General features: G+C 63.1%; 36 protein-coding genes, 1 pseudogene and 1 riboswitch. Of the genes and pseudogenes, 22 read left to right on the forward strand and 15 right to left on the reverse strand.

Annotated features, from left to right (window positions below; translation table 11 throughout):
* The first annotated feature begins 221 nt into the window (after window positions 1–221).
* The 5 genes from ACTNBK_RS09615 (at window position 222) to ACTNBK_RS09635 (ending at window position 7,184) form a co-directional block, all read left to right on the forward strand.
* Window positions 222–572 (forward strand): hypothetical protein, encoded by a 351-nt coding sequence (locus ACTNBK_RS09615; RefSeq protein WP_441145603.1) that lies wholly within the window; start codon window positions 222–224, stop codon window positions 570–572.
* A gap of 138 nt (window positions 573–710) precedes the next feature.
* A complete protein-coding gene (locus tag ACTNBK_RS09620; protein ID WP_441145605.1) occupies window positions 711–1,976 on the forward strand; it encodes a leucine-rich repeat protein in 1,266 nt (421 codons plus the stop codon).
* Window positions 1,977–2,032: 56 nt separating this feature from the next.
* Window positions 2,033–5,743 carry an RCC1 domain-containing protein gene (locus ACTNBK_RS09625; RefSeq protein WP_441145607.1) on the forward strand — a complete coding sequence of 1,237 codons (3,711 nt, stop codon included), beginning with the start codon at window positions 2,033–2,035 and terminating at the stop codon, window positions 5,741–5,743.
* A 407-nt stretch (window positions 5,744–6,150) separates the two neighbouring features.
* Window positions 6,151–6,600 carry an NAD(P)-dependent oxidoreductase gene (locus tag ACTNBK_RS09630; RefSeq protein WP_441145667.1) on the forward strand — a complete coding sequence of 150 codons (450 nt, stop codon included), beginning with the start codon at window positions 6,151–6,153 and terminating at the stop codon, window positions 6,598–6,600.
* 2 nt (window positions 6,601–6,602) lie between these two features.
* Window positions 6,603–7,184, forward strand: a complete 582-nt coding sequence (locus ACTNBK_RS09635; protein ID WP_441145608.1) for a dipicolinate synthase subunit B — start codon at window positions 6,603–6,605, stop codon at window positions 7,182–7,184.
* Window positions 7,185–7,260: 76 nt separating this feature from the next.
* On the opposite strand, the gene ACTNBK_RS09640 is transcribed toward ACTNBK_RS09635, so the two are convergent.
* From ACTNBK_RS09640 to ACTNBK_RS09660, 5 genes are read right to left on the reverse strand one after another with little or no spacing between them, the layout of a single operon-like run.
* Complete coding sequence (locus ACTNBK_RS09640; protein ID WP_441145610.1) at window positions 7,261–8,028, reverse strand: IclR family transcriptional regulator; 768 nt, start codon at window positions 8,026–8,028, stop codon at window positions 7,261–7,263.
* A 9-nt stretch (window positions 8,029–8,037) separates the two neighbouring features.
* A complete protein-coding gene (gene xdhC / locus ACTNBK_RS09645; protein WP_441145612.1) occupies window positions 8,038–9,051 on the reverse strand; it encodes a xanthine dehydrogenase accessory protein XdhC in 1,014 nt (337 codons plus the stop codon).
* A 10-nt stretch (window positions 9,052–9,061) separates the two neighbouring features.
* Window positions 9,062–10,180 (reverse strand): ABC transporter substrate-binding protein, encoded by a 1,119-nt coding sequence (locus tag ACTNBK_RS09650; protein ID WP_441145614.1) that lies wholly within the window; start codon window positions 10,178–10,180, stop codon window positions 9,062–9,064.
* The gene (locus ACTNBK_RS09655; protein ID WP_441145616.1) at window positions 10,177–11,676 is read right to left on the reverse strand and encodes an ATP-binding cassette domain-containing protein; all 1,500 of its coding nucleotides are present in this window, start codon (window positions 11,674–11,676) and stop codon (window positions 10,177–10,179) included. The genes ACTNBK_RS09650 and ACTNBK_RS09655 overlap by 4 nt, the downstream gene beginning before the upstream one ends.
* On the reverse strand, window positions 11,676–12,770 hold the full coding sequence (locus tag ACTNBK_RS09660) for a FecCD family ABC transporter permease (RefSeq protein WP_441145618.1): 1,095 nt from the start codon (window positions 12,768–12,770) through the stop codon (window positions 11,676–11,678). The genes ACTNBK_RS09655 and ACTNBK_RS09660 overlap by 1 nt, the downstream gene beginning before the upstream one ends.
* 224 nt (window positions 12,771–12,994) lie before the next feature.
* Here ACTNBK_RS09660 and ACTNBK_RS09665 point away from each other — a divergent pair, with 224 nt between their 5' ends.
* Both ACTNBK_RS09665 and ACTNBK_RS09670 read left to right on the forward strand, forming a co-directional pair.
* Window positions 12,995–13,126 (forward strand): hypothetical protein, encoded by a 132-nt coding sequence (locus ACTNBK_RS09665; RefSeq protein ID WP_441145620.1) that lies wholly within the window; start codon window positions 12,995–12,997, stop codon window positions 13,124–13,126.
* 58 nt (window positions 13,127–13,184) lie between these two features.
* Window positions 13,185–14,513, forward strand: a pseudogene (locus ACTNBK_RS09670) (uracil-xanthine permease family protein).
* Between the two features lie 48 nt (window positions 14,514–14,561).
* On the opposite strand, the gene ACTNBK_RS09675 reads toward ACTNBK_RS09670, so the two are convergent.
* Window positions 14,562–15,209, reverse strand: coding sequence for a helix-turn-helix transcriptional regulator (locus ACTNBK_RS09675; RefSeq protein ID WP_441145622.1), 648 nt, complete (start codon window positions 15,207–15,209; stop codon window positions 14,562–14,564).
* A gap of 300 nt (window positions 15,210–15,509) precedes the next feature.
* On the opposite strand from ACTNBK_RS09675, the gene ssnA reads away from it, so the two are divergent.
* The 9 genes from ssnA to ACTNBK_RS09720 all read left to right on the forward strand — a co-directional run bounded on the left by ssnA (window position 15,510) and on the right by ACTNBK_RS09720 (window position 29,373).
* Window positions 15,510–16,850, forward strand: coding sequence for a putative aminohydrolase SsnA (gene ssnA, locus ACTNBK_RS09680; RefSeq protein ID WP_441145624.1), 1,341 nt, complete (start codon window positions 15,510–15,512; stop codon window positions 16,848–16,850).
* A 34-nt stretch (window positions 16,851–16,884) separates the two neighbouring features.
* Window positions 16,885–19,878 (forward strand): putative selenate reductase subunit YgfK, encoded by a 2,994-nt coding sequence (gene ygfK, locus ACTNBK_RS09685; protein WP_441145626.1) that lies wholly within the window; start codon window positions 16,885–16,887, stop codon window positions 19,876–19,878.
* A 19-nt stretch (window positions 19,879–19,897) separates the two neighbouring features.
* A complete protein-coding gene (locus tag ACTNBK_RS09690) occupies window positions 19,898–20,554 on the forward strand; it encodes a YczE/YyaS/YitT family protein (RefSeq protein ID WP_441145627.1) in 657 nt (218 codons plus the stop codon).
* Window positions 20,555–20,582: 28 nt separating this feature from the next.
* Window positions 20,583–23,168 (forward strand): selenium-dependent xanthine dehydrogenase, encoded by a 2,586-nt coding sequence (gene xdh / locus ACTNBK_RS09695; RefSeq protein ID WP_441145629.1) that lies wholly within the window; start codon window positions 20,583–20,585, stop codon window positions 23,166–23,168.
* Between the two features lie 227 nt (window positions 23,169–23,395).
* Window positions 23,396–24,631: a diaminopropionate ammonia-lyase gene (dpaL, locus tag ACTNBK_RS09700; RefSeq protein ID WP_441145631.1), complete on the forward strand. Its 1,236-nt coding sequence runs from the start codon at window positions 23,396–23,398 to the stop codon at window positions 24,629–24,631.
* Window positions 24,632–24,686: 55 nt separating this feature from the next.
* Window positions 24,687–26,099, forward strand: a complete 1,413-nt coding sequence (locus ACTNBK_RS09705; protein WP_441145633.1) for a YgeY family selenium metabolism-linked hydrolase — start codon at window positions 24,687–24,689, stop codon at window positions 26,097–26,099.
* Window positions 26,100–26,160: 61 nt separating this feature from the next.
* Window positions 26,161–27,360 carry a knotted carbamoyltransferase YgeW gene (gene ygeW / locus ACTNBK_RS09710; protein WP_441145635.1) on the forward strand — a complete coding sequence of 400 codons (1,200 nt, stop codon included), beginning with the start codon at window positions 26,161–26,163 and terminating at the stop codon, window positions 27,358–27,360.
* Between the two features lie 185 nt (window positions 27,361–27,545).
* Complete coding sequence (gene arcC, locus ACTNBK_RS09715) at window positions 27,546–28,487, forward strand: carbamate kinase (protein ID WP_441145637.1); 942 nt, start codon at window positions 27,546–27,548, stop codon at window positions 28,485–28,487.
* 139 nt (window positions 28,488–28,626) lie between these two features.
* Entirely contained in the window at window positions 28,627–29,373 is a 747-nt protein-coding gene (locus ACTNBK_RS09720; protein WP_441145639.1) for a hypothetical protein, read from the forward strand.
* 65 nt (window positions 29,374–29,438) lie between these two features.
* On the opposite strand, the gene ACTNBK_RS09725 is transcribed toward ACTNBK_RS09720, so the two are convergent.
* The 7 genes from ACTNBK_RS09725 to hemW form a co-directional block, all read right to left on the reverse strand.
* Complete coding sequence (locus ACTNBK_RS09725) at window positions 29,439–29,912, reverse strand: DUF2798 domain-containing protein (protein ID WP_441145641.1); 474 nt, start codon at window positions 29,910–29,912, stop codon at window positions 29,439–29,441.
* Between the two features lie 230 nt (window positions 29,913–30,142).
* Window positions 30,143–31,534, reverse strand: coding sequence for an NADPH-dependent glutamate synthase (gene gltA / locus ACTNBK_RS09730; RefSeq protein WP_441145643.1), 1,392 nt, complete (start codon window positions 31,532–31,534; stop codon window positions 30,143–30,145).
* Window positions 31,535–31,536: 2 nt separating this feature from the next.
* Complete coding sequence (locus ACTNBK_RS09735; RefSeq protein ID WP_441145645.1) at window positions 31,537–32,379, reverse strand: sulfide/dihydroorotate dehydrogenase-like FAD/NAD-binding protein; 843 nt, start codon at window positions 32,377–32,379, stop codon at window positions 31,537–31,539.
* Window positions 32,380–32,673: 294 nt separating this feature from the next.
* Entirely contained in the window at window positions 32,674–33,963 is a 1,290-nt protein-coding gene (lysA, locus tag ACTNBK_RS09740) for a diaminopimelate decarboxylase (protein WP_441145647.1), read from the reverse strand.
* Between the two features lie 248 nt (window positions 33,964–34,211).
* Window positions 34,212–34,523, reverse strand: coding sequence for a cysteine-rich small domain-containing protein (locus tag ACTNBK_RS09745; RefSeq protein ID WP_441145649.1), 312 nt, complete (start codon window positions 34,521–34,523; stop codon window positions 34,212–34,214).
* A gap of 128 nt (window positions 34,524–34,651) precedes the next feature.
* A riboswitch (cobalamin riboswitch) is annotated at window positions 34,652–34,835 on the reverse strand.
* A 148-nt stretch (window positions 34,836–34,983) separates the two neighbouring features.
* Window positions 34,984–38,220 (reverse strand): phosphodiester glycosidase family protein, encoded by a 3,237-nt coding sequence (locus tag ACTNBK_RS09750; protein WP_441145651.1) that lies wholly within the window; start codon window positions 38,218–38,220, stop codon window positions 34,984–34,986.
* Between the two features lie 246 nt (window positions 38,221–38,466).
* Window positions 38,467–39,687, reverse strand: coding sequence for a radical SAM family heme chaperone HemW (gene hemW, locus ACTNBK_RS09755; protein ID WP_441145653.1), 1,221 nt, complete (start codon window positions 39,685–39,687; stop codon window positions 38,467–38,469).
* 189 nt (window positions 39,688–39,876) lie between these two features.
* On the opposite strand from hemW, the gene ACTNBK_RS09760 reads away from it, so the two are divergent.
* Complete coding sequence (locus tag ACTNBK_RS09760) at window positions 39,877–40,794, forward strand: RluA family pseudouridine synthase (protein WP_441145669.1); 918 nt, start codon at window positions 39,877–39,879, stop codon at window positions 40,792–40,794.
* A 2-nt stretch (window positions 40,795–40,796) separates the two neighbouring features.
* Here the strand turns inward: ACTNBK_RS09760 and ACTNBK_RS09765 are convergent, their stop codons facing one another.
* Both ACTNBK_RS09765 and ACTNBK_RS09770 read right to left on the reverse strand, forming a co-directional pair.
* Window positions 40,797–41,045: a hypothetical protein gene (locus tag ACTNBK_RS09765; protein WP_441145655.1), complete on the reverse strand. Its 249-nt coding sequence runs from the start codon at window positions 41,043–41,045 to the stop codon at window positions 40,797–40,799.
* Window positions 41,046–41,407: 362 nt separating this feature from the next.
* Window positions 41,408–42,676: a diaminopimelate decarboxylase gene (locus ACTNBK_RS09770; protein ID WP_441145657.1), complete on the reverse strand. Its 1,269-nt coding sequence runs from the start codon at window positions 42,674–42,676 to the stop codon at window positions 41,408–41,410.
* 209 nt (window positions 42,677–42,885) lie between these two features.
* On the opposite strand from ACTNBK_RS09770, the gene uraA reads away from it, so the two are divergent.
* From uraA to ACTNBK_RS09795, 5 genes are all read left to right on the forward strand, one after another.
* Window positions 42,886–44,136, forward strand: coding sequence for a uracil permease (gene uraA / locus ACTNBK_RS09775; protein WP_294515621.1), 1,251 nt, complete (start codon window positions 42,886–42,888; stop codon window positions 44,134–44,136).
* Between the two features lie 157 nt (window positions 44,137–44,293).
* Window positions 44,294–45,217: an AAA family ATPase gene (locus ACTNBK_RS09780; protein ID WP_441145659.1), complete on the forward strand. Its 924-nt coding sequence runs from the start codon at window positions 44,294–44,296 to the stop codon at window positions 45,215–45,217.
* A gap of 5 nt (window positions 45,218–45,222) precedes the next feature.
* The gene (locus tag ACTNBK_RS09785) at window positions 45,223–46,221 is read left to right on the forward strand and encodes a DUF58 domain-containing protein (RefSeq protein ID WP_441145661.1); all 999 of its coding nucleotides are present in this window, start codon (window positions 45,223–45,225) and stop codon (window positions 46,219–46,221) included.
* Entirely contained in the window at window positions 46,218–48,443 is a 2,226-nt protein-coding gene (locus tag ACTNBK_RS09790; protein WP_441145663.1) for a transglutaminase-like domain-containing protein, read from the forward strand. The genes ACTNBK_RS09785 and ACTNBK_RS09790 overlap by 4 nt, the downstream gene beginning before the upstream one ends.
* 99 nt (window positions 48,444–48,542) lie before the next feature.
* A complete protein-coding gene (locus ACTNBK_RS09795) occupies window positions 48,543–49,124 on the forward strand; it encodes an ECF transporter S component (protein WP_441145665.1) in 582 nt (193 codons plus the stop codon).
* Window positions 49,125–49,576 lie beyond the last annotated feature (452 nt).

Raw genomic sequence — 49,576 nt, forward strand, 5'->3', positions numbered from 1 at the left:
CCGGCTGCGGCAGCATCGCCCAGGATGGAAGCCAGCGGCTTCCATCCTGACCGACGCTCTGATTAACTAAGTTCTACCGTGCAGGTGTCCAGCTTGCACTTGCAATTTGCGAAAAATTTTTAAAATTATAAAACCGGAAAAGACTGGGCCGGCACTATATCACAGAGCAAAGCCCCAGGGACGCGAAAAAGAGAGCCAGAGAGGAGGAGGCCCGCGGACACTTGGAACGGCGGAAAGCCCGCCGCGGGCGAAGCCGTGTGACCAGAGAGGAATTTTGGGAGGAGCAGAAGCGGGACATGGATCCCGCATATGGAGAGACAAAACGGGAAGCATGGCGGAAAAAGGAGCGGGATAAGCCCTTCCGGGACCTGGGCACCACCGCTGCTCTGTTCTCCGCCCTGGCCGCCATGCGCCCTGGCCGCTCCTCTGTCGGCTGTCCCGGTGGTTATCCTGGCGCTTGTCCGAAACGGGAAGGGGGCACGGTCCACGGCCAAGCGTTGTATCCCGCCGATCGCCCGGCCGGGGACGCATGGTACCTCCCGGGGTGTGGTCCTGGCCCCCCCTGGGGGTGAGCCTGCGCCGACCGTACCTCTCCGGGATGGCCGGCCGCGTCCTGATTCCGACATTTCCATCCACAGATAGATCCCGGCTGTTCGATTCCAGCCCCTCCGGACGGGAACCGGAAAAATGAACGAAAAGGAGTGCCAATGATGAAACAGAAATTTTTCTCCCGTGTGTCCGCCCTGGCGGCCTGCCTGTCCCTGGTCCTGGCCGTCCCCGCGATGGCATATACGGAGTACTATGAATTTCCCGGTGTGGGTTATTATTTTGATCCCGGGACCGGGATTATGGATTTTGCAGAGGTTACTTCCAGCGAACCCCATGCGCTTACGATCCCCGCCACGATCGACGGTGCGCCGGTCCGGCATATTGAAGTAATCATCGGAGCACCCACACTAACCAGCATCACCATTCCGGAGGGGGTCGTCTCCCTTGGAGGGTCGGCCTTTGCTTTGATGGGTGAAGGAGAGACCCTGACGGAGGTGATTCTCCCCAACAGCCTCACGGAACTGGGCGATGGGGCCTTTTATAATTGCGATAATCTGGTGCGGGTCACCCTGAGCAACAACCTCACCACCCTGGGGTATCAGACCTTTTTCGACTGTGATGCGCTGCCTACCGTCACCCTTCCGACCAGCCTCATCACCATTGAAAAAAGGGCGTTTGAAGACTGTAACGCTCTGACCACCATCTCCTTGCCGGCGAACCTCACCACCATTCAGGACAGGGCATTCAAAAATTGCGAGGCGCTGACCAGTGTAACCATTCCGGGCAGTCTCACCACCATCGGGAAGGAGGCCTTTGTGGGCTGTGGCAATCTGGCCGATGTGTACTACTACGGTACCCCGGAGCAGTGGGCCCAGATCGAGATCGGAGCGGGCAACACCAACCTGAAGAACGCCGCCATCCACTACGTGGTGCCCGTGGCCGGCTTCACCGACGTGAGCTCCGGTGACTACTACGCCCAGGCGGTGCAGTGGGCGGTGGACCGGGGTGTCACCAGTGGCACCGGCGCTTCCACCTTCTCCCCCGCCAACACTGTCACCCGTGCGGAGGCCGTGACCTTCCTGTGGCGGGCCGCCGGCTCCCCGGAGCCCACCTCCACGGTGTCTTCCTTCACCGACGTGACCGACTCCGGCGCCTATTACTACAAAGCCGTCCTGTGGGCCACGGAGCAGGGGATCACCGGCGGCGTGGGCAACAACATGTTCGGGTTGAGCAATCCTCTGACCTATGACCAGATCTTCACCTTCCTCAGCCGGGCCGCCGGAGAGAGCCTGAGCGGGAGCGACTGGTCGGCCGCCGCGGTGAGCTGGGCCCAGAGCAGCGGCCTGACCGAGGGCCTGAGCTTTACCGCCACCGCCAGCTGCCCCCGGTCCGATGTGGTCTATTGCCTGTGGAAGCAGCTGGCCTAACGTTCCACAGATAGAAGAAGCGGCAGATGACCTGCCGATCAGAACGGGGGTTTACCATGAAAAAACGGACAAAAAGACTTCTCCCCCTCCTGCTGGCTGTGGTTTTGCTGGCAGGAACCCTGCCCGCCAGGGCAGCGGGCGCTGCCGGGAAGGCCTCCCTGGCCGCCGGCAGTTACCTGAGCGCCTATATCAACGACGCCGGCGAGCTGTATACCTGCGGCCTGAACAGCTCCTATCAGCTGGGCTACGAGCAGACCAACACCGACACCACCCTCTCCGGCATCGGCACCTCTGACAAAGATGCCGGGGTGCAGAACGAATTCGCCAAGGTGATGGACGATGTGGCGGCGGTGGACTTCGGCTGGAACCAGGTCGCCGCCATCAAGACCGACGGCTCCCTGTGGATGTGGGGCAGCAAATTCGCAAGCCAGCTGGGCAGCGCGGGGGACGGCTACCAGACCACCCCCAAAAAGGTCATGGACGATGTGGCCCAGGTGAGCTGCGGCGGCAACTTCACCGCTGTGGTCAAGACCGACGGCTCCCTGTGGACCTGGGGCTACGGCTATAACGGCACTCTGGGCAACGGCACTGAGACCGACAGCGCCGGTCCCCAAAAGATCATGGACGACGTGGCTATGGTGAGCTGCGGGGCCGACTTTGCCGCCGCCGTCAAGACTGACGGTTCTCTGTGGACCTGGGGCTCCAACCGGGCAGGCCAACTGGGCTTTGAGCCGGTAAAGACCGGCTCCGGCGCCTTTGCCAGCACCAAGCCTCAGCTCACCCCCAAGAAGGTCCTGGACAGCGGCGTGGCCTATGTGGAGTGCGGCAACTCCTGCCTGGCCGTCATCAAGACCGACGGCTCCCTGTGGACCTGTGGAGGGAACAGTGAGGGCACCCTGGGCAACGGTACCAAAGAGGCCACCTATGTGCTGAACAAGATCCTGGACGACGTGGCCCAGGTGTCCATCTCTCTGAATAGTACCCCCACCGCCTATGCCGTCAAGACCGACGGCACGCTCTGGGCCTGGGGCTCCAACAACTCCGACTATCTGGGCTTTGACGGCGGCAACGATACCAACGGCGGCTGGCCCATCCAGACCGTCCCCGTCAAGCTGTTGGACGGCGTGGCCGCCGTCAGCACCGGCGGCATCCACACCATCGCCCTCAAAACCGACGGTTCCCTGTGGGCCTGGGGCTATGACAATTACGGCGCCCAGGGCCGGGGCACCAACATCAGCACCTGCTATGCCCCCAGCAAGGTACTGGACGGTCTGACGGCCTCCACCGCGGAGGAGACCACCTCCACCGACCAGCCCTCCATCGACCCGGAGACCGGCTTCACCGACGTGAGCAGCACCGACTACTATGCTGAAGCGGTAGCCTGGGCGGTAGAGAAAGGGGTTACCCAGGGCACCGGCAACGGCGCCTTCTCCCCCAAATCTACCGTTACCCGAGCTGAGACAGTCACTTTCCTGTGGCGGGCCGCCGGGTCCCCGGCACCTAAGACTTCTGCCTCCTCCTTCTCCGACGTCACCGACCAAAACGCCTACTACTACAAGGCCGTGCTCTGGGCGGTGGAGCAGGGGATCACCAACGGCGCTGGGGGCGGTCGGTTCGACCTGAACGGCACCCTGGCCTACGACCAGATCTTCACCTTCCTGTGCCGCTTTGCCGGGGAAGAGGCCTCTGGCAGCGACTGGTCGACCGCCGCCGTGGCCTGGGCCAGGGAGAGCGGCCTCACTGACGGCCTGAGCTTCACCGCCAAGGCCGCCTGTCCCCGGTCCGACGTGGTCTACTGCCTATATAAGCAGCTAGGGGACGGGGAGAACGTCACAGAACAGCAGAAACCCACCGACCTGGAGCAGCCGGCCCTGAGCAATGAGGTGGGGGCCACCCTGGCCATCACCACCGGCTTCTTGGATCGGAAGTCCGCCATCGACATCAGCGAGTTCGGGATGGAGGCCTCCCAGGCGGAGCAGCTGGCCCTGAAGATCGCCGACCTGGACGGGGCCAACCCCTACGGGGTCACCCATCTCAACGCCTACGAGCAGGACGGGCAGATCGCCAAGACCCTGGCGGTGTACTACACCGACAGTGCCATCTCCGTCACCACAGTGGCGGACAGCGACTGGCGCTACATCTCCGACGCCGCCCTTGCGGAGGCCGACCGGGTGGTGGACACCCTGATCACCGCTGGTATGAGCGACTACGACGTGGTGAAGACCCTCCACGACTACCTGGTCACCCACTGTGACTATGACTACCGGGTGGATATTGGAAACATGCCCTTCATCTCCCACCAGGCCGAGGGGGCCTTGCTGAACGGGACCGCCGTCTGCTCCGGCTACGCCATGGCCTACGAGGCCCTGCTGGATGCCGCCGGCATCCCCTGTGAGACCATCACCGGCTACGCCGGCGGCTACCACGCCTGGAACCTGGTGCAGGTGGACGGCGAGTGGTACCATGTGGACGCCACCTGGGACGACCCCACCAACCAGGGCGGTGGCTATATCCGCTACACCTATTTCCTGAAGAGCGACAAGGTGATGGTCAGCCGGAGCCACCGGGACTGGGAGGCCGTCTACGCTTGCACCAGCACCAAGTACGATGAGGACCTGCTGGACTCGACAGACCAGGAGATGGCCGACAACCGGCAGGAGCAGGTAGACGCCATCCTGGCCGTCTGCGCCCCCGCCCTGGCGAACGTCCCCACCTGGACCCAGGCCGAGCTCCAGGCCCTCTCCGACCAGCAGCTGGGCGACGCGCTCTACTTCACCATCGACATGTCCGACTCCGGCTTTGACTCCAACACTCTGTCCAAATACAGCCGCGAGGTGACGGATGCCGTTATCACCCAGCACCCGGAATTCGCCTACGGCTCCTTCAATTCCCGGAAGATGCGCTTTGAGTTCCGCCGGGCCGATGTGGCGGCGGAGCAGGCGCGCCGGCAGGCCGTCAAGGAGGAAGAAAAGGAGCAGCAGCAGAACCAGGACGAGACCGCCGCCGGGGAGCTCGTGCCCATTCTGGAGCAGGCCATCGCCGGGATGGACTGCCGGACCATCACGCTGACCCTCACCGACTACACCGAGGGGGCCATCCAGGACGCCTGCAAGATCATGAAGACCACCGGGTACAGCTTTGACGGCTACACCTACGGGAGCGACTACAACATCAGCGCCAAGGACCAGACGGTGACCCTCACCAACTACAAGTGGGCCGAGGCGGAGGAGCAGCGGTATCTGGACCAGATCAATGCGGCCATCGACGCTGGGGAGGTGGAGGTGGTGCTCCAGCCCACAGACTACGCAGACATGCCGGATAAACCCTGGTACTATGCCTCCCAGGCTGCCATAACGGCAAAAGTGGAGGGCCACGCCACCCCCGGCGGCCTTGTGGCCGGGACGGATTACATCATCAGCGACACGGGGATTCAGCCCACCAATGCATTTCGGGTTGAGATTCAATATCCGCTCCGGGAAGCGGCAGAGCGGGAGGAGCAGCAGGCGCAGTTCGATGCGGCGGTCCAGCGCTATATGGAGCAGATCGAAGAAGCTGTCCGAAATCGGGAGACACGGGTGGAGTTCTACGACGCGCCCACCGATGCAAACTCCAAAAGCAGTGCGGTAGAGGCTTATCAGCGGATCAACCAGCGGGGCGAGACCGTTGGCGGCCTGGTCTGCGGAGAGGATTTTATGTTTGTAAGACCCGGCGCGAACGGGGAGTGCTTTTATATCAATATCCAATATCGGCCTCAGCCGGTGGAGTAGCCGGAAGAGGCTCAGAGCTGAGCCTCCGGTGCGATAGCCGGGAGCAGCAGTCCTGTCTCCTGGAGGCCATAGAGACGGTGAGCCGGAGTATCTGCCGTCTATCCCGCGCAGGAGTGAGGGTCTGAGAGCGGCGGGACATACTGTCCCGCCGCTCTGACTGTCAAAAGGACCCCAGCAGCTTTTTTGACTGCCTGTATTCCTTTGCATTTCCACATCGGTTGGGGCAGAAATGTCCTTGCTTCGCTTACCACCGCTCTTTGGGGCGCAACCAGAGTCTATACCGAGGAAGGCTTCCCTATGTTTGGCGTCCACTGCATCGCCATCAACGACAGAGAAGATCCAACAGGTGAAGACGGTGTCCCATTACCAACGCTGTCCCCACCGCCGAGGGGGCGGTACAGTTGGCCATGGAGGAGCTGCCCATCACCCTCCACGGTGCCCGGGTGCTGGTGGTGGGCTTCGGCCGGGTGGGGAAGCTCACCGCCCACCGGTTCCGGGCCCTGGGGGCACGGGTCAGCGTGGCCGCCCGGAAGTGGGCCGACCTGGCCTGGGCGGAGGCCTACGGCTATGTCCCGGAGCACCTGGAGGGCCTGGACGAGTGCCTGTGTGCCTACGACCTGGTGGTGAACACCGCCCCCGCCCGGGTGCTGGACGCCCAGCGCCTGGCCCAGTTGGAGCCCGACTGCCTGGTCATCGACCTGGCCTCCCGCCCCGGCGGGGTGGACATGGAGGCGGCAGCGGAGCTGGGAGTGCGGGTGATCTGGGCCCTCTCCCTGCCCGGCAAGGTAGCCCCTGTCACAGCGGGAAAAATCTTGCGGGACACCATCTGTCATATTCTCTGTGAGTTAGGAGTCTGAGCATGGAACAAGTTCGGGTGGGATTCGCCTTCTGCGGGTCCTTTTGTACATACGACCAGGTGATGCCGGCCCTGGAGCGGGCCAAAGCGAAATATGGGGACGTGACCCCCATTATCTCGGAGAAAAGCGCCGAGACCGACAGCCGCTTTGGTCCGGCCCACGAGTTTATCCGGGAGATGGAGCGCATCTGCGATAAGCGGGTCATCGACACCATCCCCAAGGCCGAGCCCATCGGCCCCAAGAAGCTCCTCGATGTGCTGGTCATCGCCCCCTGCACCGGGAGCACTCTGTCCCGGCTGGCCAACGGCATGAGCGACACGTCGGTGACCATGGCGGCCAAGGCCATGTGGCGCAACGGCCGGCCGGTGGTAGTAGCCGTCTCCACCAACGACGGCCTGGCCGGCTCGGCCAAAAACATCGCGACGCTGCTGGACAAAAAGCACGTCTTTTTCGTCCCCTACCGGCAGGACAATCCGGTGGGGAAGCCCACCTCCCTGGTGGCCGACTTTACAAAGATCAACGACACGGTGGACGCCGCCCTGGAAGGGCGGCAGCTCCAGCCGCTGCTGCTGGGTCCGGTGTGAGCTGGGAGCGTTGAACGTAAGATCCCCCCTTGGAACGCCTAAAGCCAGGCGTCCCAAGGGGGGATTTTTTCGTACGCTATGGGCGCCGGCTCAGTTCCTCAGAGATCTGGGCGGCGTATTCGGTGGCCAGGCGGATGGCCAGAGTGAACTCCGGAGCGGTGGTGCGCCGGAAGAGTCCCACCACCCCCAGGGCGTACCGAAGGGTGCCGCCCAGGCCGAAGATGGGAGCGGACACCGATCGGAGACCGATGCGGAACTCTCCGTCCTCCACGGCATAGCCCTGGGCACGGATCCTGCGGAGCTCCTCGGTCAGCTGGTCCGGATCGGTGATGGTGTGTGGGGTATGGGGGACCGGCGGATAGGACCGGATGAGCCGGGCCTGCTCGGCTTCGGAGGAGCAATAGGCCAAAAAGAGCTTTCCCTGTGAGGTGCAGCAGAGGGGGAGCCGGCCGCCTACCTCCGAGACGATGCGCAGGCCGCTGCCCTCGCTGGACTGGTCTAGGGTCACCGCCTCGCCGCCGCTGCGGACGGCCAGAAAGGCGGTGGCGCCGGTGACCGCCGACAGTTTGGCCAGATAGGGGGCCGCCACGCCGGTGATATCCCAGGAGGCGCTGACGGCGCAGCCCAGCTCAAAGAGCCGCAGTCCCAGACAGTAGCGGCCGTCGGCCTGCTGGGAGACCATGTGGTGCTCCCGCATGGTGGAGAGAAGGCCGTGGATGGTGCTCTTGGGCAATCCGGAACGCTGCTCCAGCTCGGAGAGGGTCAGCGGCGATCTGCCCGCCCCCAGCAGCTCCAGCAGCACCATGGCCTTGTCCACCGAGCGGATTTTTCTACCCGTCTCCATGCCGTCACCTCACAGTCGGCCCGAGCGGTGGGCGATCATCTCGGCGGCGATGGAGATGGCGATCTCCTCGGGAGTTTCCCCGCCGATGGGCAGGCCGATGGGGGAGTGGACCCGGTCCATATCCGCCTCGGAAAAGCCCAGTCCGGCCAGCTTCTCCCGGGTGGCGGCCACCTTGTGCTTGCTGCCGATGCAGCCCACATAGGTGGCGGGGGTAGTGAGGACCTGGGCCAGAAGTTCGAAGTCGCTCTGGTGGCCGGGGGTCATGATGACCACGTAGTCCCGGTCGGTGATGGTGATGTGGTCGAAAATATGCCGGTAGTCCCCCAGCACGATGCGGACGGCCTGGGGGAACTGCTCCGGTACGGCGGCCTGGGGGCGGTCGTCGTAGAGGACCACCCGGAACCCAACCTGGGAGAGGACGGGACAGAGCGCCTTCCCCACGTGGCCGCCGCCGAAGAGGTAGACCACACCGGCCTGCACCAGCGGCTCCACGTAGAAGGAGGGGGCCTCCTTACGGAGAACGCCGCGGCTCAGGAGCATGGGGCGCAGGTTCTCCATGCTGAGGGCGTCGGCGAAGCGGAGCCCGTGGGAGGCGTCGTAGAGGCCCAGGGACCAGGATAAGCCCTCCTGGACGGGGGTGATGAGCCACACGTCCTTGTCACAGCGGGTCAGGGCCTCCACAATGGCGTCCAGCACGGGGAGAGCGGCGGCGTCCAGGACCTGGAAGGCCACTGTTACATTACCCCCGCAGATCATGCCGATGTCCTGGACCTCGTTGGGGGAAAGACGGAAGGCGTGGACCAAGGAGGAGCTGCCGGAGCGGAGAAGCTCCTGGGCGTACTCCTGGCTCTTGCGCTCCACCGCGCCGCCGCCGATGGTGCCGGTGGCGGTGCCGTCGGCAAAGACCGCCATCTTGGCGCCCTCTCCCCTGGGGGAGGAGCCAGAGCTGGCCACGATGGTGCAGAGGACGGCCTTTTCACCGTTGAGAAGGGCAGCGCGCAGGGCTTCAAAGAGTGTTTTCATACCGTTCACCTCACTGAGCCTGCTTGCCGATGGAGTTGGCTACCAGGGCGTCGTACTGCTCCTGGGTCAGCTCACAGTGGTAGAAGAGGTCATAGTACCGGGCCACCTCCTCGTAGAGGTTATAATCGGCGGTGTCGGGGTAGAGGAGCTTGGCCATCCACATCATGCCCAGGTAGCGCTGGACGGAGGGGGGAAAGCCCATCCAGTTGTAGGGGCCCATGGGGGTCTCATAGTAGTTTCCGCTGGAGATGGCGGTGAGCTGCTGCCAGGCGGGGTCACCGGCCACGGCGTCATAGGCGCTGTCGGGGGCAAAGATGATGTAGTCGGGGTCCCACAGCAGGATCTGCTCCAGGCCCACCTCATTGCCGGTGCCCTTGGAGGAGGGGGACTCCACCACGGCCATGTTGTTGGACAAAAGGTCGATGATCTCGGAGTGGTAGGAGTTCTGGGCGATGACGTTCTGGCCGTCGGGTCCGGTGATGTAGAGAAGGTCCACCTTCTCCACGCTGTTGGCGATGTCCACGGTGCGGGCATAGATCTCCTCGCAGTAGGAGGCCAGGGTCTCGGCCTCCTCCTCCATGCCCACCAGCTCGCCCAGCAGGCGGTAGGCGTCGCCAGTGGTCTGGGTGGTGGCGGTGATGTGGACGAAGGGTACGCCGGTTTGCTCCTGAAGGGCATCCAGGTCCTCCACGATGGTGTCCTTGGGCTCGCCCACGTCGATGACCACCTGAGCGCCGGAGGCCAGGAGGGTCTCCAGGTTCAGCTCGCCCTTGCCGCCGTAGAGCTGGCCCAGCAGGGGGAGGTTGTAGTACTCGGTGTCCAGATAGGCCTCGGCGCTGGCATCCCACTCGTTGGCGATTCCCACCAGCTTGTCGGGGCACAGGGCGAAGAGGACAATCTGGGCCAGAGGGCCGGAGACGGCCACCTTGTCGATCTTGGCGGGGAGCTCCACCTCGCGGCCCACAGAGTCGGTGAAAATTCGGGTCTCGGCGGTGGCGTCAGCCCCGGCACTCTGCGTCTCCACCGGGGCGGAACCGGTGGGGGACGGGGTGGTGGCGGGGCCCCCGCCGCAGGCGCACAGGGAGAGAGTCAGGGAGAGGGCGAGGAGCAGAGAGAGCGGCTTTTTCATGGTTCCAAACTCCTTTCAGTTTCCGGGGGAATATCCTTGGCGTCAAAGATCAGGACCGATACCGTCCGGTCCACCGGCAGGCGGTAGGGGTACTGTGGGTCGTCCTGGGGCTCCAGCCGGGCGCGGACAAAGTCCTCGGTGATGTCGGCGGGGTCGGTGTCCTTGCTGTAAAGCCGGAAGAACCGCAGACCGTCCTCCACGCTCTTCAGCGGCTGGTCCAGGCGCAGGGCCAGCTCCCGGCGGATGAAGGGGATGCCAAGCTCGGTGAGGCGGCGCTCCAGCTCGGCGCCGCCGTGGCGGCGGTCGGGGATCTTTTCCCGGGAGAAGCGGTGGTGGGTCCACACCGGCTTCACCACCACTACCTTGCCCCGGCACTGCTGACGGGTGCAGCGGAGGATCTCCTCAGGGGAGCCGAAGAAGCAGAAGAGCATGGCGTCGTAGGGCTCCGCCGGGAGCTGGGTGAAGAGGTCTCCCTCCCGGATCTCCAGGTTAGAAAAGGTATTTTTTCGCCGGAGCACGGCCAGTGCCTCGGCGGAGCGGTCGGCAGCCACTACCTTTCGGAAGCGGGGAGCCAGGGCCAGACTGGCAAAGCCCAGGCCGCAGCCGGCGTCACAGATGACGGCATTGGCTGGGACAGCTTCAGCCGTTGTCTGGGCGATCTGTTCGTAGAAGTCGGAGTGCTCCGCCGCTGCCTCCATATAGGCCACCATCTCCTCCGTCCAGTGGTACATGTGCCGGCGGACGGGGGAGAGAAGGGTGCCGTGCTCCGTGCGGGTAAAGCGGACGGGGACCTGATAGAGGGTGTGGAGGAGGGATTCGTTCAGCACCTCCTCCGGCGCTCCGTCAGCCAGGATGCGGCCCTGGTGGAGGGCCACCACCCGGTCGGCGTAGAGAAGGGCCAGCTGGGGGTCGTGGCAGGAGAGGAGGATGGTGTAGCCCCGCCGGGCTAGCTCCGCCGTCTTGTCCAGCACTCGGACCCGGTTGCCGAAATCCAGGCTGGAGGTGGGCTCGTCCATAAAGAGAATTTTGGCCTGCTGGGCCAGGGCCCGGGCGATGAGGACCAGCTGCTGCTCGCCGCCGGAGAGGTGTTGGAAATCCCGGTCGGCCAGATCACGGATGCCCACCTGCTCCAGGGCCTCCAGGGCGATGGCCTCTTCCTTGGGGCCGGGGTTTGCGAAGGGGGAGAGTTGATGATGGGTGCCCATGAGCACCATGTCCAGCACCGGATAGGAGAAGGTGGGGTGGTGGTTTTGGGGGATGTAGGCGATCTCCCGGGCCAGGGCCCGGGCGGAGAGGTGCCGGGTGTCCCCGCTCTTGAGGGAGATCACCCCCTCATAGCCGGGCAGCAGACCCAGCACGCACCGGAACAGGGTGGACTTGCCAGCCCCATTGGCCCCCAGGAGAAAGACCAGCTCCCCTACCCCCAGATGAAGGGACAGGCCCTGGAGGACGGGGCGGTCGCCGTAGGAAAAGCGCAGATCCCGGATGTCCAGCATCAGCGGAACCCTCCCTTCCGCATCATGAGATAGAGGAAGAAGGGGGCGCCGATGAAGGCGGTGAGGATGCCGATGGGGATCTCGGTGGCCAGGAGGTTCCGGGACACGTTGTCCACCGCCAGGAGAAAGACGGCGCCGAAGAGCATGGAGGCGGGCATGAGGGCGCGGTAGTCGTTGCCCACCAGCCGGCGGCCCAGGTGGGGGACCACCAGCCCCACCCAGCCGATCATGCCGGAGACCGAGATGGAGGCGGCGGTGACCAGGGTGGCACACAGGGCTAGAATGAGGCGCAGCCGGTTGGTGTGGATGCCCATGGTCTTGGCTTCTTCGTCCCCCAGGGTGAGCAGGTTGATCCGCCAGCGCAGGAGGAAGAGGGGGACAAGCCCCAGAGCCATGGGGAAGAGAACGTAGGCCACGTCGGCGGTCTTGGTGGCAGAGAGGGAGCCCATGAGCCAGTAGGTGATCTCGGGCAGCTGGTTAGTGGGGTCGGCCACCAATTTAATGTAAGAGGTGGCGGAGGTGAAGAGAGAGCTCACCATGATGCCGGCCAGGACCAGATTGAGTACCCGCTTGCCGGGGGCACGGGCGGCCAGCAGATAGACCAGGGCCACGGTGAGGATGGAGAAGAAGAAGGCGGAGCCGGTGACAGCCTGGCTGTGTCCACCCAGGAGAATGGCCAGAGCGGCACCGAAGGCGGCGCCGGAGGAGGCGCCCAAGATGTCGGGGGAGGCCATGGGGTTCTGAAAAATGCCCTGGTAGGTGCTCCCCGCCGCCGCCAGGCAGCAGCCTACCAGGCAGGCCATGATGATTCGGGGCAGCCGGATCTGCATAACCACCGTCTCCATCTGTCCTGTCCAGGTCACCTCAAGGGGAAAGAGGGGGCCAACGTCCACGCCGGGGAGCCGGTCCAGCAGACCGCCCAGGGCGGCACCCAGGCGGTAGAGGAGGACCCGCACCACCTGATCCAGGGGGACGCCGTACCGGCCGACGCAGAAGGAGAGGAGAAAGACCGCCAGGAGCAGAGCGCCCAGGACAGCTAATTTCCCGGCGGCGTTCTGCCGGGAGGGGCTGAGGGTTTTGCTGTGTTGTTCCATTGGCAGGCACCACGCAAACAAAAATTTGGGTTTGAAATGAGTGTAACAAATTTGCGGAAGGCTGACAAGTACGCTGTTCGATGATAAAAAATAATTGTTCGACATTATCGAATTTATGATACTTGAAAAAGATAAATATGTTTTAAGCAAAAATGGAGGAGAGAAATGGGAAATAACCAATATTAAAACACATTTTATTGGGAAATGAGAATGATGAGGAGACAATGGAAAAAGGAAAGCAGCAGAATGTGGAAAATAAAAGCATGCAGCATAGTAATTATACACAAAAAACAGCCCTTAAAATTGGAGGCCACATGGGAAAAACGGCTTGCATTTTAGGGGGACGGGTAGTATGATGTGTTTGCAATAAATAAAATTAAGCAATAAAAACTTTTTGTGAGGTGGAGAACCATGATGAAGCAACAGACAGGGAACGGCAGTGTATTCAGCTTTGAAGGTGTCCCTTCCGCTGGTCAGATGATTCCCCTTGGGTTCCAGCACGTGGTGGCCGCTGTAGTCGGTATCATTACGCCGGCCATCCTGATCTCAGATACCTGTGGACTTTCCGCAGCCGAACGGACGCTGATGATCCAGGTGTCGCTGATTCTGACGGCGGTGGCGACGCTCCTCCAGCTTTTCCCCATCTTTGGACGCATCGGCTCCCGGCTGCCGGTGATCATGGGCATCAGCTTCGCCCACATCCCCACCCTCCAGGCCATCGGCGGACAGTTCGATTTGGCCACCATTTTGGGCGCTGAGATCGTGGGCGGCTGTGTAGCCATTCTCTTCGGCGTCTTTGTCAAATAGATCCGTCCTCTCTTCCCGCCCCTGGTCACCGGTACGGTGATCTTCACCATCGGCCTTTCCCTCTATCCCACCGCCGTGCGGTATATGGCCGGCGGCAACGCCACCAGCGAGTGGTTCGGCAACCCCCGGAGCTGGGCGGTGGCCCTCATCACCCTGGCGGTGGTGGTATTCCTCAACAACTTTACCAAGGGCATTCTGAAGCTGGCCTCCATCCTCATCGGCATGATCGTGGGCTATATCATTGCCTACTTCCTGGGGATCGTCGACCTCTCGGGAGTGAGCGGCGCGGCCTGGTTCGCTCTGCCCCAGTTCATGCCCTTTGAGATCAAGTTTGTCCCCTCCGCCTGCGTCTCTCTGGCCATTGTGTACGTGGTCAACGCGGTGCAGACCATCGGAGACCTGAGCTCCACCACCATGGGCGGCATGGACCGTCTGCCCACCGACAAGGAGCTCTCCGGCGGCATCATCGGCCAGGGCGTCATGAGCATCGTGGGCGCCTTCTTCGGCGGCCTGCCCACCGCCTCTTACAGCCAGAACGTGGGCATCGTCACCGTCAACCGGGTCATCAACCGGGCCGTCTTTGCGCTGGCTGCCGGTATCCTTCTGGTGGCCGGTCTGGTGCCCAAGTTTGCCTCCATCCTCACCACCATTCCCCAGTGTGTCATCGGCGGCGCCACCATCTCGGTCTTTGCCACCATTACCATGACCGGCATCCGCATGATTACCGAGGGTGGCTTCACCACCCGAAAGAGCTCCGTGGTAGGCCTCTCCGTGGCCCTGGGCGTGGGTATCACCCAGGTACCCGGCTGCCTGGCCGGCAGTCACTTCCCCGGCTGGGTGTCCACCGTGTTTGGCTCCTCTTCTGTGGTGGTGGCCACCATTATGGCCATCCTCCTCAATCTGATCCTGCCCAAGGAACCCGAAAACAGCAAGTAAACGACAAAGGAACCCGGCGGCCGCTGCCGCCGGGTTCCTTCTGAGCCTTTACTTTTCCGAGGCCGACTTAGCCTCGTCGATGTAGCTATATAAGGTGTACTTGGAGATGCCGAAGTACTTGCATACCTTGTAGCCTGACTTGGTGATGAGGAAGGCGCCGGTGTCGTTGAGGAACTGGATGGCCTTCACCTTGTCCTCCTTGTTCATGAGGGCCACCGGCTTGCCCACTAGTTTGGCGCTCTGCTCGATGAGCTCGTCCAGAAGGTCGGCCACGTTCCGGGAGATGTGCTCTGGCTCTTCCTGGGGGAGATCGGTGGCGGTAAAGCTCTTCAGCACATCCTCCATAGCCAGCATGAGGGTGATGTCGTAGTTGATGGCAAAGATGCCGATGGCCTTGCCGTCGTCGTCCCGGAGGTAGATGGTGCTGGATTTGAGGATCTTGCCGTCCTCCGACTTGGTGAGGTAGCTCAGCCGGTCCTCCGGTACCGCGCCCCCGTCCCGCAGGGCCTCCAGCACCACATGGGAGGGGCCGTCCCCCACCCTCCGGCCGGAGACATGGCCGTTTTCGATGGCCACGATGGAGGTCTCCGGGTCGTTGGAGGCCAGGTCGTGGACCACTACCTCACAGTTGGGGCCGAACTGTCGGGCGATGCCCTTGGCCAGCTGGAGGCAGAATTCCAGATTGGACGCTTGCATAGCGAACCACCTTTCCCTCAAAAATCAGTTCTATCCTTATTATATCCGTTTGACAGAAGGATTTCAACAAAAAGTCAGGCGGCCAAAATATTTTTGATTTATCTCTTGCGTTGCAGGTCAAAATATGATAAAGTGAATACGGCAGAAGGGCAAGCCTTGTGCACAACTGACAATTTAAGCTGTAACGAAGTGCTGCGCGCACGGGCTGGTGTTCATTCTGAGAAGAATGGGCACCTTTTGTTTTAAATGGAAAATGTTGACCGGGGCAAACACCCGGAAATCGGATAGGAGGAGAGGCACATGCTTCTGATCGGAAACGGAAGGCTCATCACCAGAGATCCCGCCCTGCCCTACCTGGCGGACGGCGCCGTGGCGGTGGAGGGAGAGATCGTCAAGGAAGTGGGGACCCTGGCCGACCTGAAGGCCAAGTACCCCGACGCCCAGTTTGTGGACGCCAAGGGCGGCGTCATCATGCCCGGCCTCATCAACGCCCACACCCACATCTACTCCGGCCTGGCCCGTGGCCTGGCCATCGAGGGCAACAACCCCACCAACTTCCTGGAGGTGCTGGAGGGGACCTGGTGGAACATCGACCGCCACCTGACCCTGGACGGCACCCGTGCCAGCGCCTACGCCACCGTGCTGGATTGCATCCGGGACGGCGTCACCACCATCTTCGACCACCACGCCTCCTTCTGTGAGATCCCCGGCTCCCTTTTCGCCATCAAGGACGTGTGCCAGGAGCTGGGCATGCGCGCCTGCCTGTGCTATGAGGTGAGCGAGCGGGACGGGGAGGAAAAGACCCTCCAGTCCATTCAGGAGAACGCCGACTTTGCCAAGTGGGCCAAGGACGCCAACGACGACATGATCAAGGCCATGTTCGGCGGCCATGCCCTCTTCACCATCTCCGACAAGACCTTTGAGAAGATGGTGGAGGCCAACAACGGCATGACCGGCTTCCACATCCACGTAGCCGAGGGCATGAACGACGTCTACGACTCCCTGCGCAACTACGGCTGTCGTCCGGTGAACCGCCTCCTTTACAACGGCATCCTGGGGGACAAGACCCTGCTGGGCCACTGCATCCACATCTCTCCCGCCGAGATGGATATGATTAAAGAGACGGGCACCATGGTGGTCAACAACCCCGAGTCCAACATGGGCAACGCCGTGGGCTGTTCCCCCGTGCTCCAGATGTTCCAGAAGGGCATCACCGTGGGCATGGGTACCGACGCCTACACCCACGACATGCTGGAGAGCCTGAAGGTATTCCTCATCATCCAGCGCCACAACGCCTGCCTGCCCAATGTGGGCTGGTGCGAGGCCATGGATATGCTCTTCAAGAACAACGCCGCCATCGCCGCCAAGTACTTTGAAAAGCCCCTGGGTGTCCTGAAGCCCGGCGCCGCCGCCGACGTCATCGTCATGGACTACAAGCCCTTCACCCCCTTCTCGGAGGAGAACATCGACGGCCACATGCTCTTCGGAATGATGGGCAAGAACTGCCGCACCACCATCATCAACGGCAAGGTCCTCTACCAGGACCGTGAGTTCGTGGGGATCGATGAGGACAAGATTAATGCCTGGACCATGGAGCAGAGCAAGAAGCTGTGGGGCGAGCTGAACCATCGGACCTACTGAAAAGCCCCGAAATAATTGTTGGAGGTCATTCCTTATGAGTGATATCATGCGCCCCATCCCCTTTGCCCAGCTGATGGACTGGGTCCTCACCGAGTACCAGGAGCGCGGCAGCATCTTTGGTGTGAGCAAGCTGGTCCGCCACGAGAACGGCCAGGCCCTACCCATCTTCGCCGAGAAGATCGAGTCCCCCTACGGACCCGCCGCCGGTCCCAACACCCAGCTGGCCCAGAACATCATCGCCTCCTACGCCGCCGGCGCCCGGTTCTTCGAGCTCAAGACGGTGCAGATCATGGACGGCGAGGAGCTCTCCAAGTGCGTGGCCAAGCCCTGTATCACCGCCGGTGACGAGTGCTACAACTGCGAGTGGTCCACCGAGCTCACCGTGCCCCAGGCCTATGATGAGTATGTGAAGGCCTGGTTCGCCTGCAAGCTCCTCTCCAAGGAGCTGGGCCTGGGCGATCCCGACGGCTTCGTGTTCAACATGTCGGTGGGTTACGACCTGGCCGGCATCAAGAGCGAGAAGATCGACAAATATATCGAGGGCATGAAGGACGCCTCCGGCTCTCCCGTGTGGAGCGAGTGTATGGACTGGGCCCTGGCCAACCTGGATAAGTTCCGGAAGGTGGACGAGGCCTATGTGAAGGCCGTCAGCCCCAAGGTCTCCGCTTCCATCACCGAGTCCACCCTCCACGGCTGTCCCCCCGACGAGATCGAGCGCATCGCCACCTACCTCATCACCGAGAAGGGCCTCAACACCTACGTCAAGTGCAACCCCACCCTCTTGGGCTACGAGTTCGCCCGGCAGCGGCTGGACTCCCTGGGCTTTGACTACATCGTCTTTGACGACCACCACTTCCTGGAGGACCTCCAGTGGGCCGACGCCGTGCCCATGTTCCGCCGCCTGATGGCCCTGTGCGCCCAGCGGGGTCTGGAGTTCGGTGTGAAGCTCACCAACACCTTCCCCGTGGACGTGGCCGCCGGGGAGTTGCCCAGCCAGGAGATGTATATGTCCGGCCGGTCCCTCTTCCCCCTGACCATCTCCCTGGCCCGGAAGGTGGCCGAGGAGTTTGACGGCAAGCTGCGCATCTCCTATTCCGGCGGCGCCGACCTCCACAACATCAAGGACCTCTTCCACGCCGGCATCTGGCCCATCACCATGGCCACCACCATCCTCAAGCCCGGCGGCTACCAGCGCATGAGCCAGATGGGCGAGCTTCTCATGGACTGCGGCAGCGCCCCCTTCGCCGGGGTGGATGTCTCCGCCGTGGCCTCCCTGGCCGACGGTGTGGAGAAGACCGAGCTCTACCACAAGCCCATCAAGCCCCTGCCCCAGCGGAAGGTGAACAAAAAGGTCCCCCTCATCGACTGCTTCACCGCCCCCTGCCGCAACGGCTGTCCCATCGAACAGGACATCCCCGCCTATCTGATGGCCACCAACCAGGGCAAGTACCAGGAGGCCCTGGAGATCATCACCCGCCGCAACGCCCTGCCCTTCATCACCGGCACCATCTGCCCCCACCACTGCGCCGATAAGTGCATGCGCAACTACTATGAGGAGTCCGTCCGCATCCGGAATGTGAAGCTCAAGGCCGCCCAGGGGGGCTACGACGCCCTGCTGCCCACCCTGAAGGCTGAGGCCCCTGTCCCCGGGAAGAAGGTAGCCGTGGTGGGAGGTGGCCCCGCCGGCCTCTCCGCCGCCTTCTTCCTCTCCCGTGCCGGGGTGGACGTCACCGTCTTTGAGCGCAAGGACGACCTGGGCGGCATCGTCCGCCACGTCATCCCCGAGTTCCGCATCGGCAAGGAGGCCATCGACAAGGACGTGGCCCTCTGCAAAGCCTACGGCGCCAAGTTCGAGCTGGGGGTGGACGTGAAGTCCGCCGGGGAGGTCAAGGCCAAGGGATTCACCCATGTCATCTTCGCCACCGGCGCCTGGAAGCCCGGCGCTGCCGGTCTGGACTACGGCGAGGAGCTCAACGTCATCTCCTTCCTGGAGCAGGCCAAGAAGCGTCCCGAAAGCCTGAAGCTGGGCACCGACGTGGTGGTCATCGGCGGCGGCAACACCGCCATGGACGCCGCCCGGGCCGCCAAGCGCATCCCCGGCGTGGAGCACGTCCGGCTGGTCTACCGCCGCACCAAGCGGTACATGCCCGCCGACGAGGAGGAGCTGGCCCTGGCCCTGGCCGACGGTGTGGAGTTCATGGAGCTGCTGGCCCCCGTGGGCGTGAAGGACGGCGTCCTCACCTGCTCCGTCATGGAGCTGGGCGCCCCCGATGCCTCTGGCCGCCGCTCTCCTGTGGACACCGGCAAGACCACTCAGATCCCCGCCACCGCCGTCATCACCGCCGTAGGCGAGCACGTGGAGGAGGCTCCCTTCGTCCAGAGCGGCGTGGCCCTGGACAAGAAGGGCCGCCCCGTGGTGGACGAGGCCATGGCCACCGGTGTGGAGGGTGTCTACGCCGTGGGCGACGCCCGGAGAGGCCCTGCCACCGTGGTGGAGGCCATCGCCGACGCCGCCAAGGCCGCCCAGGCCATTGTGGAATTGGAACTTGATAAGTATACCCAGCGGAATATCAATGCAGACTATAACAAACCGTTGAGCAAAAAGGGCGACCTGTGCGCCGACTGCGACACCTGTGCCGACACCCGCTGCCTGGGCTGCCCCACGGTGTGCGAGGTGTGCGCCGACGTCTGCCCCAACCGGGCCAACGTGACCGTGGCGGTGCCCGGCAAGCGGCAGCGGCAGATCGTCCACGTGGACGGCATGTGCAACGAGTGCGGCAACTGCGGCACCTTCTGCCCCTACGACAGCCGGCCCTACAAGGACAAATTCACCCTCTTCTGGAGCAAAGAGGATTTTGACAACAGTGAGAACGAGGGCTTCCTGCCCCTGGAGGGCAGCCGGAGCCTGGTCCGTCTGGACGGCCAGACGGCGGAGTACGACACCGCCGACGCCGGCTGCGGCCTGCCCGAGGACATCCGGGCCCTCATCCAGACGGTGCGCGGCGATTACAGCTACCTGGTGAAATAACAGAAAAGGGGAATGGGACATGCAGGAGAAGGCGACCCTCAAACGGTACGGGATCTTTCTGATGGGAGTGCTCATATGCGCCATGGGGATCGCCTTCCTCTCCCGCTCGGCCCTGGGCACGTCGCCCCTCTCCAGCGTCTCCTTCGTGCTCTACCTGGCTACCGGCGTCTCCGCCGGGGTCTACACCTTCGCTTGCAACATGTTCTTTCTGGCGGTGGATGTGCTCCTGACCCGGCGGTTCGGCTGGATGCAGTGGCTACAGATCCCGGCCACCTTCGTGTTCAGCCTGTGCATCGACCTGTGGCTGGCCGTCATCCCCACCCAGCTCAACGGGCCCATTTCCCTCAAGGTGCTCTACCTCATCCTGGGCTGCCCCATCATGGCCCTGGGCATCACCCTGGAGGTGCTGGCCAACGTGACCATCCTCCCCGGTGAGGGCATCGTCAAGACCCTGGCCGCCAAGGGCGGCTGGGAGTTCGGCAACGTGAAGGTGGCCTTTGACTGCACCCTCACCGTCATCGCCTCGGTCATCGCCTTTCTGGCCTTCGGCCGGCTCAACGGCGTGGGCGTGGGCACCCTGGTGTCCGCCCTGGCGGTGGGCCAGCTGGTAAAACTCTACTCCCGCTGTCTCCAGCGCGCCGCCCTCCGACGGGCCGGCGGCGGGGCTGTCCAATGAACCATCCCTGCGACAGGAGGAAACTATCATGGCTGAGATCTACAGCTTCACGGTCAACGGCGTCCTGCGGGAGACGGAGGAGGAGAAGCCCCTCCTGCGCTACCTCCGGGACGACCTGGGCATCACTTCGGTAAAAGACGGCTGCAGCGAGGGGGCCTGCGGCACCTGCACCATCATCGTGGACGGTAAGGCGGTGCGCTCCTGCATCCTCACCACCAAGAAGTCGGTGGGCAAGAACATCCTCACCGTGGAGGGCCTCACCCAGGCCGAGCAGGAGGCCTTCGTCTACGCCTTCGGCAAGGTGGGGGCCGTCCAGTGCGGCTTCTGTATCCCCGGTATGGTCCTCTCAGGCAAGGCCCTGCTGGACCAGGTCCCCGATCCCACCGAGGAGCAGATCAAGCAGGCCATCCGGGGCAACGTGTGCCGCTGCACCGGCTACAAGAAGATCATCGAGGGCATCACCCTGGCCGGAGCCATCCTCCGGGGGGAGGCCTCCATCGACCCCGAGCTGGAGAAGGGGGACACCTACGGCGTGGGCGACCGGGCCTTCCGCACCGACGTCCGGGACAAGGTCCTGGGCCGGGGGGAGTATGTGGACGACGTCCACATGGAAGGTATGGTCCACGCCTCCGCCGTCCGCTCCCGGTATCCCCGTGCCCGGGTGCTGGACATCGACGCCAGCGCCGCCCTGGCTCTGCCCGGGGTGCTGGCCGTCCTCACCGCCGACGATGTGCCCAATAATAAGGTGGGCCACATCCAGCAGGACTGGGACGTGATGATCGCCAAGGGGGATGTCACCCGCTGCGTGGGCGATGCCATCTGCCTGGTGGTGGCCGAGACCGAGGACATCCTCAAAGAGGCCAAGAAGCTGGTCAAGATCGACTACGAGCCCCTGGAGCCGGTGCGGAACATCCACGAGGCCATGGCGCCCGACGCCCCTAAGCTTCACCCCAACGGCAACCTGTGCCAGTCCCGGCACGTGACCCGGGGGGACGCCAAGGCCGCCCTGGCCAAATCCAAGTATGTGGTCACCCAGCACTACACCACCCCCTTTACCGAGCACGCCTTCCTGGAGCCCGAGTGCGCCGTGGCCTTCCCCTACAAGGACGGCGTGAAGGTGTATACCTCCGACCAGGGCGTCTACGACACCCGGAAGGAGATCTCCATCATGCTGGGCTGGGACCCGGACCGCATCGTGGTGGAAAACAAGCTGGTAGGGGGTGGCTTCGGCGGCAAGGAGGACGTGTCCGCCCAGCACATCGCCGTACTGGCGGCCCTGAAGGTGAACCGGCCGGTGAAGGTGAAGTTCTCCCGGCAGGAGTCCATCAACTTCCACCCCAAGCGCCACTATATGGAGGGCACCTTCACGCTGGGCTGCGATGAAAACGGTATCTTTACCGGCCTGGACTGTGAAATCTACTTCGACACCGGCGCTTACGCCTCCCTGTGCGGGCCGGTGCTGGAGCGGGCCTGCACCCACTCGGTGGGCCCCTACTGCTACCAGAACACCGACATCCGGGGCTTTGGCTACTACACCAACAATCCCCCCGCCGGTGCCTTCCGGGGCTTCGGCGTGTGCCAGAGCGAGTTCGCCCTGGAGTCCAACATCAACCTGCTGGCCGAGAAGGTGGGCATCTCCCCCTGGGAGATCCGCTACCGTAACGCCATCGAGCCGGGGAAGGCCCTGCCCAACGGCCAGATCGCCGACCCCTCCACCGCCCTGAAGGAGACCCTGCTGGCTGTCAAGGAGGCCTATGACGCCCATCCCGGCCGGGCGGGCATCGCCTGCGCCATGAAGAACACCGGCGTAGGCGTGGGCCTTCCCGACAAGGGCCGGTGTAAGCTGGTGGTGAAGGACGGGGTGGTGGAGCTCTACTCCGCCGCCTCCGACATCGGCCAGGGCTGCGCCACCGTCTTCCTCCAGGTGCTGGGGGAGACCTTAGGTCTGGGCCTGGACCGGATGCGCAACATGGGGTCCAACTCCGAGGTAGCTCCCGACTCGGGCACCACCTCCGGCTCCCGTCAGACCCTCCTCACCGGCGAGGCGGTGCGCATGGCCGCCGCCGACCTGAAAAAGGACCTGGACGCCGCTGGGGGAGACCTCCATGCCCTGGAGGGGAAGGAGTACTTTGCCGAGTTTTTCGACCCCACCGACAAGCTGGGCTCCGACAAGCCCAACCCCAAGAGCCACGTGGCCTACGGCTTCGCCACCCACGTGGTCATCCTGGACGACGCCGGCAAGGTGAGCGAGGTCTGGGCCGCCCATGACTCGGGCAAGGTGGTCAACCCCACCTCCATCCAGGGCCAGATCGAGGGCGGCGTCCTCATGGGCCTGGGCTACGCCCTCACCGAGGACTTCCCCCTGAAGGACTGCGTCCCCCAGGCCAAGTTTGGCACCCTGGGCCTCATGCGTGCCCACCAGATCCCCGATATCCACGCCATCTATGTGGAGAAGGAGGAGCTCCTTCCCTTCGCCTATGGCGCCAAGGGCATCGGGGAGATCGCCACCATCCCCACCGCCCCCGCCGTCCAGGGGGCCTACTACGCCATGGACCACGTGCTGCGCACCAGGCTGCCCATGGAGAACACCTTCTATAAGCCGTCGAAAAAGTGATCCGACGCCCCCGCTCCGCCCCGGCGCAGCGGGGGTGTTTTTTCTCCGGAAGGGAGGAGGAAAGCCTGTCCTCCCAAGGGTTTGAAAGGTAACCTAACAAATTTTCAGGAAACTTGAAAAATATTTTGTTTCCACCCCTTGACATTGTCTGGATACGTGGTATGATGTACTCAGAATCAGACAAAAAGTATGGAATGCTTTAAAACATTTTGGAGGCGAAAAACGGGATGAAAGACCCCATCAAGTGGACGGACAACCACATGCCTAAGAGCGAGGACAAGAATCTGTCCATCATGTCCCTGAGCAACGTGGCCAAGGCGCGGTTTTTCCACAGCAGCTTCCCCCAGTACTCCATCACCCCTCTGGCCCGGCTGGACGGCATGGCCAAGTATCTGGGGCTGGGCGGGGTCTACGTGAAGGATGAATCCTACCGCTTCGGGCTCAACGCCTTTAAGGTGCTGGGCGGCTCCTTCGCCATGGCCAAGTACATCGCCGGCGAGATGGGCCGGGACGTCTCCGAGATGACTTATGACTACCTGACCAGCGACGCCTTCCGCAAGGAGTTCGGCCAGGCCACCTTCTTCACTGCCACCGACGGCAACCACGGCCGGGGCGTGGCGTGGGCAGCCAACAAGCTGGGCCAGAAGGCGGTGGTCCACATGCCCAAGGGCTCCAGCCAGTCCCGGTATGACAACATCGCCAAGGAGGGCGCTCAGGTCACCATCGAGGACGTGAACTACGACGACTGCGTCCGCATGGCGGCCGCCGAGGCCGAGCAGACCGAGCATGGCGTCATCGTCCAGGACACCGCCTGGGAGGGCTATGAGGAGATCCCCTCCTGGATCATGCAGGGCTACGGCACCATGGCCAACGAGGCCGCCGACCAGCTCCGGCAGATCGGCGTGAACCGGCCCACCCACGTCTTTGTCCAGGCCGGCGTGGGCTCCCTGGCCGGCGCCGTGGTGGGCTACTTCACCAACCTCTACCCCAACGATCCCCCCAAGTTCGTGGTCATGGAGGCCCGTGCCGCCGACTGCCTCTACCGGGGCGCTGTGGCCGGGGACGGCCAGCCCCGCATCGTCACCGGCGACCTCCAGACCATCATGGCCGGTCTGGCCTGCGGCGAGCCAAACACCCTCTCCTGGGACATCCTGCGCAACCACGTGAGCGCCTTTGTCTCCTGCCCCGACTGGGTGAGCGCCAAGGGCATGCGGATGCTGGGCGTGCCCGTGAAGGGGGACCCGGTGGTCATCTCCGGCGAGTCCGGCGCCGTGGGCATGGGCTGCCTGGACGCCATCATGTGCGACGACACCTACAAGGATCTGCGGGAGATGCTGGAGCTGGACCGCTTCAGCCAGGTGCTGATGTTCTCCACCGAGGGCAACACCGACCCGCTGAAGTTCCGCCGGGTGATCTGGGACGGCGAGTATCCCACCACCGACTCACCCCAGCACGCCTACTAAGAGAAGGACATGTTTTGACGGATGGATCAAATGACTGATAATGGAGGGCACTGACATGGATTTTGAGCAGATCAAGAAGGCCGCCGAAGGCTACCGCGCCGACATGACCCGTTTTCTCCGGGACATGATCTCCCACCCCAGCGAGAGCTGCGAGGAGAAGGAAGTCGTGGCCTGCATCAAGGCCGAGATGGAGAAGCTGGGCTACGACAAGGTTGAGGTCGACGGCCTGGGCAACGTCATCGGCTGGATGGGCCAGGATGACAAGATCATCGCCATCGACTCCCACATTGACACCGTGGGCATCGGCAACATCGACAACTGGGAGGCCGACCCCTACAAGGGCTATGAGGACGATGCCGTCATCTTCGGCCGGGGCGGCTCCGACCAGGAGGGCGGCATGGCCTCCGCCACCTACGGCGCCAAGATCATGAAGGATCTGGGCCTCATCCCCGCCGGCTACAAGATCATGGTCGTGGGCTCCGTCCAGGAGGAGGACTGCGACGGCATGTGCTGGCAGTACATCGTCAACAAGTTCTTCCCCGCCAATGGCATTAAGAAGGAGCAGGTGGAGTTCGTCATCTCCACCGAGCCCACCGACGGCGGCATCTACCGCGGCCACCGGGGCCGCATGGAGATCCGGGTGGACGTGAAGGGCGTCTCCTGCCATGGCTCCGCCCCCGAGCGCGGCGACAACGCCATCTACAAGATGGCCGACATCCTCCAGGACGTCCGGGCCCTCAATGAGAACGACGACGCTGACACCACCGAGATCAAGGGCCTCGTGAAGATGCTCAACCCCAAGTACAACCCCGGGCACTACGAGGATGCCCGTTTCCTGGGCCGGGGCACCTGCACCACCAGCCAGATCTTCTACACCTCTCCCAGCCGCTGTGCCGTGGCCGACTCCTGCGCCATCTCCATCGACCGCCGCATGACCGCGGGCGAGACCTGGGACTCCTGCCTCCAGGAGATCCGGGACCTGCCCAGCGTGAAGAAGTACGGCGACGACGTGAAGGTGTCCATGTACATGTACGACCGGCCCTCCTGGACCGGCGAGGTCTACGAGACTGAGGCCTATTTCCCCACCTGGATCAACAAGGAGTCCGCCGCCCACGTTCAGGCCCTGGTGGACGCCCACCACGCCCTCTTCGGCGACAAGCGCCTGGGCTACACCGACGCCGACATCAAGCGGGACGCCATGCACCTGCGTGAGGGCCGCCCCCTCACCGACAAGTGGACTTTCTCCACCAACGGCGTGGCCATCCAGGGCCGGTACGGCATCCCCTGCGTGGGCTTCGGCCCCGGCGCCGAGAGCCAGGCCCACGCCCCCAACGAGATCACCTGGAAGGACGACCTGGTCCGCTGCGCCGCCCTCTACGCCGCCGTCCCTGGCCTCTACAAGGAGGAGAACAAGACCGACGACGTGACCCAGTTCCGGGCCGGCAAGACCAACAACGATATCAAGTAAGAACGTTCGCGGATTTTTCAGCTACTAACATATTTTTGAATTTGAAAAGGAGACGATCCACATGGACGCCAAGCTGCAGGCTTATATCGACAAGCTCAACAAGCTCAATTTCAAGGACATGTACAACGGCGACTTCTTCCTGACCTGGGAGAAGACCGACGACGAGATCGAGGCCGTGTTCACTGTGGCCGACGCCCTGCGCTACATGCGTGAGAACAACATCTCCACCAAGATCTTCGAGTCCGGCCTGGGCATCTCCCTCTTCCGCGACAACTCCACCCGCACCCGGTTCTCCTTCGCCTCCGCCTGCAACCTGCTGGGCCTGGAGGTCCAGGACCTGGATGAGGGCAAGAGCCAGATCGCCCATGGCGAGACCGTCCGTGAGACCGCCAACATGATCTCCTTCATGGCCGACGTCATCGGCATCCGCGACGACATGTATATCGGCAAGGGCAACAAGTACATGCACGAGGTGGTGGACGCGGTCACCGCTGGCAACAAGGACGGGGTCCTGGAGCAGAAGCCCACCCTGGTCAACCTGCAGTGCGATATCGACCACCCCACCCAGTGCATGGCCGACATGCTGCACATCATCCATGAGTTCGGCGGCGTGGAGAACCTGAAGGGCAAGAAGGTGGCCATGACCTGGGCCTACTCCCCCTCCTACGGCAAGCCCCTCTCCGTGCCCCAGGGCGTCATCGGCCTGATGACTCGCTTCGGCATGGACGTGGTCCTGGCCCATCCCGAGGGCTACGAGGTCATGCCCGAGGTGGAAGAGGTGGCCAAGAAGAACGCCGAGAAGTCCGGCGGCACCTTCACCAAGACCAACTCCATGGCCGAGGCCTTCAAGGACGCCGACATCGTGTATCCCAAGAGCTGGGCTCCCTTTGCCGCCATGGAAAAGCGCACCGACCTGTATGCTCAGGGCGACTCTGAGGGCATCAAGGCTCTGGAGAAGGAGCTGCTGGCCCAGAACGCCGAGCACAAGGACTGGTGCTGCACCGAGGAGCTCATGAAGACCACCAAGGACGGCAAGGCCCTCTACATGCACTGCCTGCCCGCCGACATCAACGGCGTCTCCTGTATGGACGGCGAGGTGGAGGCCTCCGTGTTCGACCGCTACCGTGATCCCCTCTACAAGGAGGCTTCCTTCAAGCCCTACATCATCGCCGCCATGATTTTCCTGGCCAAGGTGAAGGACCCCCAGACCACTCTGAAGGCCCTGGAGGACCGTGGCATCGCCCGCTGGTTCCAGAAGTAAGAACGCATTCCCGGCGGGAGGCTCTTTCCCGGCCATCCGCCTGACATCTACCATCCATTTCTGACCTTCCTTCCCCCAACGGACCCACCCGCCTGATGGAACTGAACTTTCTGTGCGGGTGGGTCCACTGTTTTTTTCGGTGGGGAATATCTCCATTTTTCTATGATCGAGGTGCTGATAACACTATGGGTAAACGTATTGTGATCGCTCTGGGCGGCAATGCTCTGGGCGACAATCTCCCAGAGCAGATGATCGCCGTGAAGCAGACGGCCAAGGCAATCGCCGACCTCATCCAGGAGGGCCACGAAGTGGTCATTGCCCACGGCAATGGTCCCCAGGTGGGTATGATCCAGAAGGCCATGGCGGAGCTCACCCGCTCCGACCCGGAGAAGTACATCCCCTGCCCCCTGTCAGTGTGCGTGGCCATGAGCCAGGGCTACATCGGCTACGACCTCCAGAATGCCCTCCGGGAGGAGCTCCTGGACCGGGGCATCGCCAAGGGTGTGGCCACCGTCCTCACCCAGGTGGAGGTGGACCCCGACGATCCTGCCTTCTCACACCCCACCAAGCCCATTGGCGCCTTCATGACCAAGGCCGAGGCCGACAGGCTGGTGGCCGAGCGTGGCTATGATGTCATCGAGGATGCCGGCCGTGGCTACCGCCGTGTGGTGGCCTCTCCCAAGCCCGTGTCCATCGTGGAGATCCAGTCCATCCGGGACATGGTGGAGGCCGGCCTGGTGGTGGTGGCCTGCGGCGGAGGCGGCATCCCCGTATTCAAGACCGAGGGTCACCACCTGAAGGGCGCCGCCGCTGTCATCGACAAGGACTTTGCCGCCTGCACCCTGGCCCAGCAGCTGGACGCCGACTGCCTCATCATCCTCACCGCCGTGGAGAAGGTGGCCATCCACTTCGGCAAGCCCGACGTGCAGTGGCTCTCCACCCTGACCCCAGCCCAGGCCGAGCAGTACATGGCCGACGGGGAGTTCGCCCCCGGTTCCATGCTGCCCAAGGTCCAGGCCGCCGTCCAGTTCGCCCAGTCCAAGGAGGGGCGCACCGCCCTCATCACCCTCCTGGAAAAAGCCAAGGACGGCATCGAGGGCAGGACGGGCACCCTCATCCAGCAGTAAGTGCAAAAAGACCGCCGGTCAAAGGGGAAAATCTCCCCTTTGACCGGCGGCAAAGTCTTTTCCGGGGTTGACCCGGCGGGGGCTTTCCATTAAAATGTAGAAAGCGAAATATGGCCGGCGGGCCAAAGACGGTTGGACGGTGGAGAAGTTGGAGAAAACGGCGGTAAAAAAGGGGATCAAGGGCGTTTCCGTCATGCTGCGGAAGTACCGGCTGCGGCTGGCCTTTCGGGTGCTGACGGCGGCGGCCACCGTGTGGGTGCTTCTGGCCGACCGTACCGCCTTCCAGGTGCTCACTGGCTGGGGCTTTTGGCAGAAGCTGTCCCCCCTCCACCTGCTGTGGGTCATCTGGATGGTGGATATGGTCCTCCAGCTCATCCCCGTTCGGGAAGTGATGGCTCTGGGCTCCCAAAAGCAGTTCGGGCGCTGGTACCGGCCGGCCGCCGGCTGGCGGGAGGAGGAACTGGCGGCCTATGTCCGCAGGAGTGACCGGGGGGCGAACAAGGTCCTTGTGTCCTGGGTGGCCATGACCATCGCCCTGGGGGTGCTGCGGAGCACCGAGGTCTTTGGCCCGGAAGAGCTTTTCCTCTCCGCCGTGTTCTTCTACGTCTGTGATCTCATCTGCGTGGTCGTGTGGTGTCCCTTCCGCACCTTTCTCATGAAGAACCGGTGCTGCACTACCTGCCGCATCTTTAACTGGGACCATCTGATGATGTTTGTCCCCTTCCTCTTTGTCCCAGGCTTTTACGGCTGGACTTTGCTGGGAATGGCCGTAGTGGTGGTGGTGGTATGGGAAGTCCTGTGGCACCGCCACCCGGAGCGTTTCTGGGAGGGGAGCAACCAGGCCCTGCGCTGTGCCAACTGCACCGACCGCCTGTGCGGCCGCTGATCCGAACAGAAAAAAGCCCTGCCGTTCATTGTGAACGGCAGGGCTTTTCCACATCCGGTGGACGATCAATGGGCCTGGGCGGGCTGATTGCCCTTGACCCGGAAGAGCAGCCGGAAGATAAGGCGGCAGAGGGGGCCGCAGTAGAGGAGCTGCCAGATAAGGGCCACAGGCATGTTGCAGCCCCAGGTATGGATCCAGGTGCCGAAGCTGGGCGCCTTGAAGAGGAGGGTGGCGATGAGGCTCATGGTGGGGCACATGATGCACACGATCATGGTGGAGATGGCGTAGGTGATAAACTGGGGCCGGTCGGTGGGACGCATGAAGGAGAAAGCCAGGCGGGTGGCCAGCTTTTCCACCACGAAGAACTCCAGCACGAAGGCAATGGGGGCCATGATGGGCAGCTCGTGGAGGGCCATAAGGAAGGTCTGGTTGGTGACACCGCCGGTATTGAGGGCCACATTGTAGACGATCATACCGTAGACCATAATGACGGCCATGATGATGGTGAAGACCACGTTTTGAAATTTGGTTTGGGGCATGGGGGAGGCTCCTTTCCAGAATGAGATGTGAGCCGCAGCGCAAAAAAAGAAGGCCGCGAAACCTTCGTCTCGCGACCTTCTTCTTCACTGCGACTACTGTTATGCCCCTATTCTAGCCCATTTTTTTGCCCTCGTAAGTGTTTTTTTGCTAATTTGAAAAAAACGGCAGGTTCCACAAGAGCGGAGGAACAGCAGGGCGGAGACTTGTCACATCTGTGGGGGAAAAGGGCTCACTTTTCCTGGATGTACTTGTGGATGGCGGCGGCGGCCTGCTTGCCGGCGCCCATGGCCAGGATGACGGTGGCGGCGCCGGTGACGGCGTCACCGCCGGCATAGACGCCGGTGCGGCTGGTGAGACCGTCCTCGCCGTTGGTGACGATACAGCCGTGCTTGTTGGTCTCCAGGCCGGGGGTGGTGGAGCGGATGAGGGGGTTGGGGGATGTGCCGATGGACATGATCATGGTGTCCACGTCCAGCACGAACTCGCTGTCGGGGACGGGGACGGGGCGGCGGCGGCCGGAGGCGTCGGGCTCGCCCAGCTCCATCTGGATGCACTTCATGCCCTTGACGTGGCCGGTCTCGTCGCCCAGGACCTCCACGGGGTTAGTGAGCAGGCGGAAGATGATGCCCTCCTCCTGAGCGTGCTCCACCTCCTCCTTACGGGCGGGGAGCTCATCCATGCTGCGGCGGTATACGATGTAGACGTTTTCAGCCCCCAGCCGCTTGGCACAGCGGGCGGCGTCCATGGCCACGTTGCCGCCGCCTACCACGGCCACAGACTTGCTCTTGGCGATGGGGGTGTGGCTGTCGGGCCGGTAGGCCTTCATCAGGTTGACCCGGGTGAGGTACTCGTTGGCGGAGTATACTCCGTTGAGGGTCTCGCCGGGGATGCCCATAAAGGAGGGGAGACCGGCGCCGGAGGCTAGGTAGACGCACTCGTAGCCCATGTCCTCCATGAGCTCGTCCACGGTGAGCACCTTGCCGATGACCATGTTGGTCTGGAACTCCACGCCCATGGCCTCCAGAGTGGCGATCTCCTTGCGGACCAGCTCCTTGGGGAGACGGAACTCGGGGATGCCGTAGACCAGCACGCCGCCGGGGGTGTGGAGGGCCTCAAAGACGGTGACGGCATAGCCCAGCTTGGCCAGGTCGCCGGCGCAGGTGAGGCCGCTGGGGCCGGAGCCCACCACCGCCACCTTGTGGCCGTTGGGGGCGGCCTTCACCGGCTCCTCGTGAGCATGTTCACGGTGCCAGTCGGCCACGAAACGCTCCAGGCGGCCGATGGCCACCGGCTCGCCCTTGACGCCCCGGACGCACACGCCCTCGCACTGGCTCTCCTGGGGGCAGACCCGGCCGCAGACGGCGGCCAGGGTGGTGGACTGGGACAGAACCTCATAGGCCCCGGCGAAATCCTCCTCGGCCACCTTGCCGATGAAGGCGGGGATGTCGATGCCCACGGGGCAGCCGCTGTGGCAGGGCTTCTTGGGGCAGTTGAGGCAGCGCTTGGCCTCCTCTACGGCCATCTCGGCGGTATAGCCCAGGGCCACCTCGTCAAAATTGTGGCTGCGGACCTCTGGGTCCTGGCTGGGCATGGGGCATTTTGTCAAACTCATATTGGCCATGGTCAGCGTACCTCCTGGTTCAAAAGATTGCAGGCTTCCTCCCGGGCGTGGACCTCAAAGTCCTTGTACATGGCGCCCCGGTGGATGGCCTCGTCAAAGTCCACCTCAAAGCCGTCGAACTCCGGCCCGTCCACGCAGGCGAACTTGGTTTTGCCGCCCACGGTGAGACGGCAGCCGCCGCACATACCGGTGCCGTCAATCATGATGGGGTTCATGGAGACCACGGTCTTGACGTTGTACTTCTTGGTGACGGCAACCACGAACTTCATCATCACCAGGGGCCCGATGGCAATGACCTCGTCGTACTGCTCACCGGAGGCGATGAGCTCCTCCAGGGCGGCGGTGACCAGGCCCTTCCGGCCGCAGCTGCCGTCGTCGCTCATGAGGACGAACTTGTCGCTGCAGGCGCGGAACTCGTCCTTCAGGATCACCAGATCCTGGTTCCGGAAGCCCACCACGCTATGGACCTCGGTGCCTTTCTCATGAAGGGCCTTGGCCACCGGCAGGGCGATGGCGCAGCCCACGCCGCCGCCCACAACGCAGACCTTCTTGAGGCCGTCCAGCTGGCTGGCCCGGCCCAGAGGACCCACGAAGTCGTGGAGGGACTCGCCCTCCTTCAGGGCGTCCAGCTCCATGGTGCCGGCGCCTACGATCTGGAAGATGACGGTGACTGTGCCCTTTTCCCGGTCGTAGTCGGCTACGGTGAGAGGGATGCGCTCGGAGTCGGCACAGGCCCGCAGAATGACAAACTGGCCGGGCAGGGCCTTTTTGGCAATGAGGGGGGCTTCCACCACCATCTTGGTGACGGTGGGGTTTAGGGGTGTTTTTTCTACGATACGGTACATGATGTGCTCCTCCCTTAGGCAAATATGTGCTGGTAAAAAGAAAAGCAACCGCCGTAACCAGCCCGTGCGCACAAGCACTTCGTTACAGCCGTTGCCAAGTCAATTTCACGCTATTTAGTTTAGCACATCTCATAGCAAAAGAACAGGTGAAAATTCAGGTCTGCAAAAAAATTATAAGAATGCACAAATACAAACCCAGCAGGCTGTGCGATTTCCACAGAAAACAGAGAGAACACGACAAAAAGCAGGTCCATCCCCTCCGGCAACAGCCGGAGGGGATGGATTCCTGCTGATTTACAGGCCGGGATCGCAGCTGGTGGAGAGGAGGTCCTCCCAGGTCTGCCTCCGGACCATGAGTCCGGAGCGGCCGTCCTTCACCAGGGCCACCGCCGGGATGGGGTTGGAGTTGTAGTTGCTGGCCATGGAGTAGCCGTAGGCGCCGGTGGAGAGGACGGCCAGAATGTCTCCGGCCTCCAGAGCGGGGAGGGTGGCATCCCGGAGGAGGACGTCTCCTGACTCGCAGCACTTGCCGCACACCGTCACCGTCTCTGTGGTGGGAGCCTCTGCCTTATTGGCGGCGATGGCCCGGTACTTGGCCTGGTAGAGGGCGGGACGGATGTTGTCGGTCATGCCACCGTCTACGGACACGTACTTCCGAACGCCTGGGATGTCCTTGATGGAACCCACGGTGTAGAGGGTGATGCCGGCCTCGCCCACCACGCTGCGACCGGGTTCGGTGACCACCGCCGGACGGGGGAGGCCCAGGTCCCGGAAGAAGGCGTCGATGCGTTCCATGAGAGGGTCCAGGTACCAGCCGTATCCTCTGGGCTCCTCGTCGGTGTAGCGGATGCCGAAGCCACCGCCCACGTTGAGCTCGGTCATGGCAAAGTGGTAGCGGTTCCAGGTCTCCTTCACTAAGCCAAGTACCACCTCCAGGGCCTCCAGGTAGGGCCGGACCTCGAAGAGCTGGGAGCCCACGTGGAAGTGGAGGCCCAGCAGGTCCACCCAGGGGGAATCGATGGCGGCCTTGATGGCGGGGTAGATGATGTCCTCGTCCAGGGGAATGCCGAACTTGGAGTCTTTTTTTCCGGTGATGATGTAGTCGTGGGTGTCGGCCTTGACGCCGGGGGTGACCCGGTAGAGGACCTTCATCTTCTTGCCCTTCCGGGCGCAAATAGACTCCAGCAACGAGAGCTCCTGAAGGCCGTCGATGATGATGCGGCCCACGCCGCTCTCCACCGCCAGCTCCAGCTCGGCGGGCAGCTTGTTGTTGCCATTGAACTCGATGCGCTCGGCGGGGAAGCCGGCGGAGAGGGCGCAGGTGAGCTCACCGCCGGAGACCACGTCCACGCACAGGCCGGCGTCCTTCACCAGCCGCAGCAGGGCGGGGGTGCAGAAGGCCTTGGCGGCATAGGCCGCACGGGTGTTCTCCCACTTGTCCAGGAACTCGGTGTGAAGGGCCTGGAAGCGTCCCTCTAGGGCGGTCTGAGAGTAGACGTACAGCGGGGTGCCGTAGGTCTTGGCTAGGGTGGTGGTGTCGCAGCCGTCAAAATAAAGGGTGTTGTCTCGGATCTCCATGCACATAGGTGGTTCCCTCCCGATCTTTGGTGAAGGGGAGCGGGGGCTCCCCAAAATCATCTGGGCACTATTATACCAGCTTTGGCCCGGGGCGCAACCGGAAACCCACAAAATGGGACTTGTTTTTTGGGCGCAGACGGCGTGCCGCCCGGACAAAAAGGGCCCCGGACATGGTGTCCGGGACCCTTTTCGCGTATCCTACAAACAGGAATGGCAGGATGTGATATGTCCCCCTTCCCGTAAAAGGGGTGTGTTTAGCGGGGCCGCTCCCGCTCCTCTGCCATCCGGCGGGCGATCTCTTGAAACTTGGCGGTTACATAGCCGTAGTTGTCCCTCTGGTGGGGCAGTGTGCAGCGGCTGCAGTCCTTGATGCCCTTTTCCGTGTAGCGGAAGTTGCCGCCGCAGTCGGGTCCAAGGGCGTAGAGGGGGCAGTAGCAGAAGAGACAGTTGAAATTGTCCGGGTCGTTGGTGGGATGGCAGGGGAAATACTCGCACTGGAGATGGGAGAAGAAGGAAAAGGCCTTACCTTTCCAGTTGGGGGCGCCGGCGCGGTCACGTTCACTCATGGCGGACTCCTTTCCATCGTGGCGGTCTCCAGGCAGCAAAAAAGCTGCACGGCCTGAACAGCGTGCAGCAATGGCCCCCCGCCAGACAGGGCGGAAGCGCGGCACCCTCCCAGGCTCGGAGAGGTTTTTGTGTGCGTCATACGCAGGCAGGTATTCTGACTTCGGCGTCCAGCGCGGTCCCCGCCTTCCCGGAGCACTTACTCCAGTGACATCTGGGGACCCCTCCGCCAACACAGCAACGGCTTTGTGCGGGATTCTCACCCGGCTTCCCTTGTGCAGCGCCATCGGCGCACCTGCGTACCAGAGATATTCACTTGCACCGGGGGGAAGTTCCCTCCGGTACCTATCATCATAGCGGCTTTTCCCTGCCCTGTCAAGTGGACTTTTCCCCCACAGGCGCCGGAGCGGTGGAAAAAAACTCCCCGCCGTCGTGAGACGGCGGGGAGCGGAAAAACGGTGGTTACATGAGGTAGAAGAGCATCTTGGCCACTTCGGACCGGGTGACGGAGTCATTGGGCCGGAGCTGGTTGTTGTAGCCGGAAATAATGCCCTGGCCCACCAGGGACTCCACGTAGGGGAGAGACCAGGCGGGGACGGAGGCGGTATCGCTGAAGGTCAGGGACTGGGTCACATAGCCCTTGCCCTGGATGCGGCCCAGAATGGTCATGGCCTCGGCCCGGCTGATGGAGGCGGTGGCCCGGCCCATGAGGACGCCGTTATCCAGGCTGCCTTTGATGATGCCCTCGGCGTACATGGCTTTCATGGCGTCCACACACCAGGAGGGAGTGGTGTCCAGATCGGCGAAGGGGAGGGTGACATCGGAATAGGCGGTGAGATCCAGACCCATCCAGCGGGCCACCATCAGGGAGAACTCACCCCGGGTAATGTTCTTATCGGGCTGGAAGAGAAGGCCGGAGCTGGACTCCACACCCTGAACCACACCCATGTCATAGAGGTAGGTGGTGTAGAGGTCGGCCCAGTGGGCGGTCATATCCACGAAGGGGCTCTGAGAGGTGGTGGAGCCGTCCTCGTTGATGGTGGGAAGGATGTTGTAGGAGCCGCGGCCCACATTGCCGCTCTGGTCCACGGCGGTGATGGTGAGTCGGTGGAGCTTGCCGTCGCTGATGGGGAGGGTATAGGTCAGGGTGCCGGTGGACTCATTCCAGGTAAAGTTCACACTCTTGCCATCCAGGGTCAAGGTGATGGCCGACTTGGCAAAGTCCTTGTCCACGTTGTCGGAGACGTAGCCGGTAAGCTTGCCGTTTTCGGCGGTCACGGTAACGGTGGGGACGGTCTCGTCGGTCAGCGCCTCAGTAGCCGTGGTGAACTGATCCAGATAAATGGTGCCGATGGCCTTCTCGCCGCCGCCATAGACCACGGTGAGCCCCTGGAGGGCGGCGGTGCCCTCAGGCAGGGCGGCGGTCAGGTGCTTCCAGCCGGTGAAGTCCAAAGCGGAGAGAACCACGTCGCTGGTGATGCCGGCACCGTCGGCGATGGTGGCGGTGAGGGTGTTGCCGGAGCCGTCGCCGTAGACCCACATGCTCAGGTAGCGGTCGCCGGTGGGGATGGCCAGGGAGGAGCCCAGAGAGGCGGAGCCGGTCTCGCCGGCGCTGTAATCCACCCGGGCACTCTGCTTACCGTAGCGCACCAGATCGCCGGAGGACTCCCGGTTGATCACCGCGTTGGAGGAACTGGTGAGGGCGGAGAGACCCTCATCGGTCTCGAAATCGTCCAGCGTGTTGATGTGGCCGGCCACGGTGATGGGGATGGTGATGTAGGTACCGCCGGCGCTGACAGTGAGATTGCCAGTGGCACTCTTGGCACCGGCGGTGAAAACGCCGTTTTCATCCACGGTGCCGACGGCGGGGTCAACCGACCAGGTGTAACAGGTGTCCTGACTGGTGAGTGCGATCTTCTTCCAGACCGCGCTGGCAGTGAGATCGATGCTCTCCTGGGGGTCCAGGGCGATGGAGGTGACGGGAGCCCCGGTGGCCTGGTTGGTCACCGAGATGGAGTCGGGAGTCTTGACCACGGTGATGGAGGCGCTGCCCTCGGCCCGGTTGGCAGAGGCGGTGACCTGAGTGGTGCCGCTCTCACTGCCGGCGGTAAAGACGCCGTTTACGTCCACGATGCCGTCGCCGTTGCGGATGGACCAGGAGACGGCGGTGCTGTCTGAGAAGGTGTAGCCGTTCTCATCCACCGGGGTGGCGGTGAGGGCCAACTGGGTACCGGAGAGGACCACCGAGTCGTAGGGGGTGACATAGTAGTGGTCCAGCACCCCGTTGGGCTTGAGGCTGGAGACCAGGAAGATACCGTTGCTGACGGTGCGCAGGCTGCCGTCGGAGGGGGAGTTGAGGATCTCCATGGCAGAGGACCCCGGCATGGTGGCGCCGATGGTGGTGGAGCCGCCGCCATCCAGAGCCACGGCCTCTACGCAGCCCAACTCAATGAGCCGCTGGGCCACCTGGGTGAGGGTGGCACCCACGCTGTAACCGGACTGCCGGCCGTCGATGGCGTAGAAGATCACACTGCCGTCGGCCTTGATGCCGATGGCGGTGCGGGGGTTGGCGGTGGAGTCGGTCTGGGGTCCCACCTGGCCATTGGTGACGATCTTGTAGTAGCCGCCGATGGCGGTGACCACATCATTCCACCGACTGTCGGCGGCGGTGACGTCGATGCTCACCTGGTCGCCAGGCTTCAGGGAGGACACCTGGCCCAGGAGCCATTCGTTGTTCTGTTTGTTGACGGTGAGGACCAGCTTGTCCTCGGGGATCTGGATGGAGGTGGTGGACTCCAGCACTTGATCAACGGTGCACACCAGACGACCGCCCACGGTGAGTTCATCGGAGAGAAGCAGAGAGGCAGTGACCTCGTCCACCTGGCGGGTGCCCTCAGCGGGGGTGGTGGTCTCCAGGTTCTGGGAATCGGTGGCAATGTCGCCGGAGGATGCGGCATCTGTGCCCGGAGCTGTTGTCTCCGTAGGAGTCTCCGCGGCAGCCTCCGAGGCGGTGCCGTCGGTGTCGGTGACGTCCAAATCTACGTCCACGGTCTGGCCCACATTGGTGGTGACGGGGGTGAGGATCACGTCGTAGCCAGGACTGGTATGTTGGGTGGTGGTGCTAAACTCGTCAGTATAGAGGTAGAGACCACCCTCATGGGTGCCGTCAGCGGCGGTGCGGGTCTTGTTCACGTCGGTGACCCGCATGGTGGAGCCGTTGAAGGTGGCGGTGACGGCCAGGTCGGGTTTGCCGATAAAGGCGGTGCCATCGGCCAGGAAGCCAACGGCGTAGTAGCCGCCGGAGGTGGTGCGCAATACGCCGTCGCTGATAATGACACCCAGGGCATTGCCGGTAGACAGGTCGAAGAAGTCGCCGTTGACGCCGCCCACCACCCGGAGCCCCTGGGCCTCCAGAGACTTGGCCATGGTGGCCAGGTCCTGCCGGGACATGAGCTTGTCCCCGTAGACCACCACGGGGTAGACGCCATCGGCAGGGGAGTAGGAGATGTACCGCTCGGTGCGCAGGTCGGACTTGGAGTTGCTCCAGAAGACCTGCTCCACCAGATCAGAGCCGGGCGCCAGGGAGACGGTGCCGCCGTGGAGCTCGTCGCCCAGAGCGATGGACGCGGACGCGGCGGGGGAGAGCCCCACCAGAACGGCCAGGGTCAGCGCAGTGGCCCGGATGCCAAATCGTTTCATGCTGTTGCCTCCAAAAATCATTGCAGGGTGAAAGGGAACGGGACTGGCCGTTGGGCGGCCCATCCATGATAGGTATAATCCTAACACACCCCCCCTTTTTTGTAAACGGCAGAGGCTGGGAAAAGCTGTCGTTTTGCTGGGGGAGAGACCAATGTTAGGAAAAAGTTAGAATGCCTGCGCGGCAAACGAAAATCCCGGCAGACCGGGTCATGACGGCCTGCCGGGACGGTATACGGGACGCTGGGATCAGGGGGTGGATGGCTCGGAGGGAGGGGGCGGCGGAGGTGTTTTTTGCACTTTGGGAAGGGTAGTCTCCAAAGTGGCGCTCTCTTGCCGCTCCAGCAGCTCACCGATAAGCTGGTTGGAGATGAGGAAGCCGATGGGAGTGAGCCGCCAGCGGTGCCCGTCCCGGGCTGCCCAGCCGTTGTGCTCATATTCGGCCAGCTTGGCCTCGATGGGGTCGAAGTTCATAAAATATTCCCGCCGGTACTCCCACTCCTCGATGCCGCGGGTGGTCCGCAGTCGGAGCATCAAGTACTCTCCTGAACGCTCCCGCTTGGGGATGAGGTCGTCGGAGTCGATGATGGGCTTGCCGCCCAGCACGCCGTCAATGTAGCCGTCCAGGTCCCGGAGGAAGGAGAAGCGCCGGCCGCCGAAGTCGGAGTGAGCACCGGGGCCGAAGCCCAGGTAGGGCCGGGTGAGCCAGTATTTCAGGTTGTGCCGGGACTGGAAGCCGGACTGGGCGAAGTTGGAGATCTCGTACTGGCGATAACCGGCATGCTCCAGCCGGGCCACCATCCACAGGTACATGTCGGCCTGCATGTCGTCGTTGGGGAGAACCTCACCTCGGGACACACGGGCACACAGAGGGGTGCCATCTTCCACCTTCAGGCCATAGCCGGAGATGTGCTGGGGCTGAAGGGCGATGGCCTTCTCTACCGAGTCCTGCCACATAGCCATGTCCTGGCCGGGCAGACCGTACATCAGATCCAGGGATAAGTTCTTGATCTTGGCCTCCCGGATGGCGGCCACCGCCTCCTGGACCTGCTGGAAGGTGTGGGGCCGGTGGAGGGCGGCGAGCTCGTCGTCGTGGGCGGACTGCATCCCCAGGGAGACCCGGTTGATCCCCGCCCGGCGGAGGCGCACCATGCTCTTTTTGTCCACACTCTCGGGGTTGGCCTCCATGGTGACCTCGGCGTTGCCGGCCACCTCGAACTTCCGCCGGATCACGGAGAGCAGCTCCCGGATGCGCTTTTCTCCGTAGAAGCTGGGGGTTCCGCCGCCGAAGTAGATGGTGTCCACCAGATAGCCCTTGGCCTGGGGGGCGGTCTCCTTGATGTGGGTCAGCAGAGCCTTCTGATAATCATCCATGCGTTCGGTGCGGCCGGACAGGGAGTAGAAGTCACAGTAGTCGCACTTGCTTTTGCAAAACGGTATGTGGATGTAAAAGCCCAGCTGCTTTCCCATGGCGGTCCCACCTTATTATGGAATCGGATTGATCTATTTCATTATACCGCGTTTTTCCCCTGATGGCAATGAAGAGCGTGGAATTTCCGGTGGAAAGCAAAATAGACTGGACAGGTGGGAAATGCATGCTATACTGAAAACAACATGTAAAATTTATCTTTTAGGAAGGAGAAACGGTCTGTGGAGCGCATGGAAGCGCCGGGTGGTGTGAAAAAACAGGTGCGGCGGGTGAGCCTCACTGTGCCGCCGGAGCGGGCGGGGCAGAAGGTGGACACCCTGCTGCGGAAGGAGCTGGGCCTCTCGGGCACGGTGATCCGGCGGGTCAAGTGGCTGGAGGACGGCATCCTGCTGGACGGCGAGCGGGTCTTTACCAGCCGGCGGGTGGAGCCGGGGCAGGTGCTGACGGTGCGGCTCTCCGACCCGGAACGGCGCAGCGGGGTGGTGCCGGCGCAGGGGCCCCTGGATATCGTCTATGAGGACGGGGATATGCTGGTCCTAAACAAGGCCCCTGGGGTGCTGGTCCACCCCGGCGCCGGCCACTTTTCCGATACAATTGGTAATTTTCTGCTGAGCTATTACGATAAGACCGGGGTGGAGGACGACTTCCACCCGGTCCACCGGCTGGACAAGGGGACCTCAGGACTCATGGTGGTGGCCAAGCACCCCCACGCCCAGGAGGTGCTGAAAAACCAGCTCCACACGGCGGAATTCCGGCGGATCTATCTGGCGGTATGCCTGGGGGGACCGGCGGAGGAGGCGGGGACGGTGGACGCCCCCATCGGCATGGCGGAGGGCTCCATCGTGGCCCGGGCAGTGCGGCCGGACGGCTTGCCCGCCCGCACCCATTATCAGGTCCTTTGCCGGACGGGGGACCGTGCCATGGTACGGCTGGCGCTGGAGACGGGGCGGACCCACCAGATCCGGGTCCATATGGCCTATCTGGGCTGTCCCTTGGCGGGGGACTTCCTCTACGGCACGGAGGACAAGGACCTTATCCCCCGTCCCGCCCTCCACTCGTCGGAGCTCACCGTCCGACAGCCCGTCACCGGGGAGGTGCTCACCTTTACCTGTCCCCTGCCGCAGGATATGGCACGGCTGCTCCTATAAGCTCAGAGCAATTTGTTCAGGATCGCGAAGACATAGGACGGGCCGCGGACGATGTCGTTGAGCGGGCCGGGGCCGGACAGCGGCATCCGTTCAAAGGCTTTTTCGAAGTCCCGCTTTGTCAGGCGGTAATTGGTACGGCTGGTCCGAACGACGTCGTCCTGCACCTGATAAGTGAAGGGGAGACCGGTTACAGTGTAAAAGGTCTGACCGGCGTTTTTCAGAACCAGGTCCCAAACAGAGGAAAAATCCATCCAAATTCCTCCCATCATGTGGATAAAAAAAGCATAGCATTGACTTGATATAAAAGTCAATGCTATGTGTACAGGGAGAGATACAGGGCCCGTCTCGCGCAGGAGAGCGAGACGGGCCCTGTCGATTTTATAAAGATGTTCCGATGCGGTCTTGCGCCGGTCACCGTGCATCGGCTTTTTGTGTCTGAACCAGTCCCAGAACGGAAACAAAGTTTTTTGGTCCTTCTTCTTACAGGGGCAGAGTAACTGGGGTTGTTCCATTGGAGTGTGGGGCTGTGGTGTTCCGTCGGTCACCGTGCACCGGCGTCTCTATGTTTCAACCGGTTTCAGAGCGGGAACAAAGTTCTTTTTGGTCCTTTTTCTTACAAGAAAAAGGACACGGTGGCGAAGTAGTCGTCGGGGGTCTCGGCCCGGCGGATGAGCTGGGTGGAGCCATCCTCCCGAAGCAGGACCTCCGCCGAGCGGAGACGGCCGTTGTAGTTATAGCCCATGGAGAAGCCGTGGGCGCCGGTGTCGTGGATGACCAGCAGGTCGCCCCGCTCGATCTCAGGGAGCATCCGGTCCACGGCGAACTTGTCGTTGTTCTCGCACAGGGAGCCGGTGACGTCGTACTTGTGGTCGCAGGGGGCGTCCTCCTTGCCCATGACGGTGATGTGGTGGTAGGCGCCGTACATGGCGGGGCGCATCAGGTTGGCGGCGCAGGCGTCCACCCCCACGTACTCCTTATAAGTGTGCTTGAAGTGGGTGGCGCGGGTCACCAGGCAGCCGTAGGGCCCCAGCATAAACCGGCCCAGCTCGGTGAAGATGGCCACGTCCCCCATGCCGGCGGGGACCAGGATCTCCTCATATTTCTGCCGGACCCCCTCGCCGATGGCCAGGATGTCATTGGCGGGCTGCTCGGGGCGGTAGGGGATGCCTACTCCGCCGGAGAGGTTGATGAACTGGATGTCGCAGCCGGTCTCGGCCTTGAGTTCCACGGCCAGATGGAAGAGGATGCCCGCCAGGGTGGGGTAGTAGGCGTTGGAGAGAGTATTGGAGGCCAGGAAGGCGTGGATGCCGAAGCGCTTGGCCCCCATGGCCTTCAGCTTGCGAAAGCCCTCGGTGAGCTGGGCCCGGGTGAAGCCATACTTGGCCTCGCCGGGGTTGTCCATGACCTGGAAGCCCTCGTTGCTTGCGCCAATGGAGAAGGTGCCGCCGGGGTTGAAGCGGCAGGAGATGGTCTCGGGGATATACCCAATGGTGTCCTTCAGGAAGTCGATGTGGGTGAAGTCATCCAGGTTGATGGTGGCGCCCAGTTGGGCGGCCAACCGGAACTCCTCTGGCGGGGTATCGTTAGAGGAGAACATGATCTCGCTGCCGTGGAAGCCGCACTTGTCAGCGAGCATCAGCTCGGTGAGGGAGGAGCAGTCGGTGCCGCAGCCCTCCTCATGCAGAATTTTGAGGATGGCAGGGGTGGGGGTGGCCTTGACGGCGAAATACTCCTTGAAGCCGGGATTCCAGGCAAAGGCCTGCTTAAGTTTTCGGGCGTTTTCACGGATTCCCTTCTCATCGTAGAGATGGAAGGGAGTGGGGTACTGCTGGACGATGGCCTCCAGCTGGGCCTTGGTCACAAAGGGCCTTTTGTTGGACATGGGAAAACACCCGCTTTCTATAAGAAATCAAATCTATCTTATAAAAAAAGAGGTATTTTTGTCAATCGGCGCAAAAGAGGAATTGAAGGTTGCCTTCCACCCGTTTCCGTGGGATATGACAAAAAAGACAAAAAATCCAAAAAACAGTGGACCGAATGTAGAAGAAGTGGTATACTTGCCCGAAATGCAATCGAGAGGAGAGGTATCCCATGGATAAAAAGCGCATCATCCAGGTGGATGAAAAAGTCCCCCTTCCCATGCTCCTGCCCCTGAGCATCCAGCACGTCTTTGCCATGTTCGGCGCGTCGGTGCTGGTCCCCATCCTGTTCCAGATCGACCCCGGCATCGTCCTCTTCATGAACGGCTTCGGCACCCTGCTCTTCATCTTCCTCACCAAAGGCAAAGCACCGGCCTATCTCGGCTCCAGCTTTGCCTTTTTGGCGCCCGCCGGCGGCGTCATCGCGGCCAAGGGCTTTGAGTACGCCCAGGGCGGCTTCGTGGTGGTGGGCCTGCTGGGCTGCCTGCTGGCCTTCATCGTGTGGAAGTTCGGCACCGACTGGATCGACGTCATCCTGCCTCCCGCCGCCATGGGTCCCGTGGTGGCACTCATCGGCCTGGAACTGGCCGGCAACACCATCACCCCCGGCAAGACGGGCGCTGACCTGACCTCCGGCCCCCACATCGCCGTCTTTGCCGTCACCCTGGGTGTGGCTGTCTTCGGCTCCGTCCTCTTCCGCAAGTTCTTCGCCGTCATCCCCCTCCTCATCGCCATGATCTGCGGCTATCTCACCGCCGTGGCCATGGGCCTGGTGGACTTCACCCCTCTGGCCCAGGCCCAGCTCTTCACCCTGCCCAAGTTCCACCTGGCCAAGTTTGACCTCAACTCCATCCTCACCATCGCCCCCGTCATCCTGGTTATCGCCACCGAGCACATCGGCCACCAGGTGGTCACCGGCAAGATCGTGGGCCGGGACCTCCTCAAGGACCCGGGCCTCCACCGCTCCCTGCTTGGCGACAACCTCTCCACCGCCATCTCCGGCTTCGTGGGCTCGGTGCCCACCACCACCTATGGCGAGAACATCGGCGTTATGGCCGTCACCGGCGTCTACTCCGTCCAGGTCATCGCCGGCGCCGCCGTCATCTCCCTCCTCATGGCCTTCATCGGGCCCCTGGCCGCCTTCATCTCCACCATCCCTGGCGACGTTATCGGCGGTATCACCTTCCTCCTCTACGGCATGATCGGCACTTCCGGTCTCCGCATCCTGGTGGACAAGAAGGTGGACTATGGCAAGAACCGCAACCTGATCCTCACCTCCGTGGTCTTTGTGGCCGGTCTCTCCGGCCTCACCCTCACCATCGGTTCGGTGTCCATCACCGGCATGACCCTGGCCGCCGTCACCGCCGTCATCATCAGCCTCATTTTCTTCCTGCTGGACAAGGCCAAGCTGATGAACGACTAAATAACATTATATTGTATTTCCTGAGAGGAGCTGTCCGATTCGGACGGCTCCTCTTTTGTGCTTGTTTGGGCGTAAACATCTTGCCCGGCTTGGAAGGGGCGTGATATAATGACCAAAATACCGGATTATGACAACCGGTGAGAAAGGGTGGGATACCATGGACGACCGCAGGCTGTGCGCCCAGGTGGTGGCCGAGGTGAAAAAGGCGGTGGTGGGCAAGGACGAGGTTGTGGTAAAGCTGCTGCTGGCCATCCTGGCCCGTGGCCATGTGCTGCTGGAGGATATCCCCGGGGTGGGCAAGACCACCCTGGCCCTGTCCTTTTCCCGGGCGCTTGGGCTTACCTGCCACCGGGTCCAGTTCACCCCCGACGTGATGCCCTCCGACCTCACCGGCTTTTCCATCTACAAAAAGGCCACCGGGGAGATGGAGTACCAGCCCGGGGCGGTGCTGTGCAACCTCTTCCTGGCCGACGAGCTCAACCGGGCCACCAGCCGCACCCAGTCGGCCCTGCTGGAGGCCATGGAGGAGGGCCAGGTCACGGTGGACGGGGTGAGCCACCCGGTGCCGCAGCCCTTCCTGGTCATCGCCACCCAGAACCCGGCGGGAGCGGCGGGGACCCAGCTGCTCCCCGACTCCCAGCTGGACCGCTTCATGCTGCGGCTGTCCATGGGCTATCCGTCGCCCCAGGACGAGCTGGAGCTGCTGCGCCGCCGGAGCGGCGGGCCGGTGGTAGAGCGGGTGAGCCAGGTCACCGACCGGGCGGGGCTGGAGCAGCTGCGGCAGACGGTGGAGGCCGTCCACATCTCCGACGAGGTACTGGAGTATATCGTCCGGCTGGTGGGGGCCACCCGCCGCCACCCGGCCATCGCCCAGGGGGGCAGTCCCCGGGCTACCCTGGCGGTGGCGGCGGTGAGCCGGGCCGCCGCCTTCATCCGGGGCCGGGACTATGTCCTCCCCGACGACGTGACCGAGCTCTTCCGGGATACGGTGGCCCACCGGCTCATCCTCACCGACGCCGCCGGTGCCGGCGACCCGCTGGGGGACGTGCTGGCCTCGGTGCGCGCCCCCCGGCTGAAGTGACCGCCGTGGCCGCCCGGCGTGTGGGCTGCGGCCTGGCCCTGGCCGGGGCCCTGCTCTTTCATATTCTTGATGTGGGCTATCTGGCCCACTTCCTCCTATGGACCGCTCTGGCCTTGCCGGTGGTCTCCCTGCTCCTGACTCTGCCCTTGGTTCTCCGGTGCCGGGGCGGACTCGCTGCCGCCGCTGCCGGCCTGGAGCGAGGGAGTGTGTTCCGCTTTCGGGCGGAGGTTCGATACCGGGGCTTTCTGCCCCTGCCCATGGTGCGCATGCGCCTGCGGCTCACCAACGAGATGACTGGAGAGGAGACTCGCCGCCGGGTGACCCTCTCCGGCCTGCCGGACAGGAAGGGCGCCCTGTGGGCGTGGACGGAGTGGGATGCCGCCCACTGTGGACGGATCACCTGCCGGGTGGAGCGGCTCCAGGTGGTGGACGGCCTGGGGATCTTCGTCCTGCCCGTGGCTCCGCCGCCGCCCTGCTCCGCCCTCTCTCTGCCCCGGCGGCTGGAGCTGCCCCTTCCCGCCGCCCTGCGGGGGGAGACGGAGGCGACAGGGCCCCTGCGGCCACGGCCCGGTGGCGGACCGGGGGAGGACTACGACCTGCGCCCCTACCGGGCGGGGGACCCGGTGACCACCATCCACTGGAAGCTCTCCTCCAAGCGGGACGAACTGGTGGTCCGGGAGACCCTGGAGCCCCGGCAGGCGGGCATCACCCTCACCTTTGACCACTTCGGGACCTGGGATGAGGTGGACGGGGTGCTGGACCGACTGCTGACTTGGTCGTCGGCCCTCCTGGACCAGGGCCGGAGCCACACCGTAGCTTGGCTCCACCCGGAGACGGGGGAGCTGCGGCAGTTCCTGGTGGCCGACTGGAGGACCTTGGACCGGTGCCTGTCCGCCGTCCTCTCCGATCCCACGCCGCCCACCGGCCGCTCCATCCGGGCGGAGGAAGCCGAAAATAGGGGGCGGAGGTTTCACCTCATGCCCAACGGGGAGGTGGCGGTGTGAGACGGGATCGAAATAAGACCGTAAAGGCCTCCAGGGGCGGCTGGCTGCTCCCCCTCTTCGCTGATGCTCTCCTCCTCTCCCTGCTGCTCATGGGGGTGGCCCTGTGCTGCCAGAGCGTCTATGGGCTGGGAAACAGCCGGCGCCTCCTGGCCCTCACCGCTGTGGGACTGGGGGTGCTCATGGCCGTCATCCGCGCCCTGCCCAGATTCCGCTGGGCGGCCCTGCTGCTGGTGGCCGAGGGCTATGCCCTGTTCACCTGGCTGATGTGGGACCCGCTGACCGCCGGGGTCAGGGCCACTATGGCCTATGTCGGGCTGGTCCTGGGGGGCGGCGGTACCCTGCCAGACCCCTTCCCGGCGGCGGCCTGTCTCCTCTTCCTGTGTGCCGCCCTGGCCCTGCTGGCCTTTCCCCTGGGCTGGGCAGCCCTGTGGCTGCACTCGGCCTGGGCCGTGGTGGCCATGACCTATCCGCTGCTGCTCCCCGCCTTCCTGGCCGACCGCCTACCCTGGTGGCCCGACTTTCTGCTCCTCCTCATCTGCTGCTGCGCCCTGCTCCTCACCAGTATTCTGTCCAGAAAGGACAGGGCCGCCCGGGCGCGGCTCACCCTGGCCGTCCTGCCCGCCGCCGGCTGCGCACTGATCCTCCTGACCCTGGCCGTACCCAAGGAGCGCTATGTCTACCCCCAATGGGCCGAGGCGGCCAAGGGGGTCCTCCTCTCCGGGGATCTGTCCTTCTCACTGCCCGACTGGGTCGCGGGGGGCATGCAGGTGGGCGGCTCCTCCAGCCGGGTGGACCTGGCCGGTGCAGGCCCTCTGTCCCTTTCAAGCCGCACCATGCTCCGGGTGGAGACCGATGTACCCGGGCGGATCTATCTCCGGGGGAGGTCCGCCGGGGTGTATACCGGCACATCCTGGGAGCCTCTGGACGACACCGCCTATGAGGAGATGGGGGACCTGGGGGGCTATGAGCCCCTGAACTTTCCCGCCCTCACCGCCGCGGGTCAGGACTGGCACGCGGTGACGGTGGAGATCACCGGCGCACCTGGGAACTGCCTCTATGTGCCCTATTCTCTCCTCACAGACGCCGATGAGCTGGTGGGGGGTAGCTTCGTGGATGACTCCCACATTCAAAAGGGCTTCGGTGTCGGCAGCTACACCGTCTATTACCGGCCAGAGGCCGAGCCGGACCACGCAATGCGCCCACTGAAAGGAGAAGCTGCCCAAGCGGAGCAGGCCTACCGGGACTTCGTCTATGAGCACTATCTGGAGGTGCCGAAGGCGGCGGAGCAGGCAATTTATACCTGGGCGGATCGGAACACTGGGCTGCACTTCGAGGTAGATGACAGCTACCGGAAGTCGGTGCTCCGGAATTACTGGTCTGAGATGGAGACGGCCTGGCTGATCGGCTACGCGCTGGCCGCCACCACCACCTACGACACCACCGCTCCCGCTATGCCGGAGGGCGCCGACTTTGTGGACTACTTCCTCAACCAGAGCGGGAAGGGCTACTGTATGCACTACGCCACCGTCGCCACCCTGTTTTTCCGAATGATCGGGACACCTGCCCGGTATGTCAGCGGCTACACGGTGATGGTGCCCGACTCCGGTCAGGTGGATGTGCCCGAGTCGGCAGCCCACGCCTGGGTGGAGATCTACCTGGATGGCTACGGCTGGTACCCGGTGGAGGTGACCCCAACCCACGGCGGGGAGGAGACGGAGCCAGAAGAGACCGCCGGGCCGGAGCCCACGCCTACCCCAACGCCAACGTCCACCCCGACGCCGACTCCTCAGACCTCCGCCGCCCCCACGCCCACCCCCACTACGCCCCCGGCGGGCGGCCAAGATGAGGGGGGCATGGGCGGAGACGGGAAAGCGGATCTGAGTACGCTCGCCTGGCTCGCCGTGGTGCCCGCCCTGTGGCTGCTGCTCTTCGCCCGACGGCGGGTCATGGCTCTCCTCTGGCACCGGAGGCTGCGGGGGAGCGGCACCAACGACGCCGCCCTCTGGGCCTACCGGCTCCAGCGCCGGCTTCTGCCCTGGGGAGGCAGGGAGCACCCAAAGGTAGAGGAGCTGGCCCTGAAGGCCCGGTTCAGCCAGCACACCCTCACCGAGGCCGAGCGCAAACAGGCCGCGGAGGCCGTGGAGAGCGAGCGGGACCGGGTGGATGCCGCCCTGCCCCGTTGGAAGCGGCTGGCCTTCCGTTGGCTGTGGGACCTCCGGTGAGTGACAAACTGACCTTATTAAATAAATAGAAACTGAGATTTGAAATAATATCAGACAGGGGGTATAATGACGGCAGAACAGACAGAGGAAGTGGTTTCCATGAAACAAAACATGTCCACCCAGCGGCTGGCCTTTCTGGGGATGATGACCGCCCTGGTCTTTGCCGGCAACTACGCCCGCATTATCATGCCGGTGCCGGTGGGCGGAGTGCCCTCCTTTACCCTGGCCAACATCCTGTGCGTCCTCTCCGGGCTCCTGATGGGACCAGTGGGCGGGTTGGCCTCCGGCCTGGGCTCCGCCCTCTATGACCTCACCAACCCCTTGTGGGCGGCGGAGTGCTGGATTACCTTCCTGACCAAGGGGGCCATGGGCCTCATGGCTGGTGTGGCCGTCACCGCGGGCCGCCGGGGCGAGGGGGCCAAGCCCGCCACCTATGGCCGCTACCTAACGGCGGCGGTGGTGGGGTGCCTGAGTTACTACGTGCTCTACTACCTGAAGGACTTCTTCTACAACGGGATGCTGCTGGGCGGTCTCCAGCCCCAGGCCGCGGCGGTGACTCTGCTGGCCCTGATCCCCGCCTCCATCTTCAACGGCGGAGTGGCCATCATCGCGGCCCCTCCCTTGGCGATGGCCATCCGCTCCGCCCTCAAGCGCAGCGGCCTGCGCCTGAAGATGGCGTAAGGATACCAAAAAGACCGGGGCGACATGCTGCCACATGTCGCCCCGGTCTTTTATATTATATAAAAGAAATCACTGATGGGCAGCAGGTAGATCGTACTTGCACGATGTGACATGCAAGCTAGCATAAAGGGCTTACCCGTCTTATAGATGCCCGAGGCCAAAGGATTTTTATTGCTGCCTAATAAAGTAAATAAAAAGTATTGACAATGTGGGTTTGATCTGGTATATTATCTGAGCGCTTTGCGAGAGGCACAAAAACAGGACGATGACGAGAAGAAAATCTCTGAGATCTGAAAAAAGTGCTTGACAAAAGCTCGTGAGTTTGCTAGAATAAACAAGTCCGCGTCAGAGAGAACCAGTTCGAGAGTGACGAAAAGTTCGGAAAACCTCGAAAAAAGTTCTTGACAAGAACTCGATGATCTGGTAAACTAAATGAGTTCGCGTAAGACGCA

Source organism: Intestinimonas sp. HCP28S3_D6, from assembly GCF_052065695.1.
Classification (GTDB): Bacteria; Bacillota; Clostridia; order Oscillospirales; family Oscillospiraceae; genus Intestinimonas.

Bases quoted from the DNA above. Each gene is read 5' to 3' on its own strand.
- ACTNBK_RS09620 (WP_441145605.1), top strand. From the start codon at position 711: ATGAAACAGAAATTTTTCTCCCGTGTGTCCGCCCTGGCGGCCTGCCTG.
- ACTNBK_RS09625 (WP_441145607.1), top strand. From the start codon at position 2,033: ATGAAAAAACGGACAAAAAGACTTCTCCCCCTCCTGCTGGCTGTGGTT.
- ACTNBK_RS09630 (WP_441145667.1), top strand. From the start codon at position 6,151: ATGGAGGAGCTGCCCATCACCCTCCACGGTGCCCGGGTGCTGGTGGTG.
- ACTNBK_RS09635 (WP_441145608.1), top strand. From the start codon at position 6,603: ATGGAACAAGTTCGGGTGGGATTCGCCTTCTGCGGGTCCTTTTGTACA.
- ACTNBK_RS09640 (WP_441145610.1), bottom strand. From the start codon at position 8,028: ATGGAGACGGGTAGAAAAATCCGCTCGGTGGACAAGGCCATGGTGCTG.
- xdhC (WP_441145612.1), bottom strand. From the start codon at position 9,051: ATGAAAACACTCTTTGAAGCCCTGCGCGCTGCCCTTCTCAACGGTGAA.
- ACTNBK_RS09650 (WP_441145614.1), bottom strand. From the start codon at position 10,180: ATGAAAAAGCCGCTCTCTCTGCTCCTCGCCCTCTCCCTGACTCTCTCC.
- ACTNBK_RS09655 (WP_441145616.1), bottom strand. From the start codon at position 11,676: ATGCTGGACATCCGGGATCTGCGCTTTTCCTACGGCGACCGCCCCGTC.
- ACTNBK_RS09660 (WP_441145618.1), bottom strand. From the start codon at position 12,770: ATGGAACAACACAGCAAAACCCTCAGCCCCTCCCGGCAGAACGCCGCC.
- ACTNBK_RS09665 (WP_441145620.1), top strand. From the start codon at position 12,995: ATGGAAAAAGGAAAGCAGCAGAATGTGGAAAATAAAAGCATGCAGCAT.
- ACTNBK_RS09675 (WP_441145622.1), bottom strand. From the start codon at position 15,209: ATGCAAGCGTCCAATCTGGAATTCTGCCTCCAGCTGGCCAAGGGCATC.
- ssnA (WP_441145624.1), top strand. From the start codon at position 15,510: ATGCTTCTGATCGGAAACGGAAGGCTCATCACCAGAGATCCCGCCCTG.
- ygfK (WP_441145626.1), top strand. From the start codon at position 16,885: ATGAGTGATATCATGCGCCCCATCCCCTTTGCCCAGCTGATGGACTGG.
- ACTNBK_RS09690 (WP_441145627.1), top strand. From the start codon at position 19,898: ATGCAGGAGAAGGCGACCCTCAAACGGTACGGGATCTTTCTGATGGGA.
- xdh (WP_441145629.1), top strand. From the start codon at position 20,583: ATGGCTGAGATCTACAGCTTCACGGTCAACGGCGTCCTGCGGGAGACG.
- dpaL (WP_441145631.1), top strand. From the start codon at position 23,396: ATGAAAGACCCCATCAAGTGGACGGACAACCACATGCCTAAGAGCGAG.
- ACTNBK_RS09705 (WP_441145633.1), top strand. From the start codon at position 24,687: ATGGATTTTGAGCAGATCAAGAAGGCCGCCGAAGGCTACCGCGCCGAC.
- ygeW (WP_441145635.1), top strand. From the start codon at position 26,161: ATGGACGCCAAGCTGCAGGCTTATATCGACAAGCTCAACAAGCTCAAT.
- arcC (WP_441145637.1), top strand. From the start codon at position 27,546: ATGGGTAAACGTATTGTGATCGCTCTGGGCGGCAATGCTCTGGGCGAC.
- ACTNBK_RS09725 (WP_441145641.1), bottom strand. From the start codon at position 29,912: ATGCCCCAAACCAAATTTCAAAACGTGGTCTTCACCATCATCATGGCC.
- gltA (WP_441145643.1), bottom strand. From the start codon at position 31,534: ATGGCCAATATGAGTTTGACAAAATGCCCCATGCCCAGCCAGGACCCA.
- ACTNBK_RS09735 (WP_441145645.1), bottom strand. From the start codon at position 32,379: ATGTACCGTATCGTAGAAAAAACACCCCTAAACCCCACCGTCACCAAG.
- lysA (WP_441145647.1), bottom strand. From the start codon at position 33,963: ATGTGCATGGAGATCCGAGACAACACCCTTTATTTTGACGGCTGCGAC.
- ACTNBK_RS09745 (WP_441145649.1), bottom strand. From the start codon at position 34,523: ATGAGTGAACGTGACCGCGCCGGCGCCCCCAACTGGAAAGGTAAGGCC.
- ACTNBK_RS09750 (WP_441145651.1), bottom strand. From the start codon at position 38,220: ATGAAACGATTTGGCATCCGGGCCACTGCGCTGACCCTGGCCGTTCTG.
- hemW (WP_441145653.1), bottom strand. From the start codon at position 39,687: ATGGGAAAGCAGCTGGGCTTTTACATCCACATACCGTTTTGCAAAAGC.
- ACTNBK_RS09760 (WP_441145669.1), top strand. From the start codon at position 39,877: ATGGAAGCGCCGGGTGGTGTGAAAAAACAGGTGCGGCGGGTGAGCCTC.
- ACTNBK_RS09765 (WP_441145655.1), bottom strand. From the start codon at position 41,045: ATGGATTTTTCCTCTGTTTGGGACCTGGTTCTGAAAAACGCCGGTCAG.
- ACTNBK_RS09770 (WP_441145657.1), bottom strand. From the start codon at position 42,676: ATGTCCAACAAAAGGCCCTTTGTGACCAAGGCCCAGCTGGAGGCCATC.
- uraA (WP_294515621.1), top strand. From the start codon at position 42,886: ATGGATAAAAAGCGCATCATCCAGGTGGATGAAAAAGTCCCCCTTCCC.
- ACTNBK_RS09780 (WP_441145659.1), top strand. From the start codon at position 44,294: ATGGACGACCGCAGGCTGTGCGCCCAGGTGGTGGCCGAGGTGAAAAAG.
- ACTNBK_RS09795 (WP_441145665.1), top strand. From the start codon at position 48,543: ATGAAACAAAACATGTCCACCCAGCGGCTGGCCTTTCTGGGGATGATG.